The sequence below is a fragment of the Herbaspirillum frisingense genome (assembly GCF_047325095.1).
In the GTDB taxonomy this organism is placed as follows: Bacteria; Pseudomonadota; Gammaproteobacteria; order Burkholderiales; family Burkholderiaceae_D; genus Herbaspirillum; species Herbaspirillum frisingense.
Genome location: NZ_CP168558.1, coordinates 5,294,292 through 5,351,275 on the forward strand (window position 1 = coordinate 5,294,292; position 56,984 = coordinate 5,351,275).

Annotated in this window: 51 protein-coding genes (2 of these 51 cut by a window edge); 17 read left to right on the forward strand and 34 right to left on the reverse strand. The window is 63.2% G+C overall.

The window, feature by feature from the left end; all coding sequences use genetic code 11:
- Together ACEOAC_RS24070 and ACEOAC_RS24075 are read right to left on the reverse strand one after the other, a co-directional pair.
- A protein-coding gene (locus tag ACEOAC_RS24070; RefSeq protein ID WP_241813618.1) for an efflux RND transporter permease subunit crosses the window boundary here: on the reverse strand, positions 1-620 show its 5' end (the start). 2,524 nt of this gene lie to the left of the window's left edge; the window shows 620 of its 3,144 coding nt (coding positions 1-620); the start codon lies at positions 618-620; its stop codon lies off the left edge, out of view.
- Positions 617-1,699 (reverse strand): efflux RND transporter periplasmic adaptor subunit, encoded by a 1,083-nt coding sequence (locus ACEOAC_RS24075; RefSeq protein WP_413628922.1) that lies wholly within the window; start codon positions 1,697-1,699, stop codon positions 617-619. Before ACEOAC_RS24075 ends, ACEOAC_RS24070 begins: the two co-directional genes overlap by 4 nt.
- A 215-nt stretch (positions 1,700-1,914) precedes the next feature.
- Here ACEOAC_RS24075 and ACEOAC_RS24080 point away from each other — a divergent pair, with 215 nt between their 5' ends.
- Complete coding sequence (locus ACEOAC_RS24080) at positions 1,915-2,625, forward strand: TetR/AcrR family transcriptional regulator (RefSeq protein WP_077235853.1); 711 nt, start codon at positions 1,915-1,917, stop codon at positions 2,623-2,625.
- Positions 2,626-2,674: 49 nt separating this feature from the next.
- On the opposite strand, the gene ACEOAC_RS24085 is transcribed toward ACEOAC_RS24080, so the two are convergent.
- The 3 genes from ACEOAC_RS24085 to ACEOAC_RS24095 form a co-directional block, all read right to left on the reverse strand.
- Complete coding sequence (locus ACEOAC_RS24085; protein ID WP_413443787.1) at positions 2,675-3,856, reverse strand: acetate/propionate family kinase; 1,182 nt, start codon at positions 3,854-3,856, stop codon at positions 2,675-2,677.
- The gene (locus ACEOAC_RS24090) at positions 3,853-4,812 is read right to left on the reverse strand and encodes a bifunctional enoyl-CoA hydratase/phosphate acetyltransferase (protein ID WP_413443786.1); all 960 of its coding nucleotides are present in this window, start codon (positions 4,810-4,812) and stop codon (positions 3,853-3,855) included. The genes ACEOAC_RS24085 and ACEOAC_RS24090 overlap by 4 nt, the downstream gene beginning before the upstream one ends.
- 174 nt (positions 4,813-4,986) lie before the next feature.
- The gene (locus tag ACEOAC_RS24095) at positions 4,987-6,999 is read right to left on the reverse strand and encodes a putative bifunctional diguanylate cyclase/phosphodiesterase (protein ID WP_413443785.1); all 2,013 of its coding nucleotides are present in this window, start codon (positions 6,997-6,999) and stop codon (positions 4,987-4,989) included.
- 204 nt (positions 7,000-7,203) lie between these two features.
- Between ACEOAC_RS24095 and ACEOAC_RS24100 the strand changes: the two genes are divergently transcribed.
- Complete coding sequence (locus ACEOAC_RS24100; protein WP_234295227.1) at positions 7,204-7,398, forward strand: hypothetical protein; 195 nt, start codon at positions 7,204-7,206, stop codon at positions 7,396-7,398.
- A gap of 159 nt (positions 7,399-7,557) precedes the next feature.
- Positions 7,558-8,718 carry a GGDEF domain-containing protein gene (locus ACEOAC_RS24105; protein ID WP_413443784.1) on the forward strand — a complete coding sequence of 387 codons (1,161 nt, stop codon included), beginning with the start codon at positions 7,558-7,560 and terminating at the stop codon, positions 8,716-8,718.
- 84 nt (positions 8,719-8,802) lie between these two features.
- On the opposite strand, the gene ACEOAC_RS24110 is transcribed toward ACEOAC_RS24105, so the two are convergent.
- Complete coding sequence (locus tag ACEOAC_RS24110; RefSeq protein ID WP_413443788.1) at positions 8,803-10,077, reverse strand: NAD(P)/FAD-dependent oxidoreductase; 1,275 nt, start codon at positions 10,075-10,077, stop codon at positions 8,803-8,805.
- A gap of 102 nt (positions 10,078-10,179) precedes the next feature.
- Entirely contained in the window at positions 10,180-10,434 is a 255-nt protein-coding gene (locus ACEOAC_RS24115; protein ID WP_139347101.1) for a hypothetical protein, read from the reverse strand.
- Between ACEOAC_RS24115 and ACEOAC_RS24120 the strand changes: the two genes are divergently transcribed.
- Genes ACEOAC_RS24120 through ACEOAC_RS24135 form a run of 4 tightly spaced genes read left to right on the forward strand, consistent with a single transcriptional unit; the run spans position 10,412 to position 14,072 of the window.
- Positions 10,412-11,077 carry a haloacid dehalogenase type II gene (locus ACEOAC_RS24120; RefSeq protein WP_413443783.1) on the forward strand — a complete coding sequence of 222 codons (666 nt, stop codon included), beginning with the start codon at positions 10,412-10,414 and terminating at the stop codon, positions 11,075-11,077. The two genes, ACEOAC_RS24115 and ACEOAC_RS24120, sit on opposite strands and share 23 nt — an antisense overlap.
- A 42-nt stretch (positions 11,078-11,119) precedes the next feature.
- Entirely contained in the window at positions 11,120-12,187 is a 1,068-nt protein-coding gene (locus tag ACEOAC_RS24125) for a phosphotransferase (protein ID WP_413443782.1), read from the forward strand.
- Positions 12,184-13,539, forward strand: coding sequence for an aspartate aminotransferase family protein (locus ACEOAC_RS24130; protein WP_413443781.1), 1,356 nt, complete (start codon positions 12,184-12,186; stop codon positions 13,537-13,539). The genes ACEOAC_RS24125 and ACEOAC_RS24130 overlap by 4 nt, the downstream gene beginning before the upstream one ends.
- A 29-nt stretch (positions 13,540-13,568) precedes the next feature.
- A complete protein-coding gene (locus ACEOAC_RS24135; RefSeq protein WP_241813626.1) occupies positions 13,569-14,072 on the forward strand; it encodes an Lrp/AsnC family transcriptional regulator in 504 nt (167 codons plus the stop codon).
- Positions 14,073-14,109: 37 nt separating this feature from the next.
- Here the strand turns inward: ACEOAC_RS24135 and ACEOAC_RS24140 are convergent, their stop codons facing one another.
- The 8 genes from ACEOAC_RS24140 to ACEOAC_RS24175 form a co-directional block, all read right to left on the reverse strand.
- Positions 14,110-14,874, reverse strand: coding sequence for an enoyl-CoA hydratase (locus ACEOAC_RS24140; protein WP_413443780.1), 765 nt, complete (start codon positions 14,872-14,874; stop codon positions 14,110-14,112).
- 119 nt (positions 14,875-14,993) lie between these two features.
- Positions 14,994-16,190 (reverse strand): acetyl-CoA C-acyltransferase, encoded by a 1,197-nt coding sequence (locus tag ACEOAC_RS24145; RefSeq protein WP_413443779.1) that lies wholly within the window; start codon positions 16,188-16,190, stop codon positions 14,994-14,996.
- 68 nt (positions 16,191-16,258) lie between these two features.
- Entirely contained in the window at positions 16,259-16,585 is a 327-nt protein-coding gene (locus ACEOAC_RS24150) for an endonuclease domain-containing protein (RefSeq protein ID WP_413443778.1), read from the reverse strand.
- A 50-nt stretch (positions 16,586-16,635) separates the two neighbouring features.
- Positions 16,636-19,023: a 3-hydroxyacyl-CoA dehydrogenase/enoyl-CoA hydratase family protein gene (locus ACEOAC_RS24155; protein WP_413443777.1), complete on the reverse strand. Its 2,388-nt coding sequence runs from the start codon at positions 19,021-19,023 to the stop codon at positions 16,636-16,638.
- A 215-nt stretch (positions 19,024-19,238) separates the two neighbouring features.
- Entirely contained in the window at positions 19,239-21,029 is a 1,791-nt protein-coding gene (locus ACEOAC_RS24160; protein ID WP_413443776.1) for an acyl-CoA dehydrogenase C-terminal domain-containing protein, read from the reverse strand.
- 18 nt (positions 21,030-21,047) lie between these two features.
- Complete coding sequence (locus ACEOAC_RS24165; protein WP_006464121.1) at positions 21,048-21,767, reverse strand: TetR/AcrR family transcriptional regulator; 720 nt, start codon at positions 21,765-21,767, stop codon at positions 21,048-21,050.
- Positions 21,768-21,983: 216 nt separating this feature from the next.
- Positions 21,984-22,445: a hypothetical protein gene (locus ACEOAC_RS24170; protein WP_413443775.1), complete on the reverse strand. Its 462-nt coding sequence runs from the start codon at positions 22,443-22,445 to the stop codon at positions 21,984-21,986.
- 97 nt (positions 22,446-22,542) lie between these two features.
- A complete protein-coding gene (locus ACEOAC_RS24175; RefSeq protein ID WP_413443774.1) occupies positions 22,543-22,917 on the reverse strand; it encodes an RNA-binding S4 domain-containing protein in 375 nt (124 codons plus the stop codon).
- A gap of 168 nt (positions 22,918-23,085) precedes the next feature.
- Between ACEOAC_RS24175 and ACEOAC_RS24180 the strand changes: the two genes are divergently transcribed.
- From ACEOAC_RS24180 to ACEOAC_RS24205, 6 genes are all read left to right on the forward strand, one after another.
- Complete coding sequence (locus tag ACEOAC_RS24180; protein ID WP_413443773.1) at positions 23,086-25,971, forward strand: type VI secretion system Vgr family protein; 2,886 nt, start codon at positions 23,086-23,088, stop codon at positions 25,969-25,971.
- 26 nt (positions 25,972-25,997) lie between these two features.
- Entirely contained in the window at positions 25,998-27,170 is a 1,173-nt protein-coding gene (locus tag ACEOAC_RS24185) for a phospholipase D-like domain-containing protein (RefSeq protein ID WP_413443772.1), read from the forward strand.
- 127 nt (positions 27,171-27,297) lie between these two features.
- Positions 27,298-27,759 carry a hypothetical protein gene (locus ACEOAC_RS24190; RefSeq protein WP_413443771.1) on the forward strand — a complete coding sequence of 154 codons (462 nt, stop codon included), beginning with the start codon at positions 27,298-27,300 and terminating at the stop codon, positions 27,757-27,759.
- A 107-nt stretch (positions 27,760-27,866) separates the two neighbouring features.
- Positions 27,867-28,313 (forward strand): tetratricopeptide repeat protein, encoded by a 447-nt coding sequence (locus ACEOAC_RS24195; protein ID WP_413443770.1) that lies wholly within the window; start codon positions 27,867-27,869, stop codon positions 28,311-28,313.
- Entirely contained in the window at positions 28,310-28,846 is a 537-nt protein-coding gene (locus ACEOAC_RS24200) for a hypothetical protein (RefSeq protein ID WP_413628626.1), read from the forward strand. The genes ACEOAC_RS24195 and ACEOAC_RS24200 overlap by 4 nt, the downstream gene beginning before the upstream one ends.
- A 64-nt stretch (positions 28,847-28,910) precedes the next feature.
- Positions 28,911-29,252, forward strand: a complete 342-nt coding sequence (locus ACEOAC_RS24205) for a hypothetical protein (protein WP_413628627.1) — start codon at positions 28,911-28,913, stop codon at positions 29,250-29,252.
- A 114-nt stretch (positions 29,253-29,366) separates the two neighbouring features.
- Here ACEOAC_RS24205 and ACEOAC_RS24210 read toward each other — a convergent pair whose 3' ends face one another.
- The 13 genes from ACEOAC_RS24210 to otsB all read right to left on the reverse strand — a co-directional run bounded on the left by ACEOAC_RS24210 (position 29,367) and on the right by otsB (position 44,489).
- Positions 29,367-30,542: an acetyl-CoA C-acetyltransferase gene (locus ACEOAC_RS24210; RefSeq protein ID WP_413444762.1), complete on the reverse strand. Its 1,176-nt coding sequence runs from the start codon at positions 30,540-30,542 to the stop codon at positions 29,367-29,369.
- 148 nt (positions 30,543-30,690) lie between these two features.
- Positions 30,691-31,854: a phospholipase D-like domain-containing protein gene (locus ACEOAC_RS24215; RefSeq protein ID WP_413444761.1), complete on the reverse strand. Its 1,164-nt coding sequence runs from the start codon at positions 31,852-31,854 to the stop codon at positions 30,691-30,693.
- A gap of 2 nt (positions 31,855-31,856) precedes the next feature.
- Entirely contained in the window at positions 31,857-32,654 is a 798-nt protein-coding gene (locus ACEOAC_RS24220) for an endonuclease/exonuclease/phosphatase family protein (protein WP_006464128.1), read from the reverse strand.
- 54 nt (positions 32,655-32,708) lie between these two features.
- Positions 32,709-33,212, reverse strand: coding sequence for a dihydroneopterin triphosphate diphosphatase (nudB, locus tag ACEOAC_RS24225; protein WP_413444760.1), 504 nt, complete (start codon positions 33,210-33,212; stop codon positions 32,709-32,711).
- 51 nt (positions 33,213-33,263) lie between these two features.
- The gene (locus ACEOAC_RS24230) at positions 33,264-34,169 is read right to left on the reverse strand and encodes a LysR substrate-binding domain-containing protein (RefSeq protein WP_077235873.1); all 906 of its coding nucleotides are present in this window, start codon (positions 34,167-34,169) and stop codon (positions 33,264-33,266) included.
- A 142-nt stretch (positions 34,170-34,311) separates the two neighbouring features.
- Positions 34,312-35,541, reverse strand: coding sequence for a metal-dependent hydrolase family protein (locus tag ACEOAC_RS24235; RefSeq protein WP_006464131.1), 1,230 nt, complete (start codon positions 35,539-35,541; stop codon positions 34,312-34,314).
- A gap of 8 nt (positions 35,542-35,549) precedes the next feature.
- Positions 35,550-36,851 carry an MFS transporter gene (locus ACEOAC_RS24240; protein ID WP_077235874.1) on the reverse strand — a complete coding sequence of 434 codons (1,302 nt, stop codon included), beginning with the start codon at positions 36,849-36,851 and terminating at the stop codon, positions 35,550-35,552.
- 425 nt (positions 36,852-37,276) lie between these two features.
- The gene (aspS, locus tag ACEOAC_RS24245; RefSeq protein ID WP_077235875.1) at positions 37,277-39,082 is read right to left on the reverse strand and encodes an aspartate--tRNA ligase; all 1,806 of its coding nucleotides are present in this window, start codon (positions 39,080-39,082) and stop codon (positions 37,277-37,279) included.
- A 98-nt stretch (positions 39,083-39,180) separates the two neighbouring features.
- Positions 39,181-39,816 (reverse strand): DUF502 domain-containing protein, encoded by a 636-nt coding sequence (locus ACEOAC_RS24250; RefSeq protein ID WP_006464134.1) that lies wholly within the window; start codon positions 39,814-39,816, stop codon positions 39,181-39,183.
- 18 nt (positions 39,817-39,834) lie between these two features.
- Positions 39,835-40,203 (reverse strand): FmdB family zinc ribbon protein, encoded by a 369-nt coding sequence (locus ACEOAC_RS24255; protein ID WP_241813635.1) that lies wholly within the window; start codon positions 40,201-40,203, stop codon positions 39,835-39,837.
- A gap of 180 nt (positions 40,204-40,383) precedes the next feature.
- Complete coding sequence (gene otsA / locus ACEOAC_RS24260) at positions 40,384-41,778, reverse strand: alpha,alpha-trehalose-phosphate synthase (UDP-forming) (protein ID WP_006464136.1); 1,395 nt, start codon at positions 41,776-41,778, stop codon at positions 40,384-40,386.
- On the reverse strand, positions 41,778-43,667 hold the full coding sequence (locus ACEOAC_RS24265; protein WP_413445078.1) for a glycoside hydrolase family 15 protein: 1,890 nt from the start codon (positions 43,665-43,667) through the stop codon (positions 41,778-41,780). Before ACEOAC_RS24265 ends, otsA begins: the two co-directional genes overlap by 1 nt.
- 75 nt (positions 43,668-43,742) lie before the next feature.
- Positions 43,743-44,489, reverse strand: a complete 747-nt coding sequence (gene otsB, locus ACEOAC_RS24270) for a trehalose-phosphatase (RefSeq protein WP_077235879.1) — start codon at positions 44,487-44,489, stop codon at positions 43,743-43,745.
- Positions 44,490-44,813: 324 nt separating this feature from the next.
- Between otsB and ACEOAC_RS24275 the strand changes: the two genes are divergently transcribed.
- Positions 44,814-46,013 carry an ATP-binding protein gene (locus ACEOAC_RS24275; protein WP_413445079.1) on the forward strand — a complete coding sequence of 400 codons (1,200 nt, stop codon included), beginning with the start codon at positions 44,814-44,816 and terminating at the stop codon, positions 46,011-46,013.
- A 57-nt stretch (positions 46,014-46,070) separates the two neighbouring features.
- On the opposite strand, the gene ACEOAC_RS24280 is transcribed toward ACEOAC_RS24275, so the two are convergent.
- The 4 genes from ACEOAC_RS24280 to lptM all read right to left on the reverse strand — a co-directional run bounded on the left by ACEOAC_RS24280 (position 46,071) and on the right by lptM (position 50,679).
- Positions 46,071-47,528, reverse strand: a complete 1,458-nt coding sequence (locus ACEOAC_RS24280; protein WP_413445080.1) for a sodium:solute symporter family protein — start codon at positions 47,526-47,528, stop codon at positions 46,071-46,073.
- 273 nt (positions 47,529-47,801) lie between these two features.
- Positions 47,802-48,704, reverse strand: a complete 903-nt coding sequence (locus ACEOAC_RS24285) for a phage tail protein (protein ID WP_413628628.1) — start codon at positions 48,702-48,704, stop codon at positions 47,802-47,804.
- A 319-nt stretch (positions 48,705-49,023) separates the two neighbouring features.
- A complete protein-coding gene (gene lysA / locus ACEOAC_RS24290) occupies positions 49,024-50,316 on the reverse strand; it encodes a diaminopimelate decarboxylase (RefSeq protein ID WP_413445506.1) in 1,293 nt (430 codons plus the stop codon).
- Between the two features lie 132 nt (positions 50,317-50,448).
- Complete coding sequence (gene lptM, locus ACEOAC_RS24295; protein WP_077235884.1) at positions 50,449-50,679, reverse strand: LPS translocon maturation chaperone LptM; 231 nt, start codon at positions 50,677-50,679, stop codon at positions 50,449-50,451.
- Between the two features lie 49 nt (positions 50,680-50,728).
- Between lptM and cyaY the strand changes: the two genes are divergently transcribed.
- From cyaY to ACEOAC_RS24310, 3 genes are all read left to right on the forward strand, one after another.
- A complete protein-coding gene (cyaY, locus tag ACEOAC_RS24300; protein WP_241813896.1) occupies positions 50,729-51,061 on the forward strand; it encodes an iron donor protein CyaY in 333 nt (110 codons plus the stop codon).
- 142 nt (positions 51,062-51,203) lie between these two features.
- The gene (gene gspG, locus ACEOAC_RS24305) at positions 51,204-51,671 is read left to right on the forward strand and encodes a type II secretion system major pseudopilin GspG (protein ID WP_006464144.1); all 468 of its coding nucleotides are present in this window, start codon (positions 51,204-51,206) and stop codon (positions 51,669-51,671) included.
- A 225-nt stretch (positions 51,672-51,896) separates the two neighbouring features.
- Complete coding sequence (locus ACEOAC_RS24310; RefSeq protein ID WP_413628629.1) at positions 51,897-54,038, forward strand: TonB-dependent receptor; 2,142 nt, start codon at positions 51,897-51,899, stop codon at positions 54,036-54,038.
- 20 nt (positions 54,039-54,058) lie between these two features.
- On the opposite strand, the gene ACEOAC_RS24315 is transcribed toward ACEOAC_RS24310, so the two are convergent.
- Both ACEOAC_RS24315 and ACEOAC_RS24320 read right to left on the reverse strand, forming a co-directional pair.
- Positions 54,059-55,594 (reverse strand): tetratricopeptide repeat protein, encoded by a 1,536-nt coding sequence (locus tag ACEOAC_RS24315; RefSeq protein WP_234295207.1) that lies wholly within the window; start codon positions 55,592-55,594, stop codon positions 54,059-54,061.
- A gap of 610 nt (positions 55,595-56,204) precedes the next feature.
- Positions 56,205-56,984, reverse strand: partial view of a porin gene (locus tag ACEOAC_RS24320; RefSeq protein ID WP_241813898.1) — the 3' portion only. The gene runs 405 nt beyond the window's last position; 780 of the gene's 1,185 nt are visible here — the last part of the coding sequence; the start codon falls outside the window, past its right edge — the gene reads right to left on this strand; the stop codon is at positions 56,205-56,207.

Genomic DNA, 56,984 nt, shown 5'->3' on the forward strand with positions numbered 1-56,984 from the left:
GGGCTGATGCCCAGGCGCGTCATGCGGGCGTTGCCGATGTCGATGTAGATGTGTTCCTGGCGCTCGCCGAAGTAATCGATCTTGGCCACACCCGGCACGTGCAGTAGTTCACCGCGCAACTGGTCGGCATAGTCGCGCAGTTGTGCGGGCGTGAAGCCGTCGCCGGCCAGTGCATAGATGTTGGTGTAGACGTCGCCGAATTCGTCATTGAAGTAAGGTCCCTTGACGCCTTGCGGCAGGGTGGCGGCGACGTCGCCGACCTTCTTGCGCACCTGGTACCAGGTCTGCGGCACCTGCGAAGCGGGTGCGGTGTCCTTGATGGTGAAGAACAGCTGCGACTGGCCGGCACGGGAATAGCTGCGCAGGAAGTCCACATCCGGCGTTTCCTGCAGCTTGCGGGCGATGCGGTCGGTAATCTGCTCCTGGACCTGGCGCGCGGTGGCACCGGGCCAGTCGGTCTGGATCACCATGACCTTGAAGGTGAAGGGCGGGTCTTCGGACTGCGAGAGCCGGTTGTAGGAGCCTATGCCCAGCAGCGTCACCAGCGCCAGGATGAAGGTCACCAGCGCCTGGTGCTGCAGCGTCCAGGCGGAGAGATTGAAACGGCCGGGCGCGCTCATAGGGCGAAGTCCTCGGCGTGCAGCGGGGCGACCGGCTTGACCTTCTCGCCAGCAGTCAGGGTATGGACGCCCTGCACCACCACCTTGTCAGCCGCGGCCACGCCCTGCGACAGCGAAATGCTGCGCTCGCCATAGGCCGATACGGTCACCGGGCGAAGTTCCAGCTTGCCTTCGGCGCCGACGATCCAGACCGCCGGCTTGCCGCCTTGATGGAACAGCGCAGTCGCCGGCAGCAGCAATACCTTGGCCTGGCCGGAGGGAACGTCGGGCGTGATCACGACATCCCCGGTCATGCCCAGGCGCACGCTGGCGTCGGGTTGTTCCAGGGTGACCTTGACGCGATAGGTGCGGCTCTGCAGGTCGGCGGCGGGACTGACTTCGCGCACCTTGCCCTTGAAGGTCTTGCCCGGCAACGCGGCCAGGGTGACGGTCGCGGGCTGGCCAGGTTGCAGGCCGGCCAGCTGGCGGTCGGCGACATCGGTCACCACATCCACGGCGCCCGACCAGGCCAGCGAATAGACCGGCTGGCCAGGGTTGAGCACGTCACCGGTATTGGCCTGTTCGGCACTGATGACGCCGTCATGCTGGGCTACCAGGGTGGTGTAGTCGCGCTGGTTGCCGGCCACCGAGGCACGTGCCTGGGCCGCCTGGAACTGCGCCAGTGCAGCGGCGCGCGCATCCTGGCTCTGTTCCAGTTGCTGGGCGCTGATCAGCTGTTCGCGGGCCTGGGCGGTATCGCGCTGCAACTGTTTCTCGGCGGCGTCCAGGTGCTGGCGTGCCGAGGCCAGTTCGGCGCGGGCGGAGGCGGCATTCTGATCGGCATCCGACGGGTCCAGGCGGGCCAGCACCTGGCCCTTGCGCACCACGTCGCCCAGGTGCACGCGGCGCTCCACCAGCTGGCCGGCGACACGGAAGGACATCGAGGTCACATAGCGCGACTGCACCTCGGCCGGGAGATGCAAAGGCTGTCCGCCGTCCCGTTCCTGCGGCTGCAGGATCACCACTTCGCGCGGGGCATCGGCCACCGGCGCCGGCTTGCTGCAGGCCGACAGGGTCAGCGCCAGGGCCACCGCGGCCAGGCCGAGCGGTACGCGCCGGGGTAGCGACAGATGCAGGGGAAGGACACGGGGACGCGGATCGGGCTTCACAGCTTTCCTTTCAGGAAGGTAGGGTCGGATCGCCGGGCGCTCCGCATCCTCGAGGGTGGTCTTTACAAAAGTTCAGCGATTCTAATGCAGATATGAATTCAGATGCAATCCTGTATTTGAATACAACAGTGTTAGAATCCTGCCCCATGACACGCGAACCAAGCCCACCACGCCAACGACTGAGCCGCGAGCAAAGTCGCGAGCAGACCCGCGCAAGGCTGCTGGAGGCGGCGCACGCGGTCTTCATGCAAAAGGGATATGCGCTTACCAGCGTGGAGGATATCAGCACGGCGGCGGGCTACTCGCGAGGCGCGTTCTATTCCAACTTCGACGACAAGACCGAGCTGTTCTTCGAGTTGCTCCGGCGCGAGGGCGAGAGCATCGACCGTGGCTTCCAGCGACTGCTTGATGGCGCAGTGACCGATCCCGATGCCCTGCGCGACGCGCTGGCCGAGCAGTATTCGGCGCTCTATCGCGACGACAAGTGCAGCCTGCTGTGGATGGAGGCGCGCATCGTGGCCCTGCGCGACGAGAAGTTCCGCCTGCAGCTCGATGTCTACCTGGAAGAGCGTTACCGCCAGATCACCTGTTTCGTGCAGGCCTATTGCGACCTGACCGGGGTCACCCCCGCCGCACCGGCGCGCGAGATCGCCATCGGCCTGATGGCGCTGTGCGAGGGCGTCAGTTTCTCCTACCGCTGTGTGCCGCACATCGTGGACGGCAAGACCGCCGAGTCGGTACTGGCGTGGTTCATGAAGGCCTCCGTGGCGGTGACCGCCACCACGGCCGCTCCATCCGCTGTCGCTGCAAAGAAGCCGCCCCGTCCCCGCAAGAAAGCAGCAGCGGCCGGCGACTAGCGCGCCGTCGCTGTCGACGCCATTGGCTCCGCGCCTTGCGCGAACACCCTCATCGCTCCTTCCCCATCAGCAGTCTGGCCGCGTCGTCGGCAATGACCTGTTCCTCATTGGTCGGGATCACCAGCACCCGCAGGCGGCTGGCCTGGCTGCTGATGCATTCCAGATGCTGTTCATTGGCGGCCGGGTCCAGCCTGATGCCCAGCCAGCCAAGCCGGCGGCAGATGGCGGTGCGCATGCGGGCGTCATGCTCGCCGATGCCGGCGGTGAAGACCAGTGCATCCATGCCGCCCAGGGTGGTGGCCAGCCGTGCCGCCTCGCCGGCGCAGCGCAGCGCGAACAGCTCCAATGCTTCACGGGCCGGGATGGCCTGGCTCTGCTGCAGCGTGCGCACATCGGCGCTCACGCCGGATACCCCCAGCAGGCCGCTCTGGTGATACAGCAGGTCTTCCAGCGCGGCCGGGGTCATCCCCTGCTGCAACAGGTACAGCAACACGCCGGGATCAAGCGCGCCGCAACGCGTGCCCATGGGGACGCCTTCCAGCGTGGAAAAGCCGGTGCTGGCATCGACACTACGACCGTTCTGGAGCGCACACAGACTGGCGCCATTGCCCAGGTGCGCGACCACCACGTTGCCGTGTGCCTCGGGCAGGCCGCGCCGACGCAGCTCATCGGCGATATAGCTGTAGGAAATACCGTGGAAGCCGTAACGCAGCACGCCTTCGTCATGCAGCTTGCGTGGCAGGGCAAAGCGGCGCGCCAGCGCATCCTGGGTGGCGTGGAAGGCGGTGTCGAAGGTGGCGGTCTGCGGCAATCCGGGACGCAAACGCTCGATGGCGCGGATCAGCCGCAGGTTCTGGGGCTGGTGCAAAGGGGCCAGCGGCGCCAGGGCCTCCAGCGTGGCTTCGATGGCGGCGTCCAGCAGCACCGGGCGCGACAGGTGCAGGCCGCCATGCACCACGCGGTGCCCGACCGCGCACAGGGCGCCCTGCTCATGGCCGACTTCCAGCTGGTGCAGCACTTCTTCCAGCACCTTGTCCATCGATGCTATCGGGTCGGCCTTGATCTCGATGGCCGAACGTACGCCATCGATCTCCAGACGCAATTGCAGCGGCGTCAGGTGCAGGTCCAGTTGCCCCTGCCCGATCTTGGTGGCGCGGGCCTGGTCGAGGCGAAACACGCCCAGCTTGATCGAAGACGAGCCTGCATTGAAGGTGAGCAGCCAGCGGTTCATGCGTCCTCCTGAGGGGATACCTGCACGGCGGCCCGTGCCGCCACCAGCCGGGCCAGCGCGGACGATGCCAGGCGCACCCGCAGGCTGTCGGCGCGACTGGTGAGAATCACCGGCACGCGCGCGCCCAGCACCAGGCCTGCGGCATCGGCTTGCGCCAGGTAGATCAGTTGCTTGGCCAGCATGTTGCCAGCCTCCAGGTCCGGCACCAGCAGGATGTCCACACTGCCGGCCACCGGTGAGGCTATCCCCTTGATGGTGGCGGCCTCCAGGCTGATGGCATTGTCAAAGGCCAGCGGGCCATCCACCAGCGCGCCGGTGATCTGGTGGCGCGTCGCCATCACCGTCAGCGCGGCGGCATCCAGCGTGGAGGGCATGGCCGGATTGACGGTCTCCACCGCCGCCAGCACCGCCACATGGGGACGCGGCACGCCCATCACGTGCAGCAGGTCGATGGCGTTCTGGCAGATGTCGCGCTTGTGCGCCAGCGTGGGTGCGATGTTGATGGCGGCGTCGGTGATGACCAGCGGTTTGGGATAGGTGGGGATGGTCATCGCATACACGTGGCTGATGCGGCGTTCGGTACGCAGACCGGAGCCGGCGGCGACGACCGCGCCCAGCAATTCATCGCTGTGCAGGCTGCCCTTCATCAGGGCGCCCACCCTGCCCTGCACGGCCAGCTCGACGGCCCGGGCAGCGGCCGCATGGCTGTGCTCGACCGCTTCGATAGGCAAACCCTGCAGCGACAGGCCGGCCTGCTCGGCGATGCGACGTATCCTGGCTTCGGGGCCGACCAGCACTGGCTCGAGCAGGCCTTCGTCGCGCGCTTCCAGCGCCCCTTGCAAGGCCTCGACCGAACAGGGATGGACCACGGCGACCCGCATGGGCCGAGCACCGAGGGCGTCGCGGATGAGTTGGTCGTAGCGCTGCGCAGGCGAGGCCTGGGCGGGTGGAAACATGGCATTCTCCGGGAGGCGATGACGAGACACTGGGCATGCGCGGGCATGCTTGTTGTGTCGCAGCATAGCCGCCCCGGGGTGGGAGCGGCGCCCTGATCGGACAAAGCTTGATCTGCTTCAAGTTTGTCAGCGCCGCGTCATCACGGCGCATGGAGCCACAGGGGGATTGGGCGCCTACACCTGCGCCAGGGCACTGACCATGCGGCGCGCCTGGTCCGCCGGCATCGGGCGGGAGAAATAGAAACCCTGCATGGCATGGCACTGCAGGGCTTGCAGGGTGCGCAGATCGTCCTCGCTCTCGACGCCCTCGGCCACCACCTGGAAGCCGAAAGACCCCGACAACTGCAGCACCGCGGCCACCAGCGCCTGGTTTTCGGTCTGATCGGTCAGGCCGGTGACGAAGCTGCGGTCGATCTTCACGCGCGATACGCGCATCTGGCGCAGGAAGCCCAGCGAGGAATAACCCACGCCAAAGTCATCGATGGCGATGCTCACGCCCTGCATCGCCAGCGCCACCAGGCTCTGGCTGGCGGCCTGCAGGTCCAGGGCGGTTTCTTCGGTGATCTCGATTTCCAGCATCCGGGCCGGCAGCTGGCGCGACTTCAGCATCTCCGTCACCAGTTCATCGACGCTGATGCGCTCCATCTCCCGTGGAGAAATGTTCATCGATACCCGCAGGTCCGGGCGGCCGCTGGCCTGCAGGAAGGCGATCATGGCCCCGGTCTCGCCGATGATGAAGCGCAGCAACTCCTCCGACAGGCCGGCCAGCGCGGCGATCTCGATCAGGTCGGGCGGCGCGATGGCGCCGTGGCGCGGATGACGCCAGCGCAGCAGGGCTTCGAAGCCATCCAGGGTGCGACCATCATGCTGGATGATGGGCTGGAACCAGACCTCCAGCTGGCGGCGCGCCAGGGCATCGGCCAGGTCGCGCTCGACGTCGCGCTTCATCTGCAGGTGTGCGTTGAGGTCGTCGTTGAACACATGGAACTGGTTGCGGCCACGGCGCTTGGCCTCGTACATGGCGGCATCGGAGCAGACCAGCATCTCGTTGATGTCATCGCTGCGGGTGATGGTGATGCCCAGGCTCAGGCCGATGTGCCGGTGAGCCAGACGGGCGAAGGGCTGGCGGATGGCGGCGATGAGCCGCCGGGCCAGCTGTTCCGGCGGTTCAGCCTGCGGCGCCAGCGGGTACAGGATCACGAACTCGTCGCCCCCCAGGCGTGCCAGCGTGGCGGTCTCGGGCACGCTGGCCCGCAGCCGCCGTGCCACCTCGACCAGCACCTGGTCGCCGGCATCGTGGCCGTAGGCATCGTTGATCACCTTGAAGCCATCCAGGTCGAGGAACATCATGCACAAGGCATGCTCCTGCCGCGCCACCATGCGCGGCGCCACTTCCATGAAACCGGCGCGGCCCAGCAGACCGGTCAGCAGGTCATGTTCGGCCTGATATTGCATCTTCTGTGCGAAGCGGTGCAGGTCCTGGTGGGCCACTTCCAGCGCCTGCTTGGCGGTGGTGGCCTCGTTCTTCAGCGCGCTGGCGTGCGAGACCAGGCCCTCGCTGACCTTGGAGCCCCGGATCAGCGCAGCCAGGTAGAGCAGCACCGCTGCGGCCAGTGCCATGCGGGTGGCGCTGGTCTCGATGGTGGCCAGGCAGAAGATGATGGACAGCAACGGCGGCGTGATGAAGCAGATCGGAATGCGAGCAAATGCGAAGCCGTGGGTCACCGCGCCGGCCGTGATACCGCATACGCAGGTGAGATAGAAAAGAGTCTCGGGCGTGGTATAGCCTGCGCACAGCAGCGGGACGCCGGCCCACACGATGCCCGACATCAGGGCCAGGATGCAGTGCAGTCGGAGGTTGAGTTCGGTGACGCGATCGCCATCGCCGACAGTGCGCGCAGCCAGGAAAGGCAGCGCCGCTGCCAGACGCTCCACCGGGATGCGGCAGGCCAGGATGCGCAACACATTGACCAGCCCCGAGCAGGCCAGCCAGATCAGGGCGATGGAGAGCTTGCCCGAGCGCCAGGCCACGAAGGTCGAGATCACGCCCAGCAGCATGTTGACCGGCATGGACAGCAGCACGGTCTGGCGCAGCGCCATGAGCTGATCGGAACGGATCAGTTGCCGCAGGGACACGGCATGGGCCGGGTCAGTGTAAGAGTCTTGCGAGTTCTGCTGGTGTGACATGGTGTTCCTGTTGCGTCCTGGAATTGCCGCCTGACAAGGCTGGTCCGGGATGACCACCGGATGGGAAGCATAGTACGCGAGCCGGACCGTATTATCCAAGCGACAAGAAGAATTCTCATCAAAACCTGCCCCGGTTGCGTTGCATCAACGAGGCATTTGCCCAAAACGGACAAGCTGGCCCTTCCGCAACCCCGAGGAAAAAAAATGAGCGACACGAGCACAGACAATGGAAACTGGTTATCGGCCGAGCAGGCCGTGTTGCCGGACGGTACCGAACGCGAAAACCTGCCGCTGGTGAAGAAGAAGCTGCCGCTGTTCTCGCCCCAGCAGATCCCGGGCGGTGACGAACTGCCGCCCCCCTCCCCGACGGCGACCGGACCATCGACCGAACCGGCCTGACCGGCGCGCCCGGGGACGGGCCGCCATGGAGGTGACACGGCCAGGATGCGGGACGACGGCTACAATAGCGGCTGTTCCTGCCCTTCCCACCGTTTGCACCGTTTGCACCGTTTGCACCGCTCGCATCGTTCGTACTGCCTGCCGGTGCCGTATCACCCCATGGCTCTCGATCCCTCCACCCTGCTCATCCTCACCATCGCCCTGGCGGCGGCCGCTGCACTCTATCTGGCGGTGGAATGGGGCGTAGTGCGCGAACGCTCGCTCCTGCTCTGGAGCAGCGGCTTCGCCATCATCGCCCTCGGTTCCTTCCTGGCATTGCTGCGCTCGCGCGGCTACCTGCTCATCGGCATCTGGTTCGCCAATGGCATGCTGATCGCCGCGCACGCCTGCTTCCTGGCCGGCGTGGCGTGGTTTACCCGCACCCGGCTCTCGCACCGCTGGTGGCTACTCGCACTGCTGTGGCTGGTGATGTTGTGCCTGCCTGCGCAACCCTGGTGGTCACGGGTGATGCTGGGCGTGCAGTCGTTGATGATCGCCGCCGTCACGCTGCGCGCCAGTCACCTGTTGCGACCACATGGCGCATCGCTCAGCGTGGGCGCGGTGCAATTGCGTTATGTGCTGCTGGCGCACGGCCTGTTCTATGTCGCCAAGGCGATCGTCGCCATCGTACCAGGCACCCTGCTGGACCTGGCCGCCTTTGGCGGCGCGGTGATCCGGATATCGCTGATCGAAGGTGCGATGGCGATCATGCTGATCGCGCTGTCGATGACCGGCACCGAACGGCACCGTCGCGAACAGCATATCGGCCAGCTGGCGGCCCGCGATCCCCTGACCGGCCTGCTCAACCGCCGCGCCCTCAAGACCAGCGCCCCCGCGCTGCTGGCGCAGGCCAGCGTCCAGCATCCCGGCGCAGTGCTGCTGATCGACATCGACAACTTCAAGCAGGTCAACGACCTGCACGGCCATGCTGCCGGTGACCAGCTGCTCGAAGCCTTGAGCATGCTGCTGCACGAGGTTTTGCCGGAGGCTGCACTGGCGGCGCGCCTGGGCGGGGATGAATTTGTGATCCTGCTGCAGGATGCCCGCACCGATCAGGTCACCCATCTGGGGGAAAGCCTGCGACAGGGCTTCGCTCACGTCGCCGGCAAGAGCTTCCCCACACCCGCCCCCGTCAGCCTGAGCGTGGGTGGCAGCGTCTTCGAGACCCCTCCCGCCGACCTGGAAAGCCTGCTGGCGCATACCGACGTGGCACTGTACGACGCCAAGCGGGCCGGCCGTGATCGGGTCGTGGTGGGGCTGGTCGGAACGCCAGAGGTCTAGGCCTGCATTGGCCGGCTGCAAGCGCTGGTGCAGGCGCTTGACCACCGCGCAGCACATCCTGTCCGGCCGCCGCCCCGCTCGCGCTCATCGCAGCCGGTCTTTGAGCCGATACCACGCCCCCACGAAGGGCAGGAACCAAGGCTTACCGAAGTGGCCGGGAATGGCTGGCCAGGCAAAATCCTTCCAGGGATTGAGATCGACATGCCCCTCCATGATCTCCCCCATCATCGTTCCCATCAGCGTCGCCATGTGAGTGCCATGACCGCTGTAGCCCATGGAATAGAACACGCCTTCGCGCTGGCCGGCACGCGGTAGCCTGTCGGCGGTCATGTCGACCATCCCGCCCCAGCAATAGTCGATACGCGTCCCGGCGAGTCCGGGAAAGACAGTGAGCATCTGCTGGCGCAGGATATCGCCACTGCGCGCATCGGAACGCGGATTGGAGGCGGCAAAGCGCGCACGGCCACCAAATAGCAGGCGCTTGTCCGGCGTGACGCGGAAATAATTCACGAAGTTCTTGGTGTCGGTATACATGCGGCGCGTGGGCACCAGTCCATCCAGCAACGACAGCGGGAGTGGTTCGGTGACGATCAAGAACGCGCCGACAGGTACGATGCGACGGCGGACCCAACCGAACGGACCGATTTGCGAGATACCGCTGGCCAGCAACACCTGCCGGGCACGTAAAGGACCACGCGCGGTGCGCACGAGATAGCTGCCGGATTGCCGTTGAAGACCAAGCACCGGCGTGTGTTCGAGATACACGGCACCATGGCGCTGTGCCGCATGTGCCAGGCCGCGTACATAGCGCCCCACATGCATGCCAGCGCTTTTTTCGAGAAGCAGCCCGCCGTGGTAGCAATCGCTACCCAACTCGTCACGCAGTTGTGCAGGGGTCAACAGCCGGGTCTGCGGATCGACGCTGGCGGCCAGCAATTCCTGGCTGCGCGCCAGCTTGTCGTAATGCTCTGGCTTGGCGGCCAGCTTGAGCTTGCCGTGACGGGCGAAGTCGCAATCGATGGACTCCTGCCTGACAAGCCTTTCGACCGTATCGACGCCGGCATCGAAGGCTCGATAAATCCGGTCGGCCAGTTCGCTGCCCAGGCGCTGCGATAGTGCCGCGTAGTCCTGGGCGAAGCCGTTGTTGCACATGCCGCCATTGCGCCCGGAGGCAGCGCCGCCGACGATGTCGGCGTCGCACACCACCACCTGAGCTCCCTTGCGTGAAAGCGCCAGCGCTGCGGACGATCCGGTGATGCCGCCACCAACCACCAGCACGTCACAGCCGCCCTCGGGCAGTGCATCGGTCTGGCTCATGAAGGGCGGCGATGTGTCCAGCCAGTACGACTTCAGTTGCATCATGGGCTCCCACCAATATCGATCAGGACGAGGGAACAGGACCGTGACCCTCCCTCGGAAAAGATTATGGAACCGCAGTTTGCCACTGGGATTAATGTAAATTTAATTCTTCATTAAATCTGCATTAAGGCCGGTACAGGCAAGAAAGCCGGTTGCCAGGCCAAGAGGTGCAGCGCGTCTGGCACCCGGCCCGAACGCATGGCCCCGATCCAAGGAAAATGCCGGAAAGCCCAGGATTAAAAGTAGAAGCTGCTCCGATCGCCCGGCAATAAGAGATTTTTCTCTTGGCCGGGCGGCCATACTTTCTCCATCGACCACGAAGGAGATTGATCCAATGATTTTCAAGCCGAAGTTCATCAGTTTCGATTGCTACGGAACACTCATCAATTTTGAAATGGGCCCCACGGCCAGATCGCTGTTCTCCGATCGTGTCAGCGAGCAACGCATGCCGGGCTTTCTGGAAAGCTTCCGTTTCTATCGCCTGGACGAAGTGCTAGGTGCCTGGAAGCCCTTCTTCGATGTCGTGGAAAACGCCATCCAGCGCGCCTGCCACGCGCACGACGTGGAATATCGCACCAGCGATGCGCAGTCGCTCTACGCGGCCGTTCCCACCTGGCAGCCGCATCCGCACGTGGTCGAAACACTGGAGAAGATCGCACCGCATATCCCGCTGGTGATCTTGTCCAATTCGATGACCGACCTGATCCCGCACAGCGTGGCACATCTGAAAGCCCCCTTCCATGCGGTCTACACCGCAGAGGAAGCACAGGCCTACAAGCCACGCGGCCAGGCGTTTGAATACATGTTCGATCAACTCGGCTGCGGACCGGAAGAGATGGTGCATTGCTCCTCCAGCTTCCGCTACGACCTGATGACGGCCGCCGACCTGGGCTTCATGGCCAAGGCCTTCATCGACCGCAACCATGAACCCGGCTTCGATAGCTATGGCGTCAATCGCCTGACCGACTTTCGTCAGCTTGCTGGGCTGGTCGGTCTTTGATCGCTACCGCTACCCACCCTGGCGCAACTCCAAGCGAGACCCATGATGCATCAGCAAGCTCTTGATCAAACTGCAGCATTGAGCACGGCCGCGCCGGCGATTCCCCTCTCCACGCTGCACAAGCTCGCCTCTGGCCTCTACGGCATCGACGGGGAGGTCACGGTGCTGGCTGGTGAACGTGACCAGAACTGCCGCATCGACGGCCAAGATGGAATGCGCCATGTGCTCAAGATCAGCAATCCTTCCGAAGAACCCACGGTGGTGGATTTCCAGATTGCCGCGCTTGAGCACATTGCGGTCGTCGCACCCGAACTTCCGATCCCGCGGGTAGTGCGCACGCTGGGTGGGCGAACCTCCGAACGCATTCGCCTTGATGATGGCAACGTCTGTACGGTACGCATGCTGACCTACCTGGACGGCGTGCAGATCAAGGAGACCATTCGCACAGCTGGTCAGCGGCGCGCCATGGGCAGCGGTTTGGCGAAACTGAACCTGGCCTTGCGCGACTTCTCGCATCCGGGCGCGCATCATGACCTGCTATGGAACGTATCGACCGCGCACCGCCTGGCGGCCAAGATGGAAGGCCTGATCGATCCAGGCCGCCGTCTGTTGGCACAGCGCTTCATGACTCGCTTCGAACAGGACGTGCTGCCTCTCCTGCCACAGGTGCGCACGCAGGTCATCCACAATGACTACCATCTCTACAACGTCCTGGTGGCGCCCCAGGAACAGGAGCACATCACCGGCATCATCGATTTCGGCGACATGCTGCATGCGCCATTGGTGGGCGAGGTGGGTACCGCAGCGGCGTTCCACATGACGGGCAACACCGATCCTTTCGAAGGTCCGGCACAGTTCGTGGGCGCCTATCACGCTCTGCTGCCGCTCACCGGTCCCGAGCAGGAGATCGTCACCGACCTGATGGCCACGCGCCACCTGATCACGGCGCTGATCTCGGAGTGGCGTGCAGCACGCTACCCCCATAACCGGGCCTACATCATGCGCCACAACCCGGCAGCCTGGGAGGCACTGGGGCAACTGGCCGACCTCTCGCGCCAGGACGCACGCGACCGCCTGCTTTCAGAAATCCGCAACAGGAGAATTCCATGAAGAGCACCACCGACCTGAACATGGTCAACGCCTATATCCCCGGCCGAACCGACGTCGGTCCCGTGACCGAGGCCCTGATCAAACGCCGTGACGCGCTGCTGGGTCCGGCCTATCGCCTGATGTACGAGCATCCGCTGCAGATCGTGCGTGGCGAGGGTGTCTGGCTGATTGATCCGCAGGGACGCCGTTACCTCGACGTCTACAACAACGTGACCTCCCTTGGGCATTGCCACCCTGCAGTCACCGAGGCGATCTGCCAGCAGGTGCAAACCCTGGCGACCAATACCCGCTATCTGCACGAAACCATTCTGGAACTGGCCGAAAGGCTTCTCGCCACCGTACCGGAAACGGCACTGGCACACCTGATGCTGACCTGCACCGGTAGCGAAGCCAATGATCTGGCCTATCGCATCGCCAAAGTGCGCACCGGGGGCAGCGGGGTGATCGTGACCGATACCGCCTATCACGGTATCACCGACGCCGTCTCGCAGTTCTCCCCCTCGCTGGGCGCCACGGTCAACCTTGGTCCGCATGTACGGTTGGTGCCGGCGCCGCGTAGTTATCACGCTCAAGGGCAGGATCTGGGCGAACGCTTTGCACGCGATGTGGAGGCAGCCATTGCCGACCTGCAACGCCACGGCATCCAGCCAGCAGCACTGATCGTCGACTCACTCTTTACCAGCGACGGCATCCTGCCCGGCCCGGCAGGCTTCCTCAAGGGAGCGGTACAGGCCATTCAGCGCGCCGGCGGCCTCTTCATCGCCGACGAGGTGCAACCCGGCTTTGGTCGCACCGGTGAGCACATGTGGGGCTTCCAGCGCCACGGCGTGGTGCCGGACATCGTGACCATGGGCAAGCCGATGGGCAACGGGCAACCGGTTGCAGGACTGCTGGCCACGGCCGACGCCTTGCAGGAATTCGGCCAGCGCTCGCGTTACTTCAATACCTTCGGTGGCAATACCGTGTCCTGCGCAGCGGCTCTTGCAGTACTCAAGACCATAGAACGCGAGGGCCTGATCGCCCATGCGCACGAGGTAGGATCGATCTTGCTTGACGGTATCTCCGCCTTGGCAGAACGTCATGAGGCGATTGGCGACGTGCGCGGCGCGGGCATGTTCGTCGGCGTGGAACTGGTCTCCGATCGCCGCTCGCGTACACCAGACCGCAGCCTTACCAGCGAGGTGGTCAACCGGATGCGCGACAAGGGCGTGCTGCTCAGCGCCTGCGCGATGGGACATAACGTATTGAAGATACGACCGCCGCTGGTATTGACGAAGGATCAGGCCGGCATGGTGATCGATGCGCTGGACGAATCGCTGACGCAAGCCGGGACCGGCTCGGCCAGCCGTTGACAGCGAAGCTGCGGTGATAAGATCTTCCCATGCGCCCCACAGACCCAATCGACCGCACCGACATCAAGATTCTCGAACACCTGCTGCGCGAGGGGCGTTGTTCGAACGTGGAACTGGCCGAAGCGGTCAACCTGAGCCCCAGCCCTTGTCTGACCCGCACCAAACGCATGGAAGAAAGTGGTGTCATCGCAGGTTACGGCGCACAGATCGCGCTGGAGAAACTGGGCAGCCATGTCGTGGTGTTTTCCGAGATTACACTCGGCAGCCATCGCCCGGCCGACTTCCGCAAGTTCGAGCAAGGTGCGGCCAGATATGCGGAGATCGTCGAGTGCTACAACGTCAGCGGGGGCTACGATTATCTGCTCAAGATCATCTCCCCCACGGTGTCCTTGTTCCAGGAGTTGATGGAGAGACTCCTCGAGGACGAGATCGGCATTGAAAAGTTCGCCAGCCGCATCGTGCTGCGCCATCCTTATGGGCAGCGCAGCGATCCGGTGGCTGTGATTGCGACGGGAAAGAGCAGCTGGAAGTAGCGACGCACCATCCGAGGACAGCCCGCCGCCTGCTGGCTCAGGAAAACCGGCTGAAGTCCGGCTTGCGCTTCTCGAAGAAGGCGGTGAAGGCTTCCTTGGCTTCCGGCTCGGTGAGCATGCGCGCGAAGTGTTCGATCTCGGTCACCATCTGCTGCTCGGTGGCGGTGACGCGGTTCTTCTTCATCAATTGCTTGGTCACGCGGATCGAAGCGGCCGGCAAGGCAGCCAGCTTGGCAGCCTGCTTTTGCGCATAGGGCAGCAATTCTTCCAGCGGCAGGACGCGATTGACGAAGCCCATCTGCGCGGCCTCGTCGGCACCGAAGGCTTCGCCCAGCAGGAGCTTCTCGGCAGCACGCTGATAGCCAGCGATATGCGGCAGCAACAGTGAAGAGGCGGCTTCCGGGCAGAGCCCCAGTTGGGTGAAGGGCATCGAGAATTTGGCATTGTCCGCCGCATAGACCAGGTCGCAATGCATGAGCAGGGTGGTGCCGATACCGACCGCCACACCTGAGACCGCCGCCACGATGGGCTTGCTGGCATGGCTGATCTGCCAGAGGAACTGGAACACCGGAGCGTCCTGGGTCTTGGGCGGGTTCTTCAGGAAGTCTTCCAGATCATTGCCGGCCGAGAAGGCCTGTGGCTTGCCGGTGAAGAGGATGGCGCGCACGGCGCTGTCGGTCTCGGCTTCCTTCAGGGCATCGGCCAGTTGCTGGTACATGGCGGCGGTGATGGCGTTCTTCTTTTCTTCACGGTCGAAATGGATGCTCAGGATGCCATCGGCCTTGCTCAGTTGGATATCCATCTGCGCGGTCTCCTTGAATTTTATAAATGATTTAGCTTGTTTGAAGCTCAAGCAGGAACCAATGAAAAAGCCGCACGGCGTGAGCAGTGCGGCTTTTCATCAGCGCTTGTGCATGCAGATCAGACGCGTTCGAAGATGCCCGCCGCACCCATGCCGGTGCCCACGCACATGGTCACCATGCCGTACTTCAGGTTCTTGCGGCGCAGTGCATGGATGGTGGTGGCCGCGCGGATGGCACCGGTGGCGCCCAGCGGGTGGCCCAGGGCAATCGCACCGCCCATGGGGTTGACCTTGCTCGGGTCCAGGCCGAGGTCGCCGATGACGGCCAGCGCCTGGGCGGCGAAGGCTTCGTTCAGTTCGATCCAGTCGATCTGGTCCTGGGTCAGGCCGCCGGCCTTCAGCGCTGCCGGAATTGCTTCCTTGGGACCGATGCCCATGATCTCCGGCGGCACGCCACGCACGGCGAAAGAGACGAAGCGCGCCAGCGGGGTGAGGTTGAACTGCTTGAGGATCTTCTCGGAGACGATGATCAGCGCGCCGGCACCGTCGGAAGTCTGCGAGCTGTTGCCGGCGGTGACGCTACCCTTGGCGGCGAAGACCGGCTTCAACTTGGCCAGCGCGGCCAGGTTCGAATCGGCACGCGGACCTTCGTCCAGGCTGACGGTGCGAGTCTTGATGTCGATCTCGCCGGCACCCAGGTTGGGGAAGCGCTCGACGATCTCGAACGCGGTCATCTCGTCATTGAATTCACCGGCCTGCTGGGCAGCGATGGCCTTCTGGTGCGAGGCCAGCGCGAATTCATCCTGCGCTTCGCGCGAGACCTTCCACTGCTGTGCCACCTTCTCGGCGGTCAGGCCCATGCCGTAGGCCATGCCGACGTTTTCATCCTTGAAGGCATTGATGTTGATGGAGGGATGGAAACCCATCATCGGCACCATCGACATCGACTCGGCACCGGCGGCGATCATGACATCGGCTTCACCGACGCGGATGCGGTCGGCCGCCATGGCGATGGCCGTGATACCGGAGGCGCAGTAACGGTTGATGGTGACGCCGCCGATGGTATTGGGCAGCCCGGCCAGCAACACGGCGTTACGCGCCATGTTCAGGCCTTGCGCACCTTCAGGGAAGGAGCAGCCGACAATGGCGTCCTCGATCAGCTTGGGGTCCAGGCCGGGCACCTGCGCCACGGCGGACTGGATGGCGCGCACCAGCAGGTCGTCCGGACGGGTGTTCTTGAACATGCCACGCGGCGCCTTGCCAATGGGGGTGCGGGTAGCGGCGACGATGTAGGCGTCTTGCAGTTGTTTGCTCATTCAAAATCTCCTTGGACTCTCCCTCCCCTTCAAGGGGAGGGCTGGGGTGGGGATGGGTTCAATGCATTTCAGATCGCCTGAACGACCACATCCGTCTCATTCAATACTTCGTTATTCCAAAAGCGTAGAACCGTGAAGCCTGCCTGATTCAATTTCGCGGTCCGGGTTGCGTCATCCTGATTGCCGACATGCTGCGAGCCGTCTACTTCAATCACCAGGCGCTGTTCCAGACAGACAAAATCGAGTACGTAATTTTCAAAGGGGTGCTGACGGCGAAATTTCACGTCAAGCTGCTGGCCGCGTAGACGATGCCAGAGCCTTTGCTCGGCTTCGGTCATGGCTTTGCGTAACTGCTTGGCTGCAAGTTTCGTGAAGTCGTTGGTCTGGCCTTGCATTTCAACCCAGCCCCACCCCAACCCTCCCCTTGAAGGGGAGGGAACGTTCTTTAATTGCGGACTGGCTTGCCGGTTTGCATCATCCCCATGATCCGCTCTTGCGTCTTGGGATGGTTGAGCAACTCCATGAAGAACTTGCGCTCGATGTCGAGCAGCCATTGTTCGTTGACGATGCTGCCCTCTTCCACTTCGCCACCGGCGACGGTCTCGGCGATCATCTTGCCCAGCTTGAAGTCGTGGGCCGAGATGAAGCCGCCGTCGCGCATGTTGACCAGCTGCGCCATGATGGTGGCCAGGCCGTTGCGGCCGATCACCGGCACCTGCGGCGACAGTGGCGGACGATAGCCGGCGTCGAACAGCGCGCGCGCTTCCACCTTGGCCACGTGCAGCAATTCATACGGGTTGAAGACGATCACGTCATCCTCGCGCAGATAACCCAGCTTGCGGGCTTCCAGTGCCGACTTGGAGACGTTGGCAGTGGCCGCGGCCAGCATGTATTCCTTCAGGAACTGCAGGATGTCGTTGCCCTTGGCTTCCTTGGCGGCACGCACGGCCGCTTCCTTCAGGCCGCCACCGGCCGGGATCAGGCCCACGCCGACTTCCACCAGGCCGATGTAGGACTCGATGGAGACCACACGCTTGGCGGTATGCAGCAACAGTTCGCAACCACCGCCCAGGGCCAGGCCGGCGACAGCCGCGATCACCGGCACGCTGGCGTACTTCAGGCGCTGGTGCGCCTGTTGCAGCTGGTGCACCACCGGTTCGATGGCCTTGACACCACCGGACATGAACAGCGGCAACATCGACTGCAAATCGGCACCGGCCGAGAAGGCGCCGCCTTCGGCCGCGTCCGGATGCCAGATCACCAGGCCCTTGAAGTTCTGCTCGGCTTCGGTGACGGCCTTGTTCATGCCGTCGATGACACCCTGGCCGATCACGTGCATCTTGGTCTTGAAGGACAGGATCAGGACATCGTCGTTCTGATGCCAGATGCGCACCGATTCGTCTTCGAAGAAGGTGGTGCCGGCGCTCTTGCCGTCGGCGGCGCCTTCGCCCACCAGCGGGGCACGGAAGGCCTGGCGCTGGTAGACCGGCAGTTCGGAACGGGCCACATCGGCCTTCTTCGAGGGCGACCAGGAACCCTTCTCCGAGTGCACGCCATCGCGGCCATCAAAGACCCAGTCCGGCAGCGGTGCATTGGACAGCGCTTTGCCGGCATCGATATCTTCCTTCACCCATTGCGCAATCTGCTTCCAGCCGGCGGCCTGCCAGGTCTCGAAGGGACCGACGCTCCAGCCGAAGCCCCAGCGCATGGCGAAGTCGAGGTCGCGGGCGTTGTCGGCCACCGATTCCAGGTGCACGGCGATGTAATGGAAGGCGTCACGGAAGATGGCCCACAGGAATTGGCCCTGAGGATTGGTCGAATCATGCAGCGCCTTCATGCGCTTGACCGGATCCTTTTCCTTGAGGATGCGGGCGATGATGTCATCGGCCTTGGCACCACCCGCCACGTAATCGCCCTTGGCCGGGTCGATGCGCAGGATATCCTTGCCCACCTTCTTGTAGAAACCGGCACCACTCTTCTGGCCCAGCGCACCCTGCTCGACCAGCTTGGCCAACAGCGGCGGGGTGGCATAGGAAGAGAAGAAGGGATCATCCTTCAGGTTGTCCTGCATGGTACGGATGACGTGACCCATGGTATCCAGGCCCACGACGTCGGCGGTGCGGAAGGTGCCGGACTTGGCGCGGCCCAGCTTGGCGCCGGTCAGGTCATCGACCACGTCCACCGAGAGACCGTATTTGTCGGCTTCGATGATGGTGGCGAGGATACCGAATACGCCCACGCGGTTGGCCACGAAGTTGGGGGTATCGAAAGCGCGGACCACGCCCTTGCCCAGGGTGGTGGTGAGGAAGGCTTCCAGCTGGTCGAGGATGTGCGGTTCGGTGGACTGGGTCGGGATCAGTTCGACCAGGTGCATGTAGCGCGGCGGATTGAAGAAGTGCACACCGCAGAAGCGCGCTTTCAGGCCGGCATCAAAACCTTCAGACAGCGCATTGATCGACAGGCCCGAGGTGTTGGAGGCAAAGATGGCCTTGGGGCCGATGTGCGGAGCGACCTTCTTGTAGAGGTCATGCTTCCAGTCCATGCGCTCGGCGATGGCTTCGATGATGAGGTCGCAGCCTTCCAGCACGGCCAGGTCATCCTCGTAGTTGGCGACCTGGATCAGGGCCGCATCGTCCTTGTTGCCCAGCGGGGCCGGGCTGAGTTTCTTCAGGTTTTCGATGGCGCGTTGCACGATGCCGTTCTTCGGGCCTTCCTTGGCCGGCAGGTCGAACAGCACGACCGGCACGCGGGCATTGATGCAGTGGGCGGCAATCTGGGCACCCATGACGCCGGCGCCGAGCACGGCCACTTTTTTGACGATGAAATTGGACACGCAAATCTCCTTTGCTGGTGCTGCAAACATGAAACATGAATTCGGGGCCTGGCAGGCTGCCGCACCGCCGGTGCGAGCGACTACTGTACGCCTTCCAGCAGAAGGTCACAGCATGCCTTGCAGGGGTGACACCGACATGACGCCATGCCGGGCCACATTGCGGTAGATCAACGCCGCTGCGGGACAACAGACCCGGCGGCGGCGTGGTGTTGCGGTCAGAACAACTCGGCGTCCAGGGCCATCAGGTTGGCCGCGCCGGAACGGGCCTGGCGGATCAGCATGGCGGTCTCCGGCAGCAGGCGGGCGAAGTAGAAGCGCGCCGTGGCCAGCTTGGCGGTGTAGAAGGCATCACCGCTGCCCTGCTTTTCCAGCGCGATCTTGGCCATGCGCGCAAACAGATAGGAGAACACCAGGTGGCCCACCACGCGCAGGTAGGGCACGGCGGCGGCACCGGCTTCGTCCTGGTTGGCGAAGGACTTCATGCCGATTTCCATGGTCAGCTTGCTCACCTTGTCGCCGATGTCGGCCAGCGGGGTGATGAATTCGGACATGGACTCATCGGTGCCATGCTCTTCCACGAAGGCCTGGATCTGCGCGCCGAACTTCTTCAGCTTGGCGCCGTTGTCCATCAGGATCTTGCGGCCCAGCAGGTCCAGCGACTGGATGGTGTTGGTGCCTTCGTAGATCATGTTGATACGGGCATCGCGCACGTACTGCTCCATGCCCCATTCGGCGATGTAGCCATGGCCACCGTAGACCTGCAGGCACTCGGAGGTCGCCGTCCAGGCATTGTCGGTCAGGAAGGCCTTCACCACCGGGGTGAGCAGGGCCACGATATCGGCAGAATCCTTGCGGACCTGTTCGTCGGGGTGGCTCAGTTCCTTGTCCAGTTCCAGGGCGACATAGGAGGTGAAGGCGCGGCCACCTTCGGCGAAGGCCTTGGCGGTCAGCAGCATGCGGCGCACGTCGGGGTGCACGATGATCGGGTCGGCCGGCTTGTCGGCGGCCTTGATGCCGGACAGGCTGCGCATCTGCAGGCGGTCCTTGGCATAGACCAGGGCGTTCTGGTAGGCCACTTCGGTCAGGCCCAGGCCCTGCATGCCCACACCGAGGCGGGCCGCGTTCATGAACACGAACATGGCTTGCAGGCCCTTGTGCGGCTGGCCGATCAACCAGCCGGTGGCGCCGTCCAGGTTCATCTGGCAGGTGGCGTTGCCGTGGATGCCCATCTTTTCTTCGATGGCACCGCAGAAGATGGGATTACGCGCACCCAGCGAACCATCGGCGTTGGGCAGGAACTTCGGTACCAGGAACAGGGAAATGCCCTTGGAGCCTTCCGGTGCATCCGGCAGGCGTGCCAGCACCAGGTGGATGATGTTGGCGGAGACGTCGTTTTCGCCGGCCGAGATGAAGATCTTGTTGCCGGTGATCTTGTAGGCGCCGTCGGCCTGCGGTTCTGCCTTGCTGCGCAGCAGGCCCAGGTCGGTACCGCAATGCGCTTCGGTCAGGCACATGGTGCCGGTCCACTCGCCCGAGACCAGCTTGGGGAGGTAGAGCTGCTTCTGTTCTTCCGAACCGTGCGCGTGCAGGCACTCGTAGGCACCGTGCGACAGGCCGGGGTACATGGTCCAGGCCTGGTTGGACGAGTTCAGCATCTCGTAGAAGGAATTGTTGATCGTCAGCGGCAGGCCCTGGCCACCGAATTCGGGATCACAGGACAACGCCGCCCAGCCGGCTTCCACGTACTGCCGGTAGGCCTGCTTGAAACCCTTGGGTGTGATGACGGCCTTGGTCTCGCGATCGAAATGGCAACCCTCGCGGTCGCCCGAATGGTTCAGCGGGAACAATACTTGCGAAGCGAACTTGCCGCCCTCTTCCAGCACCTGGTCCACCAGCTCGCGGTTGGTGTCGGCATGCGGTGGCAGTTCTTTGAACACTTCCTCGACATTGAGCAGCTCGTGCAGCACGAATTGCATGTCGCGCAAGGGGGCGTTGTATTGGGGCATGAATGTCTCCGGACGGGTTTAGGCTGCCTTCCTGGCAGCCGATTTTGAATTCTTGGCGGGGGTGGCACCGTTGCTGGTGCTGTTGCTGGCACTGTCGCTGCCTTGCGGGCGGTAGCTGTCGATCAGGCGGCGGAAGCTGGCCTCGGCACGCTCCACGCTGCCGGGAATGTGCAGGAAGCGCGCATCGTGGTGCAGGGCCAGGATCAGGCCATACATTTCATAGACCATCTGGCTGACCTCGATGTCGGGCCGCAGATGGCCGGCTTCCATGGCCTGCTTGATGCAGCGCTCCAGCGCATCGCGCCAGGCCTGGACCATGGCCACAAGGTGATCGCGGATGGCACCGGGACGGTCGTCGTATTCGACCGCGCCGCTGATGTAGATGCAACCCAGCGCGATTTCCACCGTGACCTGCTTGATCCAGCGCGCGAACATCCCTTCCAGGCGCGGCAGGCCGCGTGGCTCCTTGATGGAGGGATAGAACACATCCTGCTCGAAGCGGTTGTGATACAGCCGCACGACCTCGATCTGCAAGTCCTCGCGGGAGCCGAAATGGGCGAAGACGCCGGATTTGCTCATCTTCATCTTTTCGGCCAGCAAGCCGATGGTCAGCCCTTCCAGGCCGTCACGGCTGGCCAGTTCCAGCGCCACATCCAGGATGGCGGCACGGGTCTGCTCACCCTTGCGCAGATACTTGGGCCGGGTGGGCGCGGTGGTCACCTTGCTTGTCTCAGTCATCGTTATCTCTTTGATATCCGTCGTCAGGTCGCGACGGGAAGGAACCGGTTCGGCGGGTGCGGCTCGGCGGCCGCTGTCTTGTACCCTGTCTGCGCGACGTGAATAAACCTTCACGCAGAATTTATTCGAACGATCGTACTATTATTCATCGCGCTGCAAAAGTCAAACAAAAATTCAGCGCGGCTTGCAAGGGCGATTTTGCTGCCCGGCAAGCCCTCAGGAAGCCCCGGGCGGGGCGCTGGTGGCACCCAGCAGGTCGTGGGCGTCCAGCAGGGCATAGACGATGGTGGGGTTGTTTTCCAGGCACTTGCGAATGGCCGCCGGGATGGTATCGCGGGTCTTGCGGCACAGGCCTGGCTGTTCAGCCAGGTGGATCTGCAGGCCGCGCACGGTGCGCACTTCGTTGGGACCGGGACTGATATGCAGATGGATGCCGAGATTCTTGCGCATGAGACTGCCCACGTGCAGCAGTTCGTCATAGGTCGTCACCCGGGTGATACGTTCGATCAGGCGTTTTTCTTCCTCGCGGGTCAGCCACAGCACGCGCGCCTCGGGCGCATGCAGGCACTCGAGCAGCGCTTCGCGCTGGCAATCGCAGGCACCGGGCGGGCATTCCTTGCGGAGCGGCCGCGGCACCGGCATCGCCTGGGCGGATTCGGAGGGGACTACCTGGGACATCTGCACCTTCACACCTACGTTGGAGAAAAGACAGGCCATGGACAGCGGCCCTTATCTTACAACGAGCTTGTGGCGCGGTGGCGGCCGCCCTGCCGGCTCAGGACGAGGAACGATCCAGCAGCCGACGGTCGCGTTTGGTGGGGCGGCCCTTGATTTCAGCCGAGGGTTCGCGGAACAGGCGATGGCGTTCGGCCTGGGTCGCACGACGCTGGACGCTCTCCTCGGTCTCCTGATAGAGCGTGGCCGCGACCGCCGCCGAACCGCGTTTGTCGGCGATGCCGATGACCAGTACTTCCCATTCGGTGGCGCCGTTGTCGATGTCCAGGAGGTCCCCAGGCTTGACGCTGTGGGCCGGCTTGGTGCGCTCGCCGTTGAGCCTGATGCGGCCGCGATCCACGGCTTCAGTGGCCAGCGAACGCGTCTTGAAGAAGCGCGCGGCCCAGCACCATTTGTCGATGCGGGTGGTGTCCATGTAGCAGATAAGGAGAAATTGCGAGCAGCAATTATCGATATTTTTTGGGAAAAGAACACAAGAAAATCGGGAAATCCGGCCTTTCTTTCGTGAGCGCCTTCCCGACCAGGCGCGTCTACTTATGCTGTGCGGTTTGCTCAACCTGCCGCCATCGAGTCCGACTCAGCCATGATAGACCCACGATCCGCCCTCTCCGCAGCCTTTGCCAAGACCATCCTCTCCCGGGAAAACCGGCCGATACGATTGCGCTGGAGCCAGCGCGAAACCCATTTCGAAGAGTTGCTGCTGGTGCAGCGCGTCGAGATCCGCGAAGCCATGTTCGAAGGCATGCACGGACATCTGACCTGCATCTCCATCGACCCCGATCTTCCCCTGCACGAATTGCTCGGTCAGCCGCTCGGCATCGAGATGGTCAATGATCGTGGTGGCCTGCATCACATCAACGGGATCATCACCGAAGCCCGCGCCGGGCAGGCAGACGGTGCGTTGCGCGTCTACCATCTGACGCTACGCGATGCGATGTCGATCATGGATGGGCGGATCAACAGCCGCATCTTCCGTCGCAAGAGCGTCCCCGACATCCTCCACATCCTGCTGCGCGAATGGCGTCTACGCAGCCCTGCGCTGGCCCATGCCTTCTCATTCGATCTCCATCGGCTCGACCAGCGACGTTATCCGTCCCGCGAGATCAGTCACCAATTCAATGAGTCTGATGCCCATTTCATCGGACGCCTGTGCCGGCGCGAAGGCATCGCCTGGTACATCGCCACGCCACAGGACGCGGACGATCCGGCGACGGCCTACAGCCCGGTTCACATGCTTGTGTTCTGTGACCACGTGGCACGGTTGCCGCAGGCCAGCGCAGGCAGCGTCCGCTATCACCGCGATGGAGCCACCGAAGTACGCGACACCATCAGCGCATGGAGTCGCGAGCGGGTCTTGACCCCGGGCAACGTACAGCGCACCAGTTGGGACTACAAGCTGGTACATGCCAATGAAACTGTGAGCCGCAACATCGTGGACCAGGGACGGAGCGGCAACGAAATGGGGCTAGCCTTGACCGAGTGCTTCATCGATGCGCCACACATCGGCAATGACCTCTCGGACCAGGTACGACTGACCGATGCACGCATGATGGCCCACGAAGCTCGCGCGGAAACCTTCCAGGCCGGCGGCAGCGTACGCGACCTGGCCGTGGGGCATTGGTTCGAACTGGAGAATCACCCCGACATGCCGCGCCAGGACGTCACTCAGCGTGAATTCATCGTCACCGCCTTGCAACAGCGCGCCGAGAACAACTTCCCCAAGGATCTGCAGGTACACATCCAGCGACTTCTGCCCGATCTCCCATGGGATGCGGCCGCCCCACAGGGCGCGAGTGACCTGCGCTATCACAACCGATTCACCTGCGTACGTCGGACTGCCTCCATCACGCCCCATTACGATCCACGCATACATCTGCCGGTGGTGCACCCCATCACCGCATTGGTGATCGGGCCAGGTAAGGAAGAGGTCTATTGCGACGAATATGGACGCATCAAGGTGCAGTTGCAGGGCGTGCAAGGACAGGGGCAGGATTCCGCCCAGGGCGCCGACCCCGGTGGCCATGAGCGGGACAGCGCGTTTGTCAGAGTCTCCAGCACCTGGGCGGGCGCCGGCTACGGACACGACGCAGTACCAAGGGTAGGCATGGAAGTGCTGCTGGACTTCCTCGGTGGCGACCCTGACAAGATGTTCGTGTCCGGCGTGCTTCACAATGGCACCAACCGACCGGCGCGTTTCAGCCACACCAGCGGGCTGCCGGCCAACCGCTTCATCTCCGGCATCAAGACGCGTGAAATAGGTGGTGAACGCTACAACCAGTTGCGCATGGATGACACCCGTGGACAGATCAGCGCGCAACTAGCCAGCGAACACCAGCACAGCCAACTCAACCTCGGCCACCTCACCGAGCCCCGCCTCGACGGACATGGCGACGACCGTGGCCAGGGACTGGAAGCACGTACCGATGGCCATGGCGTCATGCGCGGGGCCAAGGGCATCCTGATCACGGCCCAGTCCCAGGATCGCGGTCGCGGACGCATGCTGGAACGGGACGCCCTGCTGGAGACCCTGCAAGCCTTGCAGCAAATCGCCCGGCGCCTCGGACAGCACGCAGCGGAGCACCATGCGGAAGCAACCGACCTGGCACGCCTGGACAAGCTCCACCAGCAATTGCAGTCCTGGGACAACAACGACGAAACACCACGCCCCGACGCGTCCATGGTGGCCATCGATGCACCGGCGGGCGTGAGCATGACCAGCCAGGAGGGAATGCTACTGGGAGCGCAAGACCACATCGATATGGTCAGCCAGACCAATACCCAACTGAGCGCCGGCCGCCGACTGCTGATGCGGGCCGGCGACATGCTCAGCGCCTTTGCCGCACGGCACATGAAACTTATCGCCGGCAAGGGCAGCATCAAGATGCAGGCGCACGAAGAACATATCGAAATTGCCGCCGCCAAGCGCATCACCCTCAGCGCCAGTGAAGAGATCATTCTGGCGGCCCCCAAGATCAGCATCCGCTCGCGTGAATCGACGGAGATCAATGGCGGTGGCAGCTTCAGCCGCTGGCAGGGCAGCCTGATCGAGCACGGGACTTCCGGAGAGTGGCGGCAGCAGGCCGGAGACCACAATATCCTTGGCCCGGCCAACTGCCCACCACCGGAACTGCCAGCCCCTCCCACCTACGAAGAACTTCAGCACAGCAGCAGCCTGCTGGTTCGCCTGCGCACCCATGCCCGTGCCGGCCGCGTACTGGCCCTCCAGCCGTACACGCTCTTCAAGCAAGGCAAGCAGCTCGCCCAAGGGGTGACCGATGCCTCCGGACAGTTGCGCATCGCGAACCATCTACCGGAAGACAGCGATTACGCCATCGAACTCCCCAACGGCTACCGCTTCGACCTGCCGGTGCACGAGACGCTCGACGACATCGACAGCCAGCTTGCCGCCTCCGGCTACCGCAGCGCGCAGGAGCGTGCTGAAGACCGCCTGCAACATGCCGGCGCCTGAACACCGCACTTATCGGAGATTTCAACATGACCACCACCCACCACCCTGGCAGCGTCCCCATCGACCTGCGCAAACGCAGCGCCACGGCAACCTCGCAATGGCTGCTGGAACGCCCGGAAGACAGCAACTCCCCCATCTATCACGCCAACCAGCTTGAGGTACTGATCTGCGGCGAGGAAGGCTTTGCCCGCATCCTGGAAGACATCCGCAATGCGCGACACAGCGTGGAGATCATCTGCTGGGGCTTCGATCCCGCCATGGAGCTGGAGCGCAAGGGTCATACCTGGCCGCGCGGCACGACCTGGGGCGACCTGCTGAAGGATGTCGCGGCTGGCAAATACAACAACGGTAAGCAGGTGCAGGTGAGGGTGCTGTGTTGGTACGAGAATCCTTCGTCCGCTGCTGTGAAGAATGCCCCCGGCTATGGCGTGCTCCTCGCTCCACAGGTCGAGCGCATCAGGCACCATGAACAGCTTTCCGGAAGGCCATATACCGCTGACATGACGCCGGACGAGCGCCGCAGGCATTTCAATGCCATGTGGTACTTCGACGTGACCAGCGGTGCAATCCCCTCGCTCACCTTTCTGGTCCGCATCTGTGAAGACGCTCCTGTCGTCCGTAGCCTGAACGAAGAGCAGGCCTTCTCGCTGTCCCTAACAGAACGTCAGCTCCTGATACATGCTCCAACTGCGCACCAGAAAACCGTTCTCATCGATTACGACCATCAGAACGGGGAGCATGCCGTCGGCTATGTGATGGGTTTAAATAGCGTCACCGACTACTGGGATACGAAAAAGCACCTGTTCCACGATCCGCGTCGCGGTCAGTCCTGGGAGGGTGGCGGCGACGAATTTCCTGGACTCAAGCCTTTCCAAGATTATGCCTGCCGCATTTGCGGTGAAGTGCTGATCAACGTCAGCAAGAACTTTGTCGATGCATGGAACCGGGTCGCTGCCGGCCCGCAGAAGATTGCGCGGGAACATGATCTGCGTTCACCGCCGACGGGTCTCAAGATACGCGCCGGCAAATCCAGACATCGCGCCCAGATCGTACGGACCCAAATTGAAGAAGGTGACAAGACCATCAAGCGGCTCTACCGGCAAGCGACCAGCTTTGCTACAAACTACATCTACATCGAGAACCAGTATTTCCAATACACCGAGTGGGTTAGGTATCCCCGACGGTTTTGTCCTTCCTGATGAGCCGCAGGGTGGTCATCTGGTCCAGCATCTGCACACTGATGCCGTCATCGGAGGTTATTGGCTTGCCCAATTGCGCAAGCCAGTCACACCCCGGCAAGTCGCATGGAATGCCGCGCAAGTACCCATGCGCTACGAGATCGGCGAAGCCTTCGACAAGACCCCTGAAGGACTCACCAAGGATGATGGTGTTTTCCGCTTTCACTATCTCGGCACCCCGGTTCCTCAAGCACCTGAAGCCAAGTACGCTCCCGACTGGCGTGTCCCCCAAGGCGTGATGCGCGAAGTTCCGATGCCTGCTCGCGAGTTGCACTCCACCGGCCTGCTCCCCGCTCCCGCCACCGGCATCTGGCACGGTAGCGTCGATCCGGGTCACCCCCTGGCCAAGGTCTTCAACCAGTGGTACCGCCAGAGCTATGTCGAGGAAGGACAGGCTTTTCCCGACCCGCGTGATCGTGGGCTGGATATCTCTCCGAAAGATATCCAATGGCGGTGGCTCGATCAGGCCAATCGACCACAACCATCGGGGCGCAAAGAAATTACGATCCGTAACTTTTCTTATGTCGAAGCAATTAAGAAAGGCGTCTGAGGAATCAGGATTTGACAGGAACGCGATGCGGGAATGACGGCAATTTCGGCCCATTTCTGGCTGCGTGGCCTACCTACCTAAGATCGACTTAGAACTGCGAAACATCAATGCTTTTGAATACGCCGAAAATCTCTTCATGGCTTACGCTGTTTACCTTCGCTATTTCAACGGCATTGATACCCGCATGCAGCCTGAGTAGACTTCCTCGCAACATGTCTCTCAAGGCATTTGATCCCCATCGCAAAGAGTTCACTTGCAACTACGAGAAAGCGGCCGAGCCACCGCTAAACCAGGAAGCGGAAGCCTTGTTCAGAGAAGGCTTGGCGCTCACCAGCTTTGATCTTTGGCCTGATGATCGCGACCACAAAAAGGCCGCCATTCTCTGGACGAAAGCCTCGGAAAAGGATCACTGGGGCGCCATGCTGAATCTAGCCACACTTTATCTCCGAGGGGCCGGCGTGGAGCGCGACACCGAACTAGCTGTACAAATGGTTGAGAAGGCGATGCTACTTGGTGTGCCGAGGGCATTTCACCTGATGGTACGTATCACATGAATGGGACCGGTGTTCAGCAAGACGCAACTCGCGCATATGCTTTTTGGGCGTACACCGCCAATATGGGGAATTCCGACGCCTTAGCTCATCTTGCTGGAAAACTCAAAGCCTCTTATGACGATCCAAAAGGGAAGTTTTGGCGAAATAAGGACCTAGCCATGAAGATGCTTGAGTGTAGTTACGCACAAGAAAATGGAAAAGCTGCATATCTGCTAGGTCAGCAACTCAATTTGGATGGGAAGTATGAGAGCGCGGTACATATTCTCCATGACGGAGTCAAGTTTGGCAGCGAAGAAAGTGCTGTCAAACTATTTGTCAACTTTGACCACGGAAAAGAATTGGTCAGCAGATTTTTGGACCACGACCGCGCAGAGCGATACTTGGCCATTGCTGATTTAATCCATATTAACCCCGACCTCCGCCTCCCCAACCTAGACAAAGTCCCCCCTCCCTCCTGCCATCCTCCCCTACTGGGATGGCGACAAGCAATCCCTGATCGACGGCGCCAAGCCTGGCAAAGCAGTCTCACCTGATGACGTCGCTTCCCGTTTCCATAATCCCGGCATCCTGGTCCCTCAAACACCACAGGCCAAGTACATGCCCGACAGGCGCGTCCCCCAAGGCGTGATGCGCGAAGTCCCGATGCCTGCTCGCGAGTTGCACTCCACCGGCCTGCTTCACGCTCCCGCCACCGGCATCTGGCACGGTAGCGTCGATCCGGCCCATCCCCTGGCCAAGGTCTTCAACCAGTGGTACCGCCAGAGCTATGTCGAGGAAGGGATGGCTTTTCCCGACCCGCGTGATCGTGGGCTGGATATCTCTCCGAAAGATATCCAATGGCGGTGGCTCGATCAGGCCAATCGACCACAACCATCGGGGCGCAAAGAAATCACGATCCGTAACTTCTCTCAAGTCGAGACTACTCAAACAAACTCTTGATTATTCGATATTGGTGTGATCGCCAGCCATATGAAAAAAAGCGCCGGCTCGCAAGCCGGCGCTTCTTCATATTTCCTCGAGACAACAGTCATCGCATCAAGACTATCCTCGGATTCAACGCTCCACCGCCAGCGCCACACCCATACCGCCACCGATACAGAGGCTTGCCAGGCCCTTCTTGGCGTCCCGGCGCACCATCTCGTGCAGCAGAGTCACCAGTACGCGGCAGCCGGAGGCGCCGATGGGGTGGCCCAGGGCGATCGCGCCGCCGTTGACGTTGATCTTGCTGGTGTCCCAGCCCATCTGCTTGTTCACGGCGATGGCCTGGGCGGCAAAGGCTTCGTTGATCTCCATCAGGTCCAGGTCCTGCGGGGTCCAGCCGGCCTTCTTCAGGGTCAGCTGCGACGCCGGGACCGGGCCCATGCCCATGATGCTGGGGTCCAGGCCGGCCGAAGAGTAGGCCTTGATCCTGGCCAGCACCGGCAGACCCAGCTCGGCCGCCAGCCTGGCGGAGGTGACCACCACCGCGGCCGCGCCGTCGTTGATGCCGGAGGCATTGCCGGCAGTCACGGTGCCGGCCTTGTCGAAGGCCGGGCGCAGGCCGGCCAGGGCTTCGGCGGTGACGCCGTGCTTGACGAATTCGTCCGTGTCGAAGACTACGGTTTCCTTCTTGCCCTTGATTTCGATGGGGACGATCTCATCCTTGAACTTGCCGGCCTTTTGCGCGGCTTCAGCCTTGTTTTGCGAGGCGGCGGCGAAGGCGTCCTGCTCTTCGCGGCTGATCTCGAACTTCTTGGCGACGTTCTCGGCGGTGATACCCATGTGATACTGGTTGTAGACGTCCCACAGACCGTCGACGATCATGGTGTCGGTCAGCTTGGCATCGCCCATGCGGAAGCCGTCACGCGAGTTGTTCAACACGTGGGGCGAGGCGCTCATGTTTTCCTGGCCGCCGGCGATGACGATCTGGGCGTCGCCGCAACGGATGGCCTGGGCCGCCAGCTGCACCGCCTTCAGGCCGCTGCCGCAGACCTTGCCCACCACGAAGGCCGGGACCATGTCGGGCAGGCCGGACTTGATGACCGACTGGCGCGCCGGGTTCTGTCCCAGACCGGCCGTCAGCACCTGGCCGAGGATGACTTCGCTGATCGCTTCCGGCTTGATGCCGGTCTTGGCCAGCAGGGCCTTGATGACTTGCGCACCCAGATCGGCTGCTGCGATCTTCGACAAGGCACCGCCGAATTTGCCGATCGCCGTTCTCTGTGCTGCGACAATGACCACATCATCCATAACTCGCTCCTTTTATTGAAATGGCAGGAAGCCGCGCGCGGCTGCCTGTCGAAAACCGGGATGGTCATCCTATCCCATTTCAGCTGCGAATGCGATACGGTGAATCTTCGGTAAATCAAGCCAGGGCGAGATAGAGGCAGGGCCTCCCTCAGGCATCTTTCCCGAGGGTGATGATGTGGATGACCGTCCGATAGAGGAGGAAGGCCGCGCCATAGGCGGCGCGCTTGTACCAGGGCACATGCAGAAAGTCCGACAGGTGCACCACCCGGCCCAGGGCGGCGCCGGCTTCGATCTCCTGGCGCAGGTAGCCGGCGAAGGCCGGGTCCTGGACCACCACGTTGGCTTCCTGGTTCACGAACAGGGACAGGCCATCATAGTTGCTGGAGCCGACCGTGGCCCACTTGTCGTCCACCACGGCCACCTTGGCATGCAGCTCGGTATGGGTGTATTCGACGATGCGTACACCGGCACGCAAGAGCTTGGGATAGAAGGAATGCGCCACCGCATCCTGCATCAGGAACTGCCCCACGCCCAGCAGCAAGGTCACCTTGACGCCGCGCATGGCCGCCTCTTCCAGGGCACGCCGCATCTTGCGGCCGGGTGCAAAATAGGGATTGGCGAGGAACGCGCTCTCGCGGGCGCGCCCCAGGGCCTGCAGATAGGCGCGCTGGATGGTGCGGCGGTTGCGGAAGTTGTCGCGCACCACCAGGGCGGCCTGGGTCTGGTCGTGTACCGGGCCGCTATGGCCGTGGCGCAGGCGCCTGAAATTGCGCCAGCGCGCCTTCAGTTTCATGCGGCCCACGCGCAGCCACTGGGCCTGCACTTCCCGGTAGATATCCTGCACCAGCGGTCCGACCACGCTGACGGCAAAATCCCAGCGCGGCGCCGGCAGGGGCATCGCATGGTCGCGGTCGGAAACCATGTCGTCATTGATGTTGAGTCCGCCAACGAAAGCCACCTGGCGGTCCACCACGCACAGCTTGCGATGACTGCGCGCCACGCCGCGCCGGAACCAGGGGTTGAAGGAACGATGCTGCACACCGGCGGCACTCAGGGCGAGGCGCAATTTGTTAGTGTTTTCGCGACCGGTGCCAAGCCAGTCGTTGATGACATACACCACCACGCCACGCCCGGCGGCGCGTTGCAGCGCCTCGCAGACCAACACGCCGGTATCGTCGAGCGAAAAAATATAAGTTTCGAGGTAGATCTCGACCCGGGCCGCATCAATGGCGGTGATCAGGGCCGGATAGAAACCCGCGCCACTGTGCAGCAAGGCAATCTGGTTGCCGTCGGAAAAGGCGAGGTGGCGCAAGATCAGGCCAGATGCAGTTCGGTGACGATGGGCGCGTGGTCGGACAGGCGCGCCCACGGACCATCCTTGAGCACCTGCGCCGTTTCCACCCGGAAACCACGGACATAGATGCGGTCCAGTCGCAGCCACGGCATCATGGCCGGGAAGGTGCGGGCCGGGCGGATCGGTGCCGACAGGCCACCCAGCCGGCGCAGGCCCTGCATGACGCCGCGGGCGTTCGGTTGCGGCTGGTCGAACACCTCGACCACGCCCAGGTTCTGGTACAGCGTGCGGCTCAGCTGGTTGGTCCAGTCATTGAAGTCGCCGGCGATCACCAGTGGCGCATCCGGTGGCGAGGACGTACTGACCGCCTGCATCAGCGCATCGGTCTGGCGGCGGCGGCCACCGGCGAACAGGCCCAGGTGGATCACGTAGCAATGCACGTCCACGCCTTCCACCGGCACCACGCAGTGCAGGATGCCGCGCGATTCATAGGCATGGTCGGAGACGTCCTGGTTGCGGATGGAGGCGATCTCGAAACGCGAGATCAGGGCGTTGCCATGGTGCCCATGGTCGTACACGGCATTCATGCCGTAGGCGGCGTGGTGGGTGTCACCGGCCAGGTATTCGTGCTGGCCCTGCTGCGGCCAATTGGCGGCGTGGCGCAGGGCGTTGAGATCATGCCGGCCCTGCACTTCCTGCAGGAACAGGATGTCCGGGTCCAGTTGCGCCAGCGCCTGCTTGAGCGCCAGGATGCGCGGCCGTCCGGCAAAGGAGGTCACGCCCTTGTGGATGTTGTATGTGGCAATGCGCAGCTTCATCGATGCAACCTTTCTCTTGTTCTTGTCCGGTTCCGTCCTGGCGCTGCTGTCGGGCTAGCCGGCCAGGTAGCTGGGCAATTGCAGGATTGCCTCCGCATTGGACGACGAGAAACAGCGGTCGGCCGCTTCGCGGTAAGGCAGCCAGGCGTAGCGTGTGTGTTCGCGCGGGGCGAGCGTCACCGGGATGTCACGCGGCACCAGCAGGCCGAAGACATGCTCGGTGTTCCTGGTCACGCCGGGCGCATAGCGGTGCCGCCAGACCGGATAGATGTCATAGATGTTGGAAAGTTGCCAGTCGCGCAGATGCGCACGCGGCACGCAGTTTCCGCCATCATCGCCTGATTCTACGCCGGCGTCGGCGACGATGATGCCGGTTTCTTCCTGCACTTCGCGTCGGGCGGTCTCCGACAACTCTTCATCGGGATGGTCCTTGGAACCGGTCACCGATTGCCAGAAACCGGGCTGGTCGGTGCGTTCGATCAGCAGTACGTGGCGGTCGGCGCTGTGGATCACCACCAGCACCGATTCGGGAATCTTGTAGGGCTTGGCTTGCGTCATGGGGCTGTCCGGGCTGCAGCAAAGCCTCCATTGTATCGGGACCGCGCCGACTCAGAGCAGGGACGCTTCGCTCTCGGCCACCAACCAGCTGCGGAAGGCACGCGCGGCAGCGTGCTCGATGCGGTCGCGCGGCCAGACGGCGTAATAGCCGCCCCCCAGGCTGGCGCTGGCCTCGCAGGCGCGCACCAGCAGCCCCTGTTCCATACAGGCATCGATCATGTGGCGCCAGGCCAGCACGATGCCTTGTCCTTCCATGGCCAGCTGCAACAGCACGGGGTATTGGTTGGACAGGATCTGGTGCTCGATGCGGACATCGGGCATGCCGTTGTGGGCCATCCAGTTTTGCCAGGACATCCATTGCCGCTGGCCATCTTCCAGCATCAGCAGAGTCTCGTGGCGCAGCTCGGCCGGGCTCAGGGTGCGGCCGTCCAGATAGGCGGGCGAACAGACCGGGAACACCTCTTCGTCATACAGCCGACGCGCCGCCATCCCTGAGGGTGGGCCGTCGCGCAGGAAGTAGATGCCCATGTCGAAGTCGGTCTCGGAGAGCTGCGCCAGGCTGTCGTTGACGATCAAGCGCAGGTGGCAATCCGGGTGCAGCGCCCGAAAGCGCGCCAGCCGGGGCGTGAGCCACAGCACGGCCACGCCCTGCGAACAGGCCACCGTCAACTCCTGGTGGCCCTTGCGCTTCATGATGTCTTCGGTGGCCTCGGCACAATCGACCAGCAGGCGCTGCACCAGGGCGGCGTAGCGCTGGCCGCTGACCGTCAGGCGCAATGCACGGGGTTCGCGCAGGAACAGCTTCTTGCCCAGGAAGCGCTCCAGCTGGGCGATCTGACGGCTGATGGCGCTTTGTGTGAGGTGCAGTTCAGCGGCGGCACGCGTAAAGCTGCCGTGCCGCATGGCGGCTTCGAAGGCGATCAGTGACGGCAGGGGAGGAAGGGGTGATATACGCATGGTCGGCGCTCCGGCTCGGTTCTTTCAACAGACCATGATGGTAGAGCGAAAAGCATGCCCGCCGCTGCTTTCCTGATGCGATCGGGAAAGCAGCGGCGCAGGCGGGGCAGCAGCCGTGATGGCCGCCGTGGCGATCGAACGATCAGCGACTGCGGTGGATGTGGCCGGACTGCATGACCAGCGACAGGTGCTCGCCCTGCCCGGTCAGGAGCGTGATGTCCTGCAGCGGGTTGCCGTCGACCACGATCAGGTCGGCCAGCGCACCGGCGCGCACGGTCCCCAGTTCACCTTCGCGCTGCAGGATGGCGGCGGCAATCGAGGTCGCCGAGCGGATGGTTTCCAGGTTGCCCAGGATCTCGGCGCGAATCAGGAATTCGGTCGACTGGTCCTGATGCATCTCGCCCAGCAGGTCGGAGCCGAAGCCCATCTGCACGCCATGCTCGGCATAGATGCGCAGCGAGTCACGACCGGCCTGACGCACCGATTCGATCTTGGCCACGGAATCCGGCGGCAAGCCCAGGCGGGCACCGTCGCGGGCCAGCGAATCGTAGGTGACCAGTGTCGGCACGACGAAGGCACCATGCTCGCGCATCACGCGGGCGGCATCGGCATCGACCAGATTGCCATGCTCGATGGTGCGCACGCCGCACCGCACTGCGCGCGAGATGGCGCGGCCGGTGTAGGCGTGTGCCATCACATAGGTCTGGGCGGCTTCGGCCTCGGCCACGATGGCGCGGATTTCATCCTCGCTGTATTGCGTGTTGCCGATAGGATCGGTGGGCGATGCCACGCCGCCGGAGGCCATGATCTTGATCTGGGTCGCGCCCTTCTGCAGTTCTTCGCGGGCTGCCAGACGCACTGCGTCCACGCCATCCGCCACACGGGCGATGGCACCGGCGCGGAAGGCGCAGGAGCAGGGCTCCAGCACATCGGAACGTGGACGGAAGTCACCGTGGCCACCGGTCTGCGACAGCGCCTTGCCGGAAGGGAAGATGCGCGGACCCGGCACCAGGCCGATGGCAATGGCTTGCGCCAGGCCCCAGTCAGCGCCACCGGCATCACGCACGCTGGTGAAACCGCGATTCAACATCGCTTCGACGATGGGCAGCGCGCGGATGGAGGTCAGCGAACCCGGCTGCAGGGCATTCAAGCCCAGGTTGGCCAGCGAGGCCAGCACGTGCACGTGGCAGTCGATCAGGCCCGGCATCACGGTCTTGCCGGCCACATCGATCACGCGTGCGCCCGGGACATCCAGGGGCGTGGCGGAGACATCGATGATACGGTCTTTTTCGATCAGGACATCATGGCGCGGGAACAGGCTGCCCAGTGCTGGGTCGAGGACGTTACCGCCCTTCAGGAGAATCTTGGTCATGGCGAAAATCAATGTTGTTGCAGATACTGCGGCTCACGCACGAAGCGGGTGCCGACAAAGCTGATGGCGGCAGCGATCATCACGTAGAAGGCCGGTGCCATGGTGCTGCCGGTGGCGGCGATCAGCCAGGTGATGAAGAACGAGGCAAAGCCGCCGAAGATGGTCACGGCCAGGTTGTAGGCTACCGACAGGCCGGTGGAGAGCACCTTGGCCGGGAATAGTTCCGAGAACGCCGCCAGGATGGGGCCGGTGTAGGCCGCAATCAGGGTGCCGAAGACCAGCTGGAAGATCAGCAGCGTCGACAGGCTGGGGGCGCTGTTGATGTAGGCGAACATGGGATAGGCCAGCACCAGGATCAGCGCGGCCGAACCGGAGAGCAGCGGACGACGGCCGATGCGATCCGCCATGCGACCGACGATGGGTGCCAAGACCATGATGCAGAGTCCACCCACCATGCCGGCGATGAAGCCGGTGGTCTGCGGCAGCTTCAGGACCTTGACCGAATAGGTCGGCATGTAGAACAGCAAGACATAGGTGCAGACCGTCCACAGGATCACCATGGAGAAGCTGGCCGAGGTCTCGCGCGGGAAGTTGCGGATCACTTCCTTCAGGGGCGAGTCGGTCTTGTCCTTTTCTTCGAGGAAGGTCGGGGTCTCTTCGAGGTGGTTACGGATGTAGTAGCCGACCGGGCCGATGATGATGCCCAGCAGGAAGGGCAGGCGCCAGCCCCAGCTGGACAGCGCTTCCGGGCTCAGGCTGGAGGTGACGAAGGTACCGACGGCGGCGCCCAGCAGCACGGCCACGCCGATGCTGGCCTGGATCCAGCTGGAATAGAAAGCGCGTTCGCGCTCAGGTGCATATTCGGTCAGGAAGGCGGTGGCGCTGCCCATTTCGCCGCCGGCCGAGAAGCCCTGCAGCAGACGTGCAACGACGATGATCAGCGGCGCGAACAGGCCGATGCTTTCATAGGTCGGCGCCAGGCCGATCATGGTGGTACCCACCGCCATCAACAGGATGGTCACTGACAGCGCTGCCTTGCGGCCCACGCGGTCGGCGTAGATGCCCAGCAGGATGCCACCCACCGGGCGCATGAAGAAACCGACGCCGAAGGTGGCCACGGCCAGCAGCAAGGAAGTGAGGTCATTGCCGGTCGGGAAGAACAGTTTGGCGATGATGACCGCGAAGAAGCTGTAGACGGTGAAGTCGAACCATTCGAGGCCATTGCCGATGACGGTGGCGATGATGGCGCGGCGGCGCTGGTGGTTGCTGACCAGCGGCATCCCGCCGGCTGGTAATGTCGTTCCTTGCATGCTTTCCCCTCATGTCGGACGTTGAATATCCGGCCGATGATAGGGTGCGAGGGGGCCTGGCGGAAATGATATCTGTGCATGCCGCCATGCTTGCAGCGCATGCATGGATTCAGGTTCCGGGAAATGTAGACTCAAGAACCACAAGCGGGTCCTCACGTGAATCCATCTGGAACCGTTCGGACTGAGTAGGCCCTTCAGGGCCGTATCGAAGACACTCCTGCGCGGGTCGGTGAGCAGGCAAAGGCGCGCCTTCGATACGCGGCGATGCCGCTACTCAGGACGAACGGTCGTCGGGTCGCAGCGACGACCGGAATCCCGCCTGATGTTACGCAAGAATAAAATTTATATTATTTATAAAAATAAAAAAGCGCGTGCATTCCTGCACGCGCTTTTCGATGGGTTTATCGAGAAAATCGATAAATCGATCAGGCCTTCACAGCCGGCTCCGTATTGCGCAGGCGGATGTGCAGCTCGCGCAGTTGCTTCTCGTCCACCGCCGAAGGGGCGTGGGTCAGCAGGCACTGGGCGCGCTGGGTCTTGGGGAAGGCGATCACGTCGCGGATCGACTCGGCGCCAGCCATCATGGTGACCAGGCGGTCCAGGCCGAAGGCGATGCCACCGTGCGGGGGCGCGCCGTATTGCAGCGCGTCCAGCAGGAAGCCGAACTTCAGGCGGGCTTCTTCGTCATCGATCTTCAGCGCGCGGAACACCTTGCTCTGCACATCGGCGCGGTGGATACGCACCGAACCGCCGCCCAGTTCCCAACCGTTCAGGACCAGGTCATAGGCCTTGGCGATGGCCGCTGCAGGATTGGTCGAGATGAAGTCTTCGTGGCCATCCTTGGGCGAGGTGAACGGGTGGTGCAGGGCGACCCAGCGCTGGCCGTCTTCGTCGTATTCGAACATGGGGAAGTCGACCACCCACAGCGGACGCCAGGCGTCGTCGAACAGGCCGTTCTTCTTGCCGAAATCGCTGTGGCCGATCTTCACGCGCAGCGCGCCGATGGCATCGTTGACCACCTTGGCCTTGTCGGCACCGAAGAAGATCAGGTCGCCGTCCTGGGCGCCGGTCTTTTCGATGATGGCGTTCAGGGCCGCATCGTGGATGTTCTTGACGATGGGCGACTGCAGGCCGTCACGGCCCTTGGCCTTTTCGTTGACCTTGATGTAGGCCAGGCCCTTGGCGCCGTAGATGGCGACGAACTGGGTGTAGGCGTCGATTTCCGAACGCGGCATTTCGGCACCGCCCGGCACGCGCAGGCCGACCACGCGGCCGCCTTCGCTGTTGGCAGCACCCGAGAAGACCTTGAAGTCGACGTCCTTCATGACGTCGGTCAGTTCGGTGAATTCCAGCTTGACGCGCATGTCCGGCTTGTCCGAACCATACATGCCCATGGCGGTGGCGAAGTCCATCACCGGGAATGGGTCAGGCAGGTCGATGTCCAGGGCGTTCTTGAAGACCAGGCGGATCATGCCTTCGAACAGGTCACGGATTTCCTGCTCGTTCAGGAAGGAAGTTTCGCAGTCGATCTGGGTGAATTCGGGCTGACGATCGGCGCGCAGGTCTTCGTCGCGGAAGCACTTGGTGATCTGGTAGTAGCGGTCGAAGTTGGCCACCATCAGCAGCTGCTTGAACAGCTGCGGCGACTGCGGCAGGGCGAAGAATTCGCCGGCGTTCACGCGCGAAGGCACCAGGTAGTCGCGCGCGCCTTCCGGGGTGGACTTGGTCAGCATCGGGGTTTCGATGTCGATGAAGCCCTGACCATCCAGGAACTTGCGTACTTCCATGGCGACCTTGTAGCGCAGGCGCAGGTTGTTCTGCATCTGCGGACGGCGCAGGTCCAGCACGCGGTGGGTCAGGCGGGTGGTCTCGGACAGGCTGTCGTCATCCAGCTGGAACGGGGGCGTCACCGACGGGTTCAGCACTTCCAGCTCGTGGCACAGCACTTCGATCTTGCCCGACTTCAGGTTGGCGTTGGTGGTGCCTTCAGGACGGTTGCGCACCAGGCCGGTGATGCGCAGGCAGAACTCGTTGCGCACCGATTCGGCGTTCTTGAAGACATCGGCGCGGTCCGGGTCGCACACCACCTGGACCAGGCCTTCGCGGTCGCGCAGGTCGATGAAGATCACGCCGCCGTGATCGCGGCGACGGTGCACCCAGCCACACAGGCTGACGGTTTGGCCGAGCAGTGCCTCGGTAGTGAGGCCACAGTATTGGGTTCGCATGGACATGGTTGTGATTCCGTTGACAGTGTTCTTGTTGGATTCGTGAGAGAAGACGCTAAGGGCGAAGGCGGGGCTGGCCGGGCCGCGTGGCACCGGCCGCCCCGTCAATTCTTCGGCGCCGCGGCGTCGGTGATGATCTTCTTGTCGGCCGCCATCTCGGGGGCGACCACGCCCATCGAGACGACATACTTCAGGGCTGCATCGACCGACATGTCGAGTTCGATGGCATCGGCACGCGGCAGCATCAGGAAGAAACCGGAGGTCGGGTTGGGCGTGGTGGGAACGTAGACGCTGATGAAGTCACCGGCCAGGTGGTTCTTCACCTCGCCGCCCGGGGCGCCGGTCAGGAAGGCGATGGTCCACGAACCCTGGCGCGGATACTGGATCAGCACGGCCTTGCGGAAGGCATTGCCGGAGGGCGAGAACAGCGTATCGGAAACCTGCTTGACGCTGGAATAGATCGACTTCACCACCGGAATGCGGGTCAGGAAACCTTCCCACACCAGCACCAGGCGGCGCCCGATGAAGTTGCGCGCGGCCAGGCCGGTCAGGAACACGATCAGCAAGGTCAGGATCGCGCCCAGGCCGGGGATGTTGTGGCCCAGCCAGTGCTGCGGGCGCCAGGCCTCTGGCAGCAGCAGCAGTGACTGGTCCATGGTGCTGATGATCAGGTTCAGTACCCATAGCGTGATGGCCAGGGGAACCAGGATCAGCAGACCCGTGATGAAGTATTTGCGCATGGGGGAAGGAAGGCCTCGTTAGCTTGCGCTGGGGGTAGAGGGCGCAGCAGGCGCCGGCGCTGCCGCTGGTGCTGGCGTGGCGGCCGCCGGGGCAGATGCGGCCGCGGGTGCTGCAGCAGCCGCGTCACCTGCTGCGGCCGGAGCCTCGCTGGCGCCGGCAATGCCGGTGCCGGTGGCGCCCTTGCTGTTGGCGCTACCACTGCCGTTGCCGCGGAAATCGGTGACATACCAGCCGGAACCCTTCAACTGGAAGCCGGCTGCAGTGAGCTGCTTCCTGAAGCTGTCCTGGTGGCAGGAGGGGCAAACGGTCAACGCATCGTCGGAGATCTTCTGCAAGACATCCTTGGCAAAACCACACGCTTCGCAGCGATACGCGTAAATGGGCATGACTAACTCCGCAAAAAACTTCCAAAACCCTGAATTATAAAGGCTTTTGGCGGAGTTTTAGTGAACCGGCCGGCGGCGGCGATGCTGGCGCGCGACGGCATGCCCCGCCGCGCCGGCAAAGTGTTTGCTTTTGGGAAAGTTTCGGGGCCTGCCCTCCCCCGACCCTGCCCCGGTGGGCAGTCAGCCTTCGACGGGAGCGGCGCGGCTGCTGCGCAGGGTGTCGAGGAATTCGCGGCACCACCAGTGGACGTCGAACTGGCGGATGTTTTCCATCAAGGCGGCATGGCGCTCGCGCCGCTCGGACTGCGACATCTGCAGGGCCTGCTGGATCACCTGGGCCGCCCCGTGGGTGTCGTAGGGGTTGATGATGAGCGCCTGCTTCATCTGCTCGGCCGCGCCGGCGAAGCGCGACAACACCAGCACGCCGGGGTCGTCCTCGTCCTGGGCGGCAACGAATTCCTTGGCCACCAGGTTCATGCCATCGCGCAAGGGCGTGACCAACGCGACCGCGCAGGCGCGGTACAGGCCCGGCAGGCGGCGGCGGGCCACGGTGCGGTGGATGTAGCGGATCGGCATCCAGTCGAAGTCGCCGAAATCGCCGTTGATGGAGCCGCACAGGCTTTCCAGCTCGCGCTGGATGTCGCCATAGGCTTCCACGTCTTCGCGGCTGGGCGAGGCGATCTGCAGCAGGGTGGCGCTGTGACGGTTTTCCGGATACAGGCGCAGCAGTTCGCGGAAGGCCCGGATGCGCTGCGGCAGGCCCTTGGAATAATCCAGCCGGTCCACCCCGATCAGCAGGCGGCGGCGCGAGTATTCGGCCTTGGTACTTTCATAGGTGTCGCGCGCTTCCTTGGCCTGGCCCAGGCGCTGGAATTCGGCCACGTCGATGCCGATCGGGAAGGCATTGGCATGCACCGTGCGGTTGAAGGCGCGGAACTGGTTGGGGCCGACCGGCTCGGCCGTGGCTTCGGCCTGGACGTACTGGGCGAAGTGCTGCAGGTCGGCGTGATTCTGGAAGCCCACCAGGTCGTAGGCGAACAGCGCCCGCATCAGCCATTCGTGGGAGGGAATGGCAGTCAGGATGGGGGGCGGGGGCAGCGGGATGTGCAGGAAGAAGCCGATGCGCGCCTCGCAGCCCATGGCGCGCAACTCGGCGGCCAGCGGGATGAGGTGGTAATCGTGGATCCAGACGATGTCATCGCGCTTCAACAGCGGGAACAGCTTGCGTGCAAACAGCTGGTTCACGCGCCGATAGCCGCCCAGATGGCCGGCCTCGAAGTGCGCCAGGTCGAGCCGGTAGTGGAACACCGGCCACAGCACGCCGTTGGCATAGCCACGGTAGTAGGCGTCGTGGTCTTCCTGCGACAGGTCCAGCTCGGCCAGGGTGACGCTACCGGCCTGGTTCACGCGCAGCTCGCCCTCGCCGGGCGTGCCGTTCTCGACCACCTTGCCGCTCCAGCCGAACCACAGGCCGCCGGTCTTCTTCAGGGTTTCGCCCAGCGCCACCGCCAGGCCGCCAGCGGCGGGCTTGCGGGGATCGGCCAGGCGATTGGAGACAACAACGAGTCGCGACATCAGATCACCGCCTCCCATGACGCCGACAGGCGCATTGCACAGTTGATGATGCCCACCATCGAATAGGTCTGCGGGAAATTGCCCCACATCTGGCGCGTGACCGGATGGGTGTCCTCGGACAGCAGGCCCAGGTGGTTGCGGGCATCCAGCATGGCCTGGAAGATTTCACGGGCCTGCTCCTTGCGGCCGATGCGGGCCAGCGCATCAATACGCCAGAAGGTGCAGATATTGAAGGCGGTCTCGGGCCGGCCGAAGTCGTCCGGCGCTTCGTAGCGGCGCATGTAGGGGCCATCGCAGAGCGACTTTTCCAGGGCTTCCACGGTGGAAATGAAGCGCTTGTCGGTCGGCGCAATCAGGCCCACCTCCACCATCAGCAACACGCTGGCATCGAGATCACGGCCACCGAAGCTTTCGGCATAGGCCTGGCGCTGCTCGTTCCAGGCTTCGGTGAGGATACGGTCGCCGATTTCCTTGGCCCGGTCGCCCCAATAGCGGGCCCGCTCGGGCAGGTCGACCCGCGCGGCGATCTTGGCCAGGCGATCACACGCGGCCCAGCTCATCAATGCTGATGATGTATGGATGCGCGAGCGGGTACGCAGCTCCCACATGCCGGCATCAGGCTGGCTGTAAACCTCGTAGGCGCGTTCGCCGACGGCTTCCAGATGCTGGAAATGCTCGGCCCCGGCGCGATGATGCAGACGCATGTCGTGGAAGGCCTGGGCCGCGCCCAGCACGATGTTGCCATAGACGTCGTGCTGGAAATGTTCGTAGGCCTGGTTGCCCACGCGCACCGGCTGGTGGTGCTGGTAGCCCGGCAGATGGTCCAGGATCTGCTCGGGCAGCGCTTCTTCCAGGCCGATGCCATACAGCGGCTGCACATGGCCGCCGCCGGAGCGCACCACCACGTTGGTCAGCCAGCGCAGATAGTCTTCCATTGTCCCCAGTTCGGACAGGCTGTTCAGGGCGCGCACCACGAAGAAGGCGTCGCGCAGCCAGCAATAGCGATAGTCCCAGTTGCGCTGGCTGCCCGGCGCCTCGGGCACGCTGGTGGTCATGGCGGCGATGATGGCGCCGGTGTCTTCAAAGACCGAGAGCTTCAGGCTGATGGCCGCGCGGATCACCGCATCCTGCCACTCCAGCGGCGTGGCCAGGGCGCGGCTCCAGTTTCGCCAATAGGCGGTGGTTTCCTGTTCGAAATCGCGCGCAGTGTCGTTGATGCCGCCGTGCAGGGTTTCGTCCGGGCCCAGGATGAAGTTATAGGGGCGGCTGACCACGAAGGCGGTCTCGTCCACGATGTAGCTGATCGGCGCATCGGTGTTCAGGCGGAGGGTCTGCTCGGGACCGACATAGCGGATGTGGTTGCTGCCGCGGGTCTGCGCGGGGATATCACGGCCCCAGTCGAAGCGCGGACGCAACACCACCCGCATGCGCGGCGCGCCGGAGAGCGGATGGATACGGCGCACCAGCTGCAGCGGGCGGAAGAAGCGGCCACGGCTCTGGAAGCGCGGCGCCAGGTCGGTGATCTCGATGCCCTGCCCCAGCGTATCGTAGAGCCGGGTGCGCAGCACGGCGGTATTGGGTTCGTACCACTGCTCGCTGTGAGAGAAATTCTCCAGCTGGAAGGCCCACAGCGCGCCATTGTCGGTGGGGTCCAGCAAGGCATTGAAGACCGGGTCGCCATCAAAGCGCGGCAGGCAGCACCAGACGATGCGGCCCATCTTGTCCACCAGCGCCGAGAAGGCGCAGTTGCCGATCACCCCCAGGTCCAGCGAGGAGGTGGAGGGCATGTCGTGCGCCTGGGCGGCCAGGTGCGGCTGTTCGGAATGTTGGGTCTGCGAGTGCGGTTGCGGCTGCGCTTCCTGTTGCGGGTCGGGGCTGGGCTGGCTCATGGTTCCTCGTGCTCTGTTCTGTGGGTCAGATTTCTTGATGGAAGGCGATGATGGGCGCGTGCTGCGCCCGGGCGGTCATCCGCTGAGGCTGCGTGCGGGGATGGCCTCTCGCAGCAAGGCCAGCACCGCGGCCGGACCGGCCAGACGCTGCTGCGCCTGACTGGGGCCGGTACCGACCTTGATGCCCAGGCCGCCATAGGTCTCGGCCTGGGCGATGGCAAATCCGGCTTCATCGGTCACGTCGTCACCGATGAAGACCGGGCGACGCCCGCGGAAAGGCGCTTCATGCAGGAACGCCGCCACCGCGTCACCCTTGTTGATGTGGGGCTTGGCCTCCACCACCATCTTGCCGTGCAGCATGGAAAAGCCGGGTTCGTGGCGCAGGGCGTCCATCATGGTTTCCACGCAGCGCTGCTCCAGGTGGGCGGCGTGCCGGTAGTGCAGCGCCAGCGCGCCGCGCTTGAGTTCCAGCTGCAGACCTGGATTGCCCTCCACCAGCGGCAGCAGGCGCTCGCGCAGGTGATGCACGTCCGGCACCGGCTGCTGGAGGATGCGGCCATCGGCGGTACGCCGTTCGGCGCCGTGCACGCCCGCGGCCGGCAGGCGCAACGGCGCCAGGAAGAAGTCGAGTTGGTCCAGGGGGCGGCCGCTGACGATGGCCAGCGCGCCGTCCGATTCTTGTTGTAGTCGCTGCAACAGCGTGATCAGTTCCGGCGGCACCACGATCTCTTCGGGTTGTGGCGCCAGTTCGACCAGGGTGCCGTCGAAATCCAGAAACAACGCATCGGCAGCAAAATCGTAGGGGCGAGTTTGCTCAGTCATGTCATTTCAGGTTAATGGAAAGCAAATAAGTTCCGGTTTCGGCTCAATCTATTTCTAGATTGATATCAAATTACGTCGAAAAGCGGTCTATTAAGATCCTTTGACAGCGGCTAGCCCAGCAGTTCTGGCTAACATAGCCAGTTTTAGATCAAGGGATTAGTGAACAGGCCCCGAGCGATCCCATCGATTCCCCGCCCAAGAGAATCGGGCCGCGGCAAGCAGCCTGGCCATGGTCTTACGCAACACCTCTTCCTTTGACCTTGTTTCTTCTACTGATTTTAGCTAATTTATGAAAATTACATAAATTACCTAAAGCGTGTATATATGGACCCTATCCTGAATCCTTACGCGCCGGGTGCCGGCAGTCCTCCGCCAGAGCTTGCCGGACGTGATGAAGTGCGGGCGAAGATGCGCCTATGCATTGAAAGGCTACGCCGTGGCAAACCCGCCAAGAGCATGATGCTCGTCGGTCTGCGCGGTGTCGGCAAGACGGTCTTGCTGGACCAGATGATGAAGGATGCCGAGGGTTCCGGAGTAGTGACGATCCGCATCGAAGCACCTGAAGGGAGATCGCTCCCGGCCGTACTGGCACCGCAACTGCGTATCGGCCTGCTCAAGTTGAGCCGTATGGAACAGGCAAAGGACGTCGCCATTCGCGGCTTGCGCGCCCTTGCGGGATTCGTCGGCAAGATGAAGCTCACCTTCAACGATGTTGAAGTCGGACTCGATTACGAGCCAGAGCCGGGCCTTGCCGATAACGGCGACCTGGAGGGTGATTTGACGATGCTGCTGGAACAGGTCGGGGCCGCAGCACACGCTGCCGGCACGCTAGTCGCCATTTTCATCGATGAACTGCAGTATGTCCCCGAAAAGCAGCTGGCAGCACTGACATCGGCCCTGCACCGCTGTGCGCAACTGCAACTTCCGCTGGTGGTCGTGGGTGCCGGATTGCCTCAGCTCCGAGGCAGGATGGGAGAGGCCAAGTCCTATTCTGAACGCTTGTTTGACTTCCCGATAATAGGTCCGCTGGACGCGACCGACGCCGCCGACGCCATCGTCAAGCCGGCACATGATGAAGGCGTGGACGTCGACAACGAAGCAGTGAACCTGATCATCGGTTTCACCAAGGGGTATCCCTATTTCCTGCAGGAATGGGGCAAGCACGCATGGGATGTCGCAACCAGCAGCCCCATCACGCGACAGGACGTAGAAACCGCCTCGGTCGAAGCAGTCGCGGCACTGGATGAGAGCTTCTTCCGGGTACGTTTTGATCGGCTGACGCCGGCGGAGAAGAAGTATCTGAGGGCAATGGCAGAGCTGGGGGCCGGCCCGCACCGCTCAGGGGACATCGCCGCCAAGCTGGGCCGCGAGAGCTCTTCCTTGGGCCCCCTGCGCAGCAGTCTCATCGCAAAAGGGATGATATGGAGCCCGACGCACGGGGACACGGCCTTTACCGTCCCACTCTTCGATGAGTTCATGAAACGCATCATCCCCACCGCAGACTGGGACCCAACGGAAGCTTAAAAACGGAAACGGTCGCGCGGCAGAGCCGGGCGACCGTTTCAGGCAGGCAAGAAGAACTCAGGACTGGACCGTTCCCTCGGCCGATGCCACGGCGATGGGGGCCACCGGTGCCAGCACCTGGGGCATGAGCGATCCGACCACCATGCCGCCGATGGAGAACAGCAGGCCGGCCAGTTGCGGCGGCCAGAGGCCTTCCGGGGCGGTGTATTCCAGCGTGATCCAGGACACCAGGCCCAGCACCATGGCCATCAATGCACCCTGGCGGGTGGCGCGCTGCCAGTAGACGCCGAAGGCCAGGGGCACGAAGGCCGCCACCAAGGTGACCTTGTAGGCGTTCTCGACCATTTCGTAGATGCTGGACTGGCTGTTCAGCGCCAGCGCGGTAACACCGATGGTGAAGACCAGCACCACGGCGCGCATGGTGAAGAGGAATTCACGGTCGTTCTTCCAGGGACGAATTTCCTTGAGCACGTTTTCGGTGAAGGTCACCGAGGGGGCCAGGAGGGTCGCGCTGGCGCAGCTCTTGATGGCCGACAACAGGGCGCCGAAGAACATCACTTGGGCGAAGACCGGCATCTTTTCCATGATCAGGGTCGGCAGGACCAGCTGGGAATCGGTCTCCAGCAGGCGCGAGACCATGGCGGGGTCGATCAGCGTGGCCGAGTAGGCCAGGAAGATGGGGATGAAGACGAAGAAGAAATAGATCACGCCGCCCAGGATGGAGGCATTGCGGGCCACGTTTTCGTTCTTGGACGACATCACCCGCTGGAACACATCCTGCTGCGGGATCGAGCCCAGCATCATGGTGATCCAGGCGGCGAAGAACCACAGCACGTCCTTGAGCTCGGCGGCCGGCCAGAAATTGAACTTGCCGGCCTCGGCCGCATGCGCGATCACCACGCCGGGACCGCCGACCATGCCCGAGACTTCGTAGCCGATGTAGAGCATGCCGACCACCACGATGATCATCTGCAGGAAGTCGGTGATGGCCACGGCCCACATGCCGCCCATGAGGGTATAGATCAGCACGCTGCCGGCACCGATGATCATGCCCCAGTGCATGGGGATGTAGCCGCCCGAGACGACGTTGAAGACCAGGCCCAGGGCCTTGATCTGCGCGGCCACCCAGCCCAGGTAGGAAATGACGATACAGATCGTCACCAGCATCTCGGCAGCGCGGCCGAAGCGCTTCTTGTAGTAGTCGCCGATGGTCAGAAGATTCATCCGGTACAGGCGCTTGGCGAAGAAGACGCCGACCAGGATCAGGCACAGCGAAGAGCCGAAGGGATCGGCCACGATGCCGCCCAGGCCCTCCTTGAGGAAGGTGGAAGACACCCCCAGCACCGCTTCCGAACCGAACCAGGTCGCAAACACGGTCGCGGTCACCACCGACATCGGCAGCGAGCGGCCGGCGACGGCATAGTCCTTCGAACTCTTGACGTATCGGGTGGCATACAGACCGATGGCCACCGAGATGACCCAGTAGAGGACGACGAACCAGAGCAGTGCATTCATGCCTTTTTCCTTGCAGGGAAGGGAAGAAAAACGCGCATTATAGCGGCAAGTCAACGGCAAAAACCGTTCGCAAAACCGCTTGCGGCAAGACTTTTCATCTGTCGTGGGGGGACCACAGGCGGGCTTGCCGTCATGCGCCGACGGCCTTCAGGCAAGCAAGAATTGCTCCCGGCTGGCCGCGCCCCGTGAGGGCGGTACCGGCCGGGCCGTATCTGACAATCCAGACAATCCGGAAAGGGAGAGGGGAGGAAGAGGTGCTGCAGCGGCGCCGGCTCAGGCGCCTTCGTTATTGCGCTCGTAGGAGGGGCAGCCATTCTTGCCCCACTTGCCGTCGCATAGCTTCCACAGGCAGCTCTCGCGGGCGAACAGCGATAGCGCGCTGCATTGCTTGACCTGCTCGGCCAGGGACGGCGCGGCCGGAGCCACCACCGCTTCCGGGACTGCCACCGCCGCCTGGGCGCGCTCGGCCTGGGCGCGGGCATTGGCCAGTTGTGCCTCGGCTTCGCGCCGACGTTGCTCGCGCAGGGCCAGGGCGGCATCCTCGCGGCGATGACGGGCCTCGGCGGCGGCGCGCTTCTGTGCCAGCAGACGCGCCTTTTCATCGGCTTCCTGCTGCAACTGGGCGATGGCGTCAGGTCCGGGGGCCTCCAGGCTGGCCGCTGCGCTGCTTTCTTCGACAGCCGGCTGGGCTGCGGCAGCAGGTGCTACCGGCGCGGGCCGGGAAAAGCTCGGCAATTGCGTCAGCATCGGCTTGAGCGAGCGTTGCGGCCATTGCGCACCCAGCCACAGGGCCAGGCCGATGATGGCCAGCGTCAACAGCGAGACCAGCAGGGCGCCACGGGTGGAGGCTGCCACCTGCGGTTCGCTGCGCGGGCCGCTGGATGCCGGGCGGCGGCCCGCCTCGGGCTGCTCCTGTGCCACGCGTTCGGTGCGCATCGTGGGTTCCTCGCCGGCGGCGGTCACCACGGCGGCCGTGACGGCAGCTGCAGCCACGGCGGCGGCGGTGATATGCGAGGCGCGGACTTCCAACTCCTCGGCGTTGGGTGCAGTCGATGCTGCTGGTGATGATGCGATGGATGCGGAGGCGCCAGGATGCGCAGACGCCAGGTCGCCTTCGGCGCCCTCGCCGTGCACCCGCTTGTCGCGATCTCCCTCTGTGCGTTCCAGGACTTGCATGGAATTCCCCTGTGTTGCGCTACCGACCACCGTCCCGGTGGCATGGTCTTCTCCCTGTCGTCCTGTGGCCTGTTGGCTTGCCTGGTCTCCGGTGGCGCGTTGCTGCTCGCGCGCCAGGCTTGTCGAGATGCGTTATTTGTTCTTTGGACGGACGGCTATTTTGCGCCCAAATTTCTGAAAGGCAAAACAAAAATGCGGCTCTGCAAAAAATATCTGAGGCCCAGCACCGGCGCGTATTGCCGGCCGATCAATAAACGCTGTTGAAAAGGAAACGGCAGCCGCGTTTCCGGGGCTGCCGCTTATTGGAACGACAACACACTCAGTCGACGATCTTTTCCAGCGCAAACAGATCGGCCGGCTGCTCGCGCTGGCGGACCAGATGCACCTGCGTGCCATCGACCAGCACCTCGGCGGCGCGGCCGCGGGTGTTGTAGTTGGAAGCCATGGTCATGCCGTAGGCGCCGGCCGACATCAGGGCCAGCAGGTCGCCTTCGCCAATGGCCAGCTCACGCGAGCGTGCCAGCCAGTCCCCGGATTCGCAGACCGGACCGACCACATCATAGATGCGCGCCTGGCCGGCATTTTCCTTGACGGTCTTCACGCCGTGCCAGGCTTCATACATGGCCGGGCGCATCAGATCATTCATGGCGGCGTCGACCACGGCGAAATTCTTGCCTTCGCCATGCTTGAGGTATTGCACCTCGGTCAGCAGCAGGCCGGCATTGCCGACTACCGAACGGCCGGGTTCGAACATGACCTGGATCGGACGGCCGTCGTACTTGCTGGCGCGCCAGGCGTCGACCCGGGCGAACACGCGGGCCAGGTAGTCGCCGATGGCCACCGGTTGCTCGTCGTCGTAGCGGATGCCAATGCCGCCGCCGATGTCGAGGTGATGGATGTGAATGCCCTCGGACTCCAGCGTGTCGACCATGTCGATGATCTTGTCCAGCGCTTCCAGCAGCGGCGAGTCGTCCAGCAATTGCGAACCGATGTGGCAATCGATGCCGACCACCTCGATATTGGGCAGGGCGGCGGCGGCACGGTAGCAGTTCAGCGCATCTTCATAGGCCACGCCAAACTTGTTTTCCTTCAGGCCGGTGGAGATGTAGGGGTGGGTCTTGGCATCCACATTCGGGTTCACCCGCAGCGAGATGCGGGCGCGCTTGCCCAGGGCGCCGGCCACTTCGTTCAGGCGCGCCACCTCGGGGATGGATTCGACGTTGAAGCAGAGGATGTCATGTTCCAGGGCCAGCTTCATCTCGTCGCGGCCCTTGCCGACGCCCGAGAAGATCACCTTGCGGGCATCGCCGCCGGCGGCCACCACGCGCAGCAGCTCACCGCCGGAGACAATGTCGAAGCCCGAACCCAGACGACCCAGGAGGTTCAGCACCGCCAGGTTGGAGTTGGACTTGACCGAATAGCACACCAGTGCCCCACCCCTTGCACCATCGGCACGACCGGCCTGGCGGCAGGCGTCGGCATAGGCCGAGAAATTCTCGACCAGGGCAGCCTTGGAATAGACGTAGAGCGGCGTACCGAACTGCTCGGCCAGCGCCTGCAGCGAAACCTGTTCGGCGTGCAGGGCGCCATTGCGGTAGGAAAAGTGGGACATGGATATCCGGGAAATCTGAAATCTGAACTGTTGGGGAATCCGGCACCGACCGCGCTGGACGGGTTCGGCACCGCTTTGCGGCTGTTTTGCGATATTGCCTGCGCGGCCCTCGGGGTCACGCAGCGGGAAGGCCTATTTGGCGGGGGCGTCAGTTGCCGCCGGGGTCACGTCGCCACCCTGCTGCGCGCCAGCCTTGGTGTCCGGCTGCGGGGCCGCCGGTTTGGGCTGGGTATGCGCAAACGGGTCGGGCGGCACCTTGGGCATGTACAGCGGACCTTTCTGGCCGCAGCCGGCCAGCATCAGGGCGGCGGCACAGAGGGCCAGGGAAGCTGCACGACGGACGGGAGAATAGTGTGACTTCACGATAAAATGTCGGATTACATCGAAATCTTAGAATGCCTTGGAGTGTAGCATGACCGAATCGGAATTCCTGGACCTGGCTGATGCCACCCTCAACGCCATCGAAACGGCGCTGGAAGACGCCTGCGACGCCAGCGAGCTGGACGTGGAATGCAGCCGCAGCGGCAATGTGCTGGAGATCGAGTGCATCGGCAATGGCTCCAAGATCATCATCAACAGCCAGGCCCCGATGCAGGAAATGTGGCTGGCAGCCCGTTCCGGCGGCTTCCACTACAAATTCGACGGCCAGCACTGGCTCAACACCCGTGACGGCAGCGAGTTTTATGCCACGTTGTCAGAAGTGGTCAGCAATCAGGCCGGCGTGCCGGTGACCCTGCAGCCCTGATGACCGACCAGTGCCGGGCCGCCGCCGTCGGTATCGGCAGTGGGCGGCACCTCGCTCGTCTGTGCGCAAGCCGGTGTTGCGCAGCGTTGACTTCCTATCGTCTCCTTGTCCCCTTGCTCCCTTGACCAAGCCAGCCGCTTCCATGCGCCGTTCTTCCCTGCCCTCGCGGCAACATCCTGCTTTCCTGTTCCTGCAGCGCGGCCTGGCGCGCCTGCGCTGGATCCTGGTATTGACCGTGCTGGCGGTGGCCGCCGCCCTGGCACTGCCGCCGCTGGTGGCACGCTTCAACCATGACCACAGCCCGCAAGCCATGGCCGCCGAAAAGGATATGCAGGCCATTGCCAGCGGCCTGGACCGCTATCGCCAGGATAACGGCCGCTACCCCACCACCCAGCAGGGCATGCTGGCGCTGGTGATCAAGCCCACGCGGGCACCGGTGCCGGCCAACTGGGCCATCGGCGGCTATGTCGACCGCCTGCCACGCGACCCCTGGGGCAATTCCTACCAATACGAGGCCGACGACGATGGCACCAGCTATTCCTTGTATTCCTTCGGCCAGGCCGGCCCGGATGGCGGTGCCGATGGCGAACAGGCCATCCACCTGCACTGAAGCCGAGCGCCCTCGCGCTTGGCCCTTTACCTGATTCCCTGATTCCCTGATTTCCTGACTTAAACGATGTGACCTTGCCCTCACGGGCGGGCGTACTGGCCTTGCCGTTCCCATTTCACGGGAGCGCATGGCAAGTATGCAGCTTTCTATTTACATCTTCTTACAATCGTCATTTAATACGAATAATAATTATTCCTATTAATCGAACTCATTGTGAAGAATAAAATGAATTTCCGCCTGCATCCCTTGCACCTGGCCGTCCTGGCCACCTGCTCCCTGTCCTCCCTGGCCTGGGCGCAGGAATCCGCTTCTTCCCTGCCCGCCATCGAAGTCAGCGGTGCCCGTACCAATGACGGCTATGTGGCGCCGACCGCGGTCAGCGGCACCAAGAGCGAAGCTCCGCTGCGCGACGTGCCGCAGACCATCAACGTGGTGCCGGCCCAGGTGATCCGCGACCAGAATGCGGCCTCGCTGCAGGATGTCCTGAAAAACGTGCCCGGGCTGGGCCTGTCCACCGGCGACGGCCAGCGCGACCAGGTGTTCATCCGCGGCTTTACCGCCATCGGGGACCAGTTCGTGGATGGCTTCCGCGATGACGCGCTGTATTTCCGCGACCTGTCCAATGTGGAAAATGTGGAAGTAATCAAGGGTCCGGCCGCCGTGCTGTATGGCCGCGGCTCCTCGGGTGGCCTGATCAACCGCGTGAGCAAGAAGCCGGGCGTGGATATCAGCGACGTCGGCATCACCGCCAACAGCACCGCCGGTCGGCGCGCCGAGCTGGACCTGGGACGCGCTGCCGGCGACGGCGCGCTGTCCTGGCGCCTGACCGGCGCCGTAGAACGTGGCGACAGCTATCGCGCCCAGCAATTCATCGACCGCAAGGCCATCGCGCCCTCCCTGGCCCTGCGCTTCTCGGCCGATACCAAATTGCTGCTGCAGGCCGACTACCTGGAGGACCGGCGCGTCATGGACTTCGGCATCCCGTCCTATCGTGGACGTCCGGTGGCGGTGGACCCCGGCACCTACTTCGGTGCGCGCAATGCCCGCGACGCCGACTTCGTGCAGTCACGCGTGGCGTCCACCACGGCAACCTTCACGCACCGGTTCAGCGACGAGTTTTCCTTCCGCAACGGCCTGCGCTATTACGATTACCACCTCAACCGCAACAACACCAACATCAACGGCAACGTCAACGAAACCAACGGCACCATGGCCCTGAACCATGCCAAGCTGGTGCGCGATGAAAACGGCTGGTTCAACCAGAGCGAGCTGACGCAGAAGCTGACGCTGGGCCAGACCCGTCATGAAATCCTCTATGGGGTGGAAGTGGGCAGCCAGAGCAAGGACGCCGCTACCTACGGCGGCGTTGCCGTGGCGGGTGGCACCTCGGGCGTGGCGCCGGTCTCGATCTTCAATCCGGTGCTGCCGCTGGTCAATCCTGACCGTGTGACCGCGCCATCGCTGACCTACGGCACCTATGACACCTTTGCCGCCTATCTGCAGGACAGCATCACCCTCAATGCGCAGTGGAAGGCACTGGTCGGTCTGCGCCACGACAGCTTCCGCCAGCAGGCCAGGCTGGTGTCGGCCACCGGCGTGCCCAGCAACCTGTCGCGCACCGATACCGCCTACAGTCCGCGCGCCGGCCTGGTGTGGCAACCCAGCGAGACGCAATCCTATTACCTCTCGTGGAGCCGCTCCTTCCAGCCCTCGGGCGAGAACTTCGCACTGGCCACCAACAACGCCGACCTGGCACCGGAAAACACGCGCAATACCGAGGTCGGTGCCAAATATGATTTCTGGGAAGGACGCGCCAGCGCCACCGTGTCGGTGTTCCGACTGGAGCGCGACAACATCAAGTCGACCCTGCCCAACAATACGATCGTGCCGGTCGGCAAGCAGCGCACCGATGGCGCCGAATTCACCTTCAGTGCCGACCTCAAGCAGGGCTGGAAACTGCTGGCCGGATACGCCTACCTGGATGCGGTGATCACCGAGTCATCCTCCTTCGACACCAGCGTCACGGCGGCCGGCAGTGTACCCTTCAAGGGCAAGAATGCCACCCTGACGCCGCGTCACAGCGCCAACCTGTGGCTGACCAAGGAACTGGGCGAGGGCTTCATCGTCGGCGGTGGCGCCAATGCCGTGGGGGCGCGCTTCGCCAACCCGGGCAACACCGTCACCCTGCCCGGCTACGTGACCGCCGATGCGATGGCGGCCTACCGCACGGCCCGCTATGAGCTGCAACTGAACGTCGGCAATATCTTCAACACCGGCTACATCATCTCCGGCCACGGCAGCAGCCCCAACCTGAGCCTGCCGGGCGCGCCGCGTAACGTCGCGCTGACCCTGCGCTACCACATGTAGGCATAGCGCCGGCCATCGCCTCAGGCGGCCTCGGGGAAGGCTGTGCGCAGGCGGTACTGGCGCTGACGATAATTGCCTTCCGGACCGCTGAAGCCGCAGTCGACGTCGCCGAACAGGCGACTGACGCGGTTGATCGCAGCGCGCTGCGCCTCGCTTTGCACCGCGATCAGGCGCCGCTTGCTGCGGGCATGATGGGCACAGATGTCGACCACCAGACAGTGGCCGTAATCAGCCTGCTTGATGTCGATGAGCAGCGCTTCCGGCTTGGTCAGGCCGAAGATGGCCGCCAGTTCGATGCGGGCACTCAGGAAGGGGTTGCTGTTGCGCAGCCGCTCGCTCAACTGCGCACGCGCCTGCACCGCCCAGTCCTGCGCATCTTCCTGCGCCTGGAACGGCAGCAGCGCCTCGGCCGATTCCGCATCGCCGCGGGCGGCAGCCTGTTGCCACCAGTACAGGGCCTTGACGTCATGCATGGGGTCGTCGCGGCGATTGCGCCAGAAGATGTGCGCCAGCTCCGCCTGCGCCTCGACCAGGCCGGCCTCGGCCGCCTTTTCCAGATATTGCTGCGCCACCTGCAGATTGCGCTGCGAATAGATGGAACGCGAATAGATGCGGGCCAGCGCATGCCAGGCCGGCGCGCTGCCGCCTTCTCCCGCCAGCACCAGCCAGTGCAGGGCTTTCTTGAAGTTGGCCAGGCCCTGTTCCATGAACACGCGCTGTCCCTGGCGGTCGATCTTGGCGCACAGCAGACCCAGTTCCAGCCGGGCCTCGTTCTCGCCGGCCACGGCGGCCAGCTCGAACAGGCGCATCAATTCCTGCAGATCGGGTTGCGCCGCACGCGCCTGCCATTGGCCGTAGCGCAGCAGCAGCGTGGCCTCCTCGGGGCTCAACTGCACCAGGCCGGTGGCATCGGATTCCTTCTCCAGCTGGCCGACGGCAGCGCTATTGCGCTCCGTCAGTCGCTGCACCAGTGGCCGTGCGCCACGTGCAAAGGCCTCGCCCTCCCCCTGTTGCCAGGCCTTGTCGAGCAGGGCGTACTGGGCCTGCTCGATACCGGCGCGGGCGGCTTCCTGCATCAGCCGTTCTTCGACTGCCGAGGAGGCCGCACCCGGCACCACCGGTTGGCCGTGACGCTGCATCTGCTGCGCCAGCAGCCACTGCGCCTGGTGATCATCGCGACTGGCCAGCAGGGAGAGCGCGGCAATGGCGCGCGCATGGGCATTGCTGTCGAACTGATCGGTATGCTCCAGCACCAGCCGGGCAAAGATCAGGCCGGCTTGCGGTACGCCGGCCTCGAAGGCCTTTTCGTACCAGACCGCGGCCTCCTGGGGCGAGGACAGGTCCTTGACCTGCTCATAGGTGATGTTGCGGCCGATGATCATCCAGGCATCGTCCACGCCTTGCTGCGCGGCGCGGCGCAGCCAATAGAACGCCGTGCCCTTGCTGCGCGGCAGACCGCTGCCGCCATTGAGATAACGTCGACCCAGAGCCAGTTGTGCGCGCGATTCTCCGGCACGGGCCGCCTTGATGACTGCCAGCTCTTCTCTTGTGGCCATGTTGCTTCCTTTCTGTTGCGCTTGCGACTGCAAACAAAATCCGGGAAAAAGAAATCCCCTCCGGCGCAGAAAGCTGCGTCGGTTCCGAATGCACCAAAAACTTAGAAATTGATGCCGCTATCAGAGCGTGAAGGGAGATGCTGCAAGCGACACTTCATCAGACATGAGGTCGGGAGGTGATTCCTGCAAGCATCAAAATGTATGGCGAATATTAGAGCAGTGCGGCGCGGAAAAGTGCGCAAACAGGAAGGCTTATTACGCTTTCTTTACAGTCATCAAGATCGGCCACCAGTCAGGGTTTCGTCAGGATTTGGCGATGTAAAGGCGAGTATTTTGCGGCACAACAAACGGGGTTTCCGGGCCACCTGCAGCCCTCCTGTGGAAAGCGAAACCGAGTCGAATGCGAAGCAAACATGATGTTTTTACGACCTGATTTTTATTGTTGCAAAATGTAAGAAACAGAAACAGAAAACTAACAAAAGCGAAATCGTCGAAAAGCATGAAAAAAGCGCCGCATGAAACTCATGCGGCGCTTTGATTACTGCTATTACTGCTAGTCCGATTGTGGATCGGCAGGCGTCGTCAAAGTCGACGACGCTGCTCATTCACATTAGAACTTGTGGCGGATACCCACGGCGACGGCGCCTTGGTTGCCATCGTTACCGGTGCTGTCGGAGACGCCCGGATTGACCAGATCGCTAGCCTTGGTGTAAGCCAGGAAGGCGTACAGGTCGGTACGCTTGGACAGCCAGTAGTCGGTACCCAGGCTGACCTGGGTCAGCTTGGCCTTGTTATCCACGCCGTCGAAGGTGGCACGGGTGTGGTCCACGGCCGCCAGCAGCTTCAGCGATGGGGTCAAGGAATAAGCGGTACCGATTTCGTAGATGTCAGCCTTGTTGGAACGGGCCAGCGTACGGTTGGTCACGGTGGTCAGCGAGCCCACGCCGATGGCGGTGAGGTTGGCCTGGGTGTTCAGGTCTTGCTTCACGCGCGAGTAGTTACCGTACACGCGTGCCGGACCGAACTGGTAGGACGCTGCCACGTTCAGGACCTTCTGAGCAGTGCTACCAGCGTTGGCCGACAGGGTGTTGACGCTGGCGGTAGTCGAGGTTGCCGGGATCAGCGAAACGTCAGACGGGGTCGAACCAGCCTTGGACTGGTAGTAGTTGATGCCCAGACCCAGAGGACCGTTGTCGTACTTGCCGCCAACGCCGAAGGATTGACCGGCGGAGGTCTGGCCAGCGGTCTCGCCGAAGCCGTACATCAGGTTACCGGTGAAGCCGCTCAGGTTGGTCGTGGTGTAGCTGATCGAGTTGTTGGTACGGGTGCCTTGCAGGCGATCCAGACCGGAACCGGAGTTGTTGACCCAGCCACCGAAGTCTTGCACGGC

What these genes read in the sequence shown, in the direction of transcription:
- ACEOAC_RS24210 (WP_413444762.1), bottom strand. Translation starts at nt 30,542, where the DNA reads ATGGATGATGTGGTCATTGTCGCAGCACAGAGAACGGCGATCGGCAAA.
- otsA (WP_006464136.1), bottom strand. Translation starts at nt 41,778, where the DNA reads ATGTCGCGACTCGTTGTTGTCTCCAATCGCCTGGCCGATCCCCGCAAG.
- ACEOAC_RS24205 (WP_413628627.1), top strand. Translation starts at nt 28,911, where the DNA reads ATGCCCGACAGGCGCGTCCCCCAAGGCGTGATGCGCGAAGTCCCGATG.
- nudB (WP_413444760.1), bottom strand. Translation starts at nt 33,212, where the DNA reads ATGACGCAAGCCAAGCCCTACAAGATTCCCGAATCGGTGCTGGTGGTG.
- ACEOAC_RS24250 (WP_006464134.1), bottom strand. Translation starts at nt 39,816, where the DNA reads ATGCGCAAATACTTCATCACGGGTCTGCTGATCCTGGTTCCCCTGGCC.
- ACEOAC_RS24180 (WP_413443773.1), top strand. Translation starts at nt 23,086, where the DNA reads ATGATAGACCCACGATCCGCCCTCTCCGCAGCCTTTGCCAAGACCATC.
- ACEOAC_RS24285 (WP_413628628.1), bottom strand. Translation starts at nt 48,704, where the DNA reads ATGCAAGTCCTGGAACGCACAGAGGGAGATCGCGACAAGCGGGTGCAC.
- ACEOAC_RS24195 (WP_413443770.1), top strand. Translation starts at nt 27,867, where the DNA reads ATGCTTTTGAATACGCCGAAAATCTCTTCATGGCTTACGCTGTTTACC.
- lysA (WP_413445506.1), bottom strand. Translation starts at nt 50,316, where the DNA reads ATGTCCCACTTTTCCTACCGCAATGGCGCCCTGCACGCCGAACAGGTT.
- ACEOAC_RS24100 (WP_234295227.1), top strand. Translation starts at nt 7,204, where the DNA reads ATGAGCGACACGAGCACAGACAATGGAAACTGGTTATCGGCCGAGCAG.
- ACEOAC_RS24110 (WP_413443788.1), bottom strand. Translation starts at nt 10,077, where the DNA reads ATGCAACTGAAGTCGTACTGGCTGGACACATCGCCGCCCTTCATGAGC.
- ACEOAC_RS24265 (WP_413445078.1), bottom strand. Translation starts at nt 43,667, where the DNA reads ATGAGCCAGCCCAGCCCCGACCCGCAACAGGAAGCGCAGCCGCAACCG.
- ACEOAC_RS24175 (WP_413443774.1), bottom strand. Translation starts at nt 22,917, where the DNA reads ATGGACACCACCCGCATCGACAAATGGTGCTGGGCCGCGCGCTTCTTC.
- ACEOAC_RS24120 (WP_413443783.1), top strand. Translation starts at nt 10,412, where the DNA reads ATGATTTTCAAGCCGAAGTTCATCAGTTTCGATTGCTACGGAACACTC.
- ACEOAC_RS24200 (WP_413628626.1), top strand. Translation starts at nt 28,310, where the DNA reads ATGAATGGGACCGGTGTTCAGCAAGACGCAACTCGCGCATATGCTTTT.
- ACEOAC_RS24315 (WP_234295207.1), bottom strand. Translation starts at nt 55,594, where the DNA reads ATGGCCACAAGAGAAGAGCTGGCAGTCATCAAGGCGGCCCGTGCCGGA.
- ACEOAC_RS24230 (WP_077235873.1), bottom strand. Translation starts at nt 34,169, where the DNA reads ATGCGTATATCACCCCTTCCTCCCCTGCCGTCACTGATCGCCTTCGAA.
- gspG (WP_006464144.1), top strand. Translation starts at nt 51,204, where the DNA reads ATGCGCCGTTCTTCCCTGCCCTCGCGGCAACATCCTGCTTTCCTGTTC.
- ACEOAC_RS24185 (WP_413443772.1), top strand. Translation starts at nt 25,998, where the DNA reads ATGACCACCACCCACCACCCTGGCAGCGTCCCCATCGACCTGCGCAAA.
- ACEOAC_RS24125 (WP_413443782.1), top strand. Translation starts at nt 11,120, where the DNA reads ATGATGCATCAGCAAGCTCTTGATCAAACTGCAGCATTGAGCACGGCC.
- ACEOAC_RS24150 (WP_413443778.1), bottom strand. Translation starts at nt 16,585, where the DNA reads ATGCAAGGCCAGACCAACGACTTCACGAAACTTGCAGCCAAGCAGTTA.
- ACEOAC_RS24130 (WP_413443781.1), top strand. Translation starts at nt 12,184, where the DNA reads ATGAAGAGCACCACCGACCTGAACATGGTCAACGCCTATATCCCCGGC.
- ACEOAC_RS24145 (WP_413443779.1), bottom strand. Translation starts at nt 16,190, where the DNA reads ATGAGCAAACAACTGCAAGACGCCTACATCGTCGCCGCTACCCGCACC.
- ACEOAC_RS24220 (WP_006464128.1), bottom strand. Translation starts at nt 32,654, where the DNA reads ATGAAGCTGCGCATTGCCACATACAACATCCACAAGGGCGTGACCTCC.
- ACEOAC_RS24275 (WP_413445079.1), top strand. Translation starts at nt 44,814, where the DNA reads ATGGACCCTATCCTGAATCCTTACGCGCCGGGTGCCGGCAGTCCTCCG.
- ACEOAC_RS24240 (WP_077235874.1), bottom strand. Translation starts at nt 36,851, where the DNA reads ATGCAAGGAACGACATTACCAGCCGGCGGGATGCCGCTGGTCAGCAAC.
- ACEOAC_RS24080 (WP_077235853.1), top strand. Translation starts at nt 1,915, where the DNA reads ATGACACGCGAACCAAGCCCACCACGCCAACGACTGAGCCGCGAGCAA.
- aspS (WP_077235875.1), bottom strand. Translation starts at nt 39,082, where the DNA reads ATGTCCATGCGAACCCAATACTGTGGCCTCACTACCGAGGCACTGCTC.
- ACEOAC_RS24140 (WP_413443780.1), bottom strand. Translation starts at nt 14,874, where the DNA reads ATGGATATCCAACTGAGCAAGGCCGATGGCATCCTGAGCATCCATTTC.
- ACEOAC_RS24135 (WP_241813626.1), top strand. Translation starts at nt 13,569, where the DNA reads ATGCGCCCCACAGACCCAATCGACCGCACCGACATCAAGATTCTCGAA.
- ACEOAC_RS24280 (WP_413445080.1), bottom strand. Translation starts at nt 47,528, where the DNA reads ATGAATGCACTGCTCTGGTTCGTCGTCCTCTACTGGGTCATCTCGGTG.
- ACEOAC_RS24105 (WP_413443784.1), top strand. Translation starts at nt 7,558, where the DNA reads ATGGCTCTCGATCCCTCCACCCTGCTCATCCTCACCATCGCCCTGGCG.
- ACEOAC_RS24165 (WP_006464121.1), bottom strand. Translation starts at nt 21,767, where the DNA reads ATGACTGAGACAAGCAAGGTGACCACCGCGCCCACCCGGCCCAAGTAT.
- cyaY (WP_241813896.1), top strand. Translation starts at nt 50,729, where the DNA reads ATGACCGAATCGGAATTCCTGGACCTGGCTGATGCCACCCTCAACGCC.
- ACEOAC_RS24255 (WP_241813635.1), bottom strand. Translation starts at nt 40,203, where the DNA reads ATGCCCATTTACGCGTATCGCTGCGAAGCGTGTGGTTTTGCCAAGGAT.
- ACEOAC_RS24095 (WP_413443785.1), bottom strand. Translation starts at nt 6,999, where the DNA reads ATGTCACACCAGCAGAACTCGCAAGACTCTTACACTGACCCGGCCCAT.
- ACEOAC_RS24235 (WP_006464131.1), bottom strand. Translation starts at nt 35,541, where the DNA reads ATGACCAAGATTCTCCTGAAGGGCGGTAACGTCCTCGACCCAGCACTG.
- ACEOAC_RS24310 (WP_413628629.1), top strand. Translation starts at nt 51,897, where the DNA reads ATGAATTTCCGCCTGCATCCCTTGCACCTGGCCGTCCTGGCCACCTGC.
- ACEOAC_RS24085 (WP_413443787.1), bottom strand. Translation starts at nt 3,856, where the DNA reads ATGAACCGCTGGCTGCTCACCTTCAATGCAGGCTCGTCTTCGATCAAG.
- ACEOAC_RS24170 (WP_413443775.1), bottom strand. Translation starts at nt 22,445, where the DNA reads ATGTCCCAGGTAGTCCCCTCCGAATCCGCCCAGGCGATGCCGGTGCCG.
- ACEOAC_RS24115 (WP_139347101.1), bottom strand. Translation starts at nt 10,434, where the DNA reads ATGAACTTCGGCTTGAAAATCATTGGATCAATCTCCTTCGTGGTCGAT.
- ACEOAC_RS24190 (WP_413443771.1), top strand. Translation starts at nt 27,298, where the DNA reads ATGCGCTACGAGATCGGCGAAGCCTTCGACAAGACCCCTGAAGGACTC.
- ACEOAC_RS24090 (WP_413443786.1), bottom strand. Translation starts at nt 4,812, where the DNA reads ATGTTTCCACCCGCCCAGGCCTCGCCTGCGCAGCGCTACGACCAACTC.
- ACEOAC_RS24160 (WP_413443776.1), bottom strand. Translation starts at nt 21,029, where the DNA reads ATGCCCCAATACAACGCCCCCTTGCGCGACATGCAATTCGTGCTGCAC.
- otsB (WP_077235879.1), bottom strand. Translation starts at nt 44,489, where the DNA reads ATGACTGAGCAAACTCGCCCCTACGATTTTGCTGCCGATGCGTTGTTT.